This window comes from Coleofasciculus sp. D1-CHI-01, from assembly GCF_040218875.1.
Lineage (GTDB): Bacteria > Cyanobacteriota > Cyanobacteriia > Cyanobacteriales > Coleofasciculaceae > Coleofasciculus.
The window spans coordinates 1-57671 of sequence record NZ_JAVJQP010000080.1 but is presented as its reverse complement, the minus strand read 5'-3'; the positions used below and the strand labels follow the sequence as shown (position 1 = coordinate 57671).

Sequence of the window (57671 nt, the reverse complement as noted above, 5' to 3'; positions counted from 1 at the left end):
AATGTTTTTTATAGACGGATAAAACTTTCTCATAAACTTGCGCTGAGGATGTAGCAATGCCCTGGGATTCGGTTAAGTTGACAACGTTGGGAATGTAGGAGAAGAGAATACTCGTTCGGATACCCGCACACTTACAGTGAATTTCGATTAATCGAGAGAGTTTAGTCACGGTTTTCTCTCGCCCTTGGGGAGAAGTAGCTTCCATTAACTCAGTCGTTGTACATTTGTTAGTGGTTAATGAAAGGGTGGATAAGTCAGGGACATAACGGGCAGCCCAAATATTAAGCAGGCGTTTCACCGTGATATTTTTGTCTAATGGGGTTGTTACCAGCATGAAATACTCCTAGTTTGGGGTGAGGATAGTCAACAAATCGGATGATTGGCATCCGTTGAGCCTATTGTTGGCTGGTAGATCCCCTTTTGGACTAAATCCGGGTAATCAGTACCTGGACATCACTTTTGTTCGCTGTTACTCAAAACGATTAATCAGCGTCAAATCCTTATTCTTCCTTCCCGTTAAGAGTTCCCTGATCTCAACCGTCAACTTTAATTTTTTCCAACAACTTAGAGACAAGGCAAATGGCAGATGGCAAAAGGTTCCCAGGAACAAGCCATAGCACGTCTGGGTTGAGGGTTGCGTTCTGAACGGGTGGGAAAATTTTGCCCTGAAGGTCTATGCTTGCGTTAATGTAACAGTCTTAATGTTTAGTATAAACGCAAATATATGAATTTATGTAAACCTTTGTTAAAGAAATACTGGGAATTTTTCCTGGCTGCCCCTGCCTATCATGGTGTCATGGCACATTTGAAACATTGCTTTCAGCTTAAGTGGACACCAATGCCGGGAGTCTTCCCATTCTCGGAGTGGTTGTAGTACAATGTTTAGCTTCTGTATGACGTGTCTATACTGAAAAATTAAGAGAGGTGCATCTAAGTTTATCGTTTGCCGTCGTCCAGAGGGATTAAATTCTAATTAAAATGAATAGTTTTCAAACGCCCCGTGAATCCATGGATCAACCAGCCAACCGGGAATTCACTCAGAACTTATTTTTGAGACTATCGGATGATTTATTCGGAATATGGCATGAAGACGGATATTGGCAGCCGCTGAATCCGGCTTGGGAAAATGTTTTGGGATGGACAGAGGAGGAATTGCGATCGCATACTTCTCAGCAACTGATTCATCCCGATGATCGCGATCGCACCATCGCCCATTGTACCTCAACCGAGGCGGTTGAATGTGAGCATCGCATTCGTCACCAAGACGGGAGTTATCGCTGGCTGGCGTGGAAACTGATTCCGGGGGATGATGGTAGGTTGTATGGTATTGGTCAAGATATCACCGAAACCAAGCACACAGAAGCCAAGCTGCAAGAACGGATAGAGTTTGAGCAGTTAATCACTAGCCTATCCCATCAATTCATCCAGTTGTGCTCTGATGGCATTGATGAGGGGATTCAGCATACCTTGGAAAAAATCGGTGAATTTTGTGGATGCGATCGCACCTATATGGCATTATTTTCAGAAGACGCTACAACAGCCAGCATCATCCAGGAATGGACTGCACCCGACGTGAATTCCATCCAACCCCAATGGCAAGATTTTCCTACCGATACTTACCCCTGGGGAATGGCAAAACTGAGAAACTTAGAAGCGATTCAAATTTCCCGCCGCAGCGATTTGCCCCCCGAAGCTAATTCCCTGAGACAAGCGATGGAGTTAACCGGGGATAAATCTATCGCTATTGTTCCCATCGCCCAAGGCAATCATCTAATCGGATATTTAGGGTGTTCCACTGTTAACGCCGAAAAAATTTGGTCAGACGATATCCTCTCCCTCTTACAAATTATTGGCGGTATCTTTGCTAACGCTTTAAGTCGCCAGCAAGCCGAATTCCAACTGCGAGAAAGTGAACGGCGATTTCGAGCGGTTTTCAATCAAACCTTCCAATTGTCCAGCTTGTTAACTCTAGAGGGTAACGTCATCGCCGATAACCAGACGGCTACAGATTTTTGCCAACTGGATAGTTCTCAAGTAATCGGGTATCCCTTCTGGCAGTTAAAATGTTGGACAATTTCTGCCGAAACTCAACAGCAATTAAAAACGGCTATTGCTGAAGCGGCGACAGGGAAAACCATTCGCTACGAAGCCGATATTTTAGCCCCCGATCAATCCGTGATTACGATTGATTTTTCCCTCAAACCCCTGCGGGATGAAAACGGCGAGATCGAACTCTTAATTGCTGAAGGTCGGGATATTAGCGATCGCAAACAAGTAGAAGCCAAACTGCAAACGGCAATGGTAGAGTTAGAACAGCGGGTTGAAGAACGAACTCACGAACTCAAGCAGGCAAATGAACAACTGCAAGCAGAAATTCTTCAGCATCAGCAAACTGAAGCCGAGTTACGCAATAGCGAACAACAGTTTCGTCGGGTATTTGATGAAGCGCCGATTGGCATGACATTGGCAGACTTAACTGATCGCTACATTCGCGTGAATCGGGCATTCTATACGATGCTGGGTTACAGTCAATCCGAAGTCATGGCACTCACTTTTAAGGATATTACTTACCCTGACGAGTTGACGCTGGAAATTCCCTATATGCAGCAGCTAATTAACGGAGAGATTGACAGCTTTCAACTGGAAAAACGTTATATCAAAAAGAATAACGATTTAGTCTGGGTGAATTTAACCCTCATTGCCTTGCGGGATAAACAAGGTGACGTACTCTATACCTTAGCCATGATCGAGGATATCACCGAACGCAAGCAAGCCATGGAAGCACTGCGTCAAAGTGAGGCACGGTATCGAGCCATTGTTGAAGATCAAACTGAATTGATTTGTCGGTTTAAAGCCGATGGTACGTTTACCTTTGTCAATGATGCCTACTGTCGCTATTTCAACAAACAACGCTCCGAATTAATCGGATATCGCTTTCAACCCCAGATTCCCGACATCGACCAGGAATTTGTCAACCAGCAATTTAAAACCCTTTCCGTTGAACAGCCTATCGTCACCTACGAACACCGGGTCATTTTGCCAGACAATGAGATTCGCTGGCAACAATGGACTGAGCGAGTGATGTTTGATAATGAGGGCAATGTTGTAGAATTTCAGGGAGTTGGACGGGATATTACATCGTTGAAAAAGGCAGAAGCGGAAATCATTAAAGCCTTGGAAAAAGAACGAGAACTGAGTGAACTGCGCTCTAGTTTTGTTTCCTTAGTCTCTCACGAATTCCGCACCCCATTAACGGCAATTCTTTCATCGTCAGAACTTTTAGAGCGTTACAGTAAAAAGTTAACGGATGAAAAGAAAAAAGCTCATTATCAGCGCATTCAAATCGCGGTTAGCCGGATGACGCAGTTATTGGATGATGTGCTAACAATCGGTAAAGCTGAGGCGGGAAAACTAACGTTTAAGCCAGCCTCAATGGATTTAATCGGATTCTGTCAGGAAATTGTAGACACCCTGCAAATGAGTATCAGTCAACAGCATTCGATTAACTTTGTCAGTCATGGCGACTGTGGTGATGCTCAAATGGATGAGAAGCTTTTACAGCATATCTTGAACAACTTAATTTCTAATGCGATTAAGTATTCTCCCCAGGGGAGTGAGGTGAAGGTTGAGTTAACTTGCGAAGAAGAATCGGCGATTTTCCATATTCAAGATCAGGGAATTGGCATTCCCCCAGAGGATATCAAAAAACTATTCTCGTCGTTTCAACGCGCCAGTAATGTTGGCACAATTCAGGGAACAGGTTTGGGATTAGCCATTGTTAAAAAATGTGTGGATTTGCATGGTGGGTTGATTACAGTTGAAAGTGAAGATGGCAAAGGGACAACGTTTACAGTTATGTTACCTTTGCAATCGATGGCAGAGTAAATATCCTTTTCCACCCAGCAAATTGTCGTCCAATTGTCGTCCAATTGTAGGGTGCGTTTGGGGGAGCGATAGAACCCCATCCTCAACGTAACGAAGTGGAGTAGGGTGGGGATGCCTTCACTCCCCCAAGCAAAAAGCAGGTATTCAATATGCCTGCTTTTTGCACTATCTAATACTCTATACTAATATATTCGACATAGAATTGAGTTAACCATGCTAGTATTCGAGGCAAAATTACGAGGAACAGACGAGCAGTACGTCATCTTAGACGAGATGATCCGTACTGCTCGTTTTGTTCAAAATAGCTGCCTTCGGTACTGGATGGACAATAGAGGGGTCAACAAGTACGACCTCAACAAATATTGCAAAGTCCTTAGAGAACAATTTGAATGGTGTAAGAAGCTCTCGGCACAAGCCTGTCAAGCTAGTGCCGAGAGAGCATGGAGTGCCATCGCTAGGTTCTTTGATAACTGCAAGAAAAAAGTTCCAGGCAAGAAAGGCTTTCCCAAATTCAAAAAACATCAAACTCATTGCTCAGTCGAGTACAAAGTTGATGGATGGGTATTATCGGATGACCGATTAACCATTACATTCAGGGATGGTTTCAAAGCTGGAACGTTCAAGATGTGGGGAACTCGTGACGTGCACTTTTACCAAAAAGAGCAGATTAAGCGAGTCCGTGTTGTTCGTAGGGCGGATGGATACTACGTTCAGTTTTCCATCAACCAGGAGCGAAAAGAACGCCATGAACCCACTAATAGGATGGTAGGGATAGATGTCGGTTTAAACCACTTTTACACTGACTCTGATGGCAACAAGATTGAAAACCCTAGGTTTTTGAGGAAGGCGGAGAAAGCCTTGAAAAAGGCGCAAAAACGTGTTTCCCGTAGAGCTAAGGGTGCCAAAAATCGCATCAAAGCCATCCAGAAGTTGGGTAGAACGCATCTCAAGGTGTCAAGGCGGCGTAAAGACTTTGCGGTAAAGACTGCAAGGGCGCTTGTCCAGTCGGCAGACTTGGTAGCTATTGAAGACCTAAAAGTGCGAAACATGGTCAAAAACCATCATTTAGCCAAATCAATATCTGATGCTAGCTGGACATTGTTTAGGCAGTGGTTGGAGTATTTTGGGAAAGTGTTTGATGTGCCAGTAATTGCCGTTGCACCTGATTACACGTCCCAGGACTGTTCTAATTGCGGGCAAGAAGTGAAGAAAGCCTTATCCACTCGCACCCATAAATGTCCTCATTGTGGGTATGTTGACTGTCGAGACGTAAATGCTGCCATCAACATTTTGATGAAAGCATTGCAAGGGCTAGCCCAACTACCGAGGGGCACTCGGAAAGTTACGCCTGGGGATGAGATGACCCTCTGCTTGGATGGGGAAACCCAAAAAAGTAAGGTTGCTCGTAGAGCCAGGAAACCCCGTCAGTGATGATGGGAATCCCTACCTTCAACGAAGTAAGGTGGGGAGGATGTCAAACTGCTCAAGATTTAGCTAGGTAACACCCAGGAAAATCATGGATCAAATGTCTCTCACTGTCACTCAAGTCATTCAAGCCATCCTTGCGCCAGCCGTGATGATTTCTTCCAGTGGATTATTTTTTTTGGGATTAAATGCGAGACAGTCTTCCTTATTAAATCGCATCCGCTTATTGAACAATGAGAGAAGAATCCTTTCGCGAGAGTTAACGCATCAAGGACAGTTCGATGCAGGAGAAGATATTCGCTTTTTAAGTTTAGAGCATCAACTGAATAATCTGTTGCGCCGCGCCTGGTATGTGCGGAATGCAACCCTTTGCGACACATTAGCGGTGGTTTTTTTTGTGCTGACCTCATTTGCTATTGCTCTGCATTTTTTTATGGGGATAACGTTACTGGAACGAGTCCCAATTTTTTTGTTTATCACCGGAATGTTTTTGGTATTAGTGGGGGTAATATGTTTAGCGATTGACGAATTAATCGCCTATTCGGTAATTTTACTGGAGGTTCAAGATAAACAATCGATTATGGTTGACTTTTTTGCCCGGTCAAATGAACCGAAGCCAGGAGAGCAGAGTAAAATGTAAAAAGTATGCCATTAAACGCAGTGAAGTGTAAATAAGGTGTTTTTAATTCTGCCTTTTCGAGTGAAAGCCTTTGTGACAAAATAGGCTATTGTTGATAACAACTGGATATCCGTCGCATCAATTCCGAGGAGTTGCTTTGCTATCTAATTTACCGCTACAACCCAATCCCTTGTTCGTAGTAGGCACTTTAGTGCCAGAAGCGCTAAAGCGCTTACTACAAACTCTGTTAACCTGTATAGTATTCCCCTACCCTCGCATTCTTACCACCATGACTGGAGCTGAACCTTTCATCGCTCAAGCGATTAGCGGCATCGCCGTTCCCGTTTTCCAAACCCTCTGGGGACAAGGTGGTAAAGTTCTGGGATTATTTGGCAAAACTCTGGATAAAAAAGCCAAACAAGCGATTTTTAATGCCTCTCGGCAATATGCCCAGAATTATACAGAACGTCATGGCATTCTGAAAGTCTTAGGAATGCGAGAACCTGTCTCCTTGGAATCGGTTTATACAACGGTGCAATTCTTGGATGACGCCGCGATTCGGAGTTTTGAATCCGTTGAAACTCTGGAAACTGTCTATCGGGAAGCAAAACAGCGGAGTTTTCAGTCTAAAGATTGCCCCAAGCAAGCCGGAATTACTGTCGCCAATCAAAAGCAGTATTTGATGGTGTTAGGAAGTCCCGGTGCGGGAAAATCTACCTTCTTGCGCCGCATGGGATTAGAAGCGCTGAAGGGAAAGAAGGGACAGTTTAAACACGCTCGTATTCCGGTATTAATTGAACTCAATACATTTAACCAGGGTGATGTTGATATCGAACATAAAATTGCTGAAGAATTCCGCATCTGTGGCTTTCCCGCACACCAGGAATTTACCGCTAAAGCCTTGGAACAAGGGAAACTGCTGATTTTGCTGGATGGATTGGATGAAGTGCCAACAAAGCGAATGAATTCAGTGATTCAGCATATTCAGAACTTTGTCGATTTACATGATAATAATCGCTTTATTGCCTCCTGTCGGGTTGCGGCTTATCGCCACAATTTCCGGCGCTTTACCGATGTGGCAATGGCAGAGTTTGATGATGATCAGATTAAAAACTTTATTAGCAATTGGTTTGGGCGTGAGCCACAAACGGGTCAAGAATGTTGGCAAAAGCTTAATCATAAAGACAATAAAGCGGCGAAGGAACTCACCCAGACGCCGTTGTTGCTGACATTAGTCTGTTTACTCTATCAGCGCTCCCGGAAATTTCCCACCAACCGCGCTACGTTGTATGAACGGGCATTACGTGTCTTGCTGGAAGAATGGGCAGCGGAAAAGGGTGTTTTTAAGGATGACGTTTATAAAGGATTAGATACTAAACGAAAGGAAATGATGCTGTCAGAAATTGCCCATGATGCGTTTCAGGCAGATCATTTATTTTTACCTAGACGGGAAATTGCTGATCAGATTGAGGAACTCTTGGCAGAAATGCTCCCGGATGCAGTTCATACCATTTTACAGCAGCGGCTATTCGCATCTCTTGGACAAACTCATCAGGATTCTTCCTCAGTGCAGAGAATACAGTTTTGGGAAGTTCAATCGATACAGATGTCATAAAAAAATCTCAACTTGATGACTATAAACCCTAGCATTAAACTCAAACCTGACTTAGCTTAGGCTGTCAGACAACTTCAGAACTTACGCCTCGATACCACATAGACCTGTAAAATAATAAAATAAACAATCTGACCCCAAACCCTCATAAACACCTCTGCGCCCCTCTGCGTTGACCTCTGCGTCCCTCTGCGTTAAAAAACACAAGGATGTACCGCACACCGCCCAAACGATTTATGAACTAGGTTAGCGCGATCGCGTTGGGAACGGGGCTAAAGCCCCGACTACAAACAAAACCTATAATAGGAATTTGTACGCTATCTCAAAACCCTACTACTTAACATGACCACCTCTCCCCGTCGCTACCATATCACCACCTTCGGCTGCCAAATGAACAAAGCCGACTCGGAACGCATGGCTGGTATCTTAGAAGATATGGGATTTGAGTGGTCAGACGATCCCAATGACGCCAGCCTGATCCTTTACAACACCTGTACAATCCGCGATAACGCTGAACAAAAGGTCTATTCCTACCTGGGTAGACAGGCAAAGCGGAAACAAGAACAAGCCGACCTTACCTTAATTGTCGCTGGCTGTGTCGCTCAACAGGAAGGAGAAGCGCTGCTGCGGCGTGTCCCAGAATTGGATTTAGTCATGGGACCCCAACACGCCAATCGCCTGAAAGATTTACTCGAACAAGTCGGTGACGGAAACCAAATTGTCGCCACTGAACCCATCCATATCGTCGAAGACATTACCAAACCCCGCCGCGATAGCACCGTTACCGCTTGGGTGAATGTAATTTACGGCTGTAACGAACGCTGCACCTACTGCGTTGTCCCCAATGTACGCGGTGTGGAACAATCCCGCACCCCGGAAGCGATTCGGGCGGAAATGGCAGAATTAGGACAGCAAGGGTATAAGGAAATCACCCTGCTGGGACAAAATATTGATGCTTATGGGCGGGATTTACCCGGCGTGACTGAATCGGGACGGCATCAGCACACCTTGACAGATTTACTCTATTATGTTCACGATGTCCCCGGAGTTGAGCGGATTCGGTTTGCCACGAGTCACCCCCGCTATTTCACCGAACGACTAATTCGCGCCTGCAAGGAATTGCCCAAGGTTTGCGAACATTTCCATATTCCCTTCCAATCCGGGGATAATGACATCCTCAAAGCCATGGCGCGGGGATACACCCAGGAAAAATATCGCCGAATTATTGATACGATTCGCGATTATATGCCCGATGCGTCGATTAGTGCGGATGCGATTGTCGGCTTTCCCGGAGAAACCGAGGCACAGTTTGAGCATACATTGAAACTGGTCGAGGATATTGAATTTGACCAATTAAACACCGCCGCTTACTCGCCTCGCCCCGGTACACCCGCCGCCCTGTGGGAGAATCAACTGAGTGAGGAGGTAAAGAGCGATCGCCTGCAACGGATCAACCATTTAGTGAACACCAAAGCCGCCGCGCGATCGCAACGGTATTTCGGGCGGATTGAAGAAGTTCTCGTCGAAGACCAAAATCCCAAGGATTCTAGCCAAGTGATGGGGCGCACAAGGGGGAATCGGTTGACCTTCTTTAGCGGCGATATTAATCAATTGAAAGGACAGATAGTTAAGGTAAAAATTACCGAAGTTCGGGCGTTCAGTCTCACGGGTGAAGCGTTAACCTTAGCCCCTTGTTAATAATGTCATGTCGGGTAGGCAATGCCTATCCGACTCCTGAGTGAGGCAGATCTAGCAACTGACGATTGGGAGTGCGATATTTGTGGAAGTGACAATGTAATCATCCGTCAGATTACTAGGGCATACGGCAAGGGTGAAGACCTACTCGTGATCGAAAATATTCCAATCCTCAGTTGCCCTGATTTCAGTATTACATTTTCTCCCCCATCTTCCCCATCTTCCCCATCTCCCCCATCTCCCCATCTCCCCATCTCCCCATCTTCCCATCTCCCCATCTCCCCATCTCCCCATCTCCCCATCTCCCCATCTTCCCCATCTCCCCATCTCCCCATCTTCCCTCTGGAAAAAGTGCAGTTACTCTTGAGATGGGATATAGATATATAAGAGAAGAAGAGACATCTGATAGATGATCGACCCAAAGCAGTAGCGTAGTATGGGACTAACTGGGACTGTATTTCAGGCATAGCCTTGCTAGTGATGACTTTGGGGATGCACCAACCGCCTAACCTAGCCATTATGCACCGCATACGCCACCACCCATGAACCTCACTCCCACTCAAAACCAGGTTACCTCGAACGAAGTGAAGGGTCACTCAGGGCGGGTTTTGTACAAACCTTACCATCAATAGCGACAAGAAAGTCCCTAAACCCGCCCCTACACAATCACGCACCCGGTTCTCTTGAACGAAGGGAAAGGTTCAAACTCTCTGATTACGGATCAATGACTTGACACCTTGCATAAACGACTTAGATTAGACTGTTCAGCTAGGCTGCTATTTTGAGGACTCCCATGACCACCCTCGTCATCGTCGAATCTCCCACCAAAGCCCGCACCATTCGCAACTACTTGCCTTCGGGCTATCAAGTAGAAGCGTCAATGGGTCATATTCGTGACCTCCCTCAATCGGCTAGTGAGATCCCCGAAGCCGTCAAGGGAGAAAAATGGGCGCAGTTGGGGGTCAATGTAGAGGCGGATTTTGAACCCATCTACGTTGTCCCCAAGGATAAAAAGAAAGTTGTCAAACAACTCAAAGACGCCTTGAAAAACGCCGAAGAGTTGGTACTCGCCACAGACGAAGACCGGGAAGGGGAAAGCATTAGTTGGCATTTGCTGCAAGTCCTTAAACCCAAAGTACCCTGCAAACGCATGGTCTTTCATGAAATTACTCAAGAAGCCATTCGCGACGCCCTGCAAAACTGTCGGGAGATTGATGACCAACTGGTACACGCCCAAGAAACCCGCCGAATTTTAGACCGATTGGTGGGATATACCCTTTCGCCTCTACTGTGGAAAAAAATCGCCTGGGGATTATCAGCCGGTCGGGTTCAGTCCGTTTCCGTGCGGCTGCTGGTGCATCGAGAACGCCAACGCCGTGCGTTCCGTCAAGGGAGTTATTGGGATTTAAAAGCCCTCTTAGACCAAGACAACACCCCCTTTGAATCCAAACTCATCACCCTAGCGGGGACAAAAATAGCCACCGGAAGTGATTTTGACGCCAACACCGGGCAAATTATTGAAGGGCGGACGGTGCGCCTGCTGAATGAAGCCGAAGCGCGAGACTTGCAGGCGCGGCTAACGGACAAAACCTGGACGGTGACTGACCTAGAGGAACGCCCCGTCACCCGCAAACCCGCCCCCCCGTTTACCACCTCCACCCTGCAACAGGAAGCCAACCGCAAATTAAGCCTATCGGCGCGAGATACGATGCGGACGGCTCAAAATTTGTATGAACAGGGGTATATTACCTATATGCGGACGGATTCGGTGCATTTATCCAAGCAAGCGATCGCGGCAGCCCGGAGTTGCGTCGAACAAATGTATGGTCAGCAATACCTCAGCCCCAAACCGCGTCAGTACAGCACCAAAAGTAAAGCCGCCCAAGAAGCCCACGAAGCGATTCGCCCCGCCGGAAACACATTCCGTACCCCCAGAGACACCGGACTATCGGGTCGTGAATTACAACTGTATGAGTTAATTTGGAAGCGCACCGTCGCCAGCCAAATGGCAGATTCGCGCCAAACCCACATTACAGTAGATTTAGACGTTGAAGATGCCGGATTTCGGTCTACGGGCAAACGTATCGATTTTCCCGGTTATCTGCGGGCGTATGTGGAAGGTTCCGATGATCCTGACGCCGCCTTAGAAGACCAAGAAGTCGTCCTTCCCGCCTTAGCCGTTGGAGATCATCCCGAGTGCAAAAACCTGGAAGCCATCGGTCATGAAACTCAACCCCCAGGGCGCTACACTGAAGCCTCCCTGGTCAAAACTCTAGAAAGTGAAGGAATTGGGCGTCCCAGTACCTACGCCAGCATTATCGGTACAATTATCGATCGCGGCTATGCCCAAATGCAAAAAAAGACCCTCATCCCCACCTTCACCGCCTTTGCGGTCACCAGTTTACTGGAAAAACACTTCCCAGACTTGGTAGACACCAGCTTTACCGCCAAAATGGAACAAACCCTGGACGAAATCTCCACCGGAGAAGCCCAATGGCTACCCTATCTGGAGAAATTTTATCGGGGTGACAACGGCTTAGAAACCCAAGTTCGCGAACGGGAAGACCAAATTGATCCCAATGAAGCCCGGAGTATCGAACTAGAAAATCTGGATGTCAAAGTTCGCATTGGTAAATTTGGTCCTTACATCGAAGCTGAAAATGGCGAGGGTTCCGTTACCGCATCTATTCCCCAAGATTTGACCCCCTCGGAACTGGATGCAGAACAGGTAGAGGTGATCCTCAAGCAAAAAATCCAAGGACCGGAGAAACTGGGACTGCATCCCGAAACAGGCGAACCGATTTATCTGTTAATTGGGAGTTATGGTCCTTATGTCCAACTGGGTGAAGTCTCTGAGGAGAACAAGAAACCGAAGCGGATGTCTTTACCCAAAGGGGTAAACATGGAAGATGTCACCCTAGACATGGCGCTGGGTTTATTAGCACTCCCACGTACCTTAGGCGTTCATCCCGCTACTGGGGGCAAAGTTCAGGCGGGATTGGGGCGTTTTGGTCCTTATGTTGTCCACAACCAGGGTAAAGAGGGAAAGGATTATCGTTCCCTGAAAAAAGGTGACGATGTATTGACAATTTCTATGGATCGTGCATTGGAGATCTTGTCTGAGCCGAAAAAATCTAAAGGGGGTAGTCGCAGCAAATCCAAGACTCCCTTAAAGGAATTAGGGGAACATCCGGAGGACAAAGAACCCGTCAATATCTACGAGGGTCCCTATGGAACATACATCAAGCATGGTAAAACTAATGCGGGACTCCCTGATGATCAATCGGTTGAGGATATTACGTTAGAAAAAGCCTTGGAACTCTTAGCGGCGAAAAAATCTAGCAGCCGTTCCAAAAAATCAAAATCCTCAAAATCCTCAAAAAGCCGTAAAAATACCAAAAAATAGGTTGATGTAGAGACGTTCCATGGCGCGTCTCTACCTAGCGTTTACTAAAAATGATGTAAGCTGTCACGCATTTACATTGGGAATGGGTAGCGAGCAAGATGCAAAGCCTGCGGCATGGCTTCGCTTAACGCATTACAATGGTTTTGCCGTTTTTGATATTAAGGTTTAAATGCCGAACAGCTTAAAAATACAGTGGTGAGAAAAGGGGATTATAAGCGTGTTGCAAAAATTACGTCTCAAGCAAGTAGGACCTGCCCCTGAATTTGATGTCGAATTTGCTGAAAGACTGAATATTTTTACAGGGGATAACGGCTTAGGAAAAACCTTTCTACTTGACATTGCTTGGTGGACATTAACCGGAAACTGGATCGATCAACCGGCTTATCCCCAAAGACAAGGGCAACCTGAAATCACTTGCCACGTAGACAGTCCAACGGATTCAAATAATCAGGACTATCATAGCTCTTTCGATTTTGATCAGCAACAATGGCGTAAGCCGCTAATACCATATCCTTTTAAAGGAATTGTCATTTACGCTCGTGCTGATGGTGGTTTTTCTGTTGTCGATCCGGCTCGGAAACGGGATACGGCTTATAACTTTACTGCCAACACGCTATGGAACGGTTTAAGATCAGGGAAAAAAGTTATTTGTAAGGGTTTAATTGATGATTGGGTGAAGTGGCAAATTCAGCCTGATCAAACCCAATTTAATTTACTATCTCAGGTTATCCACAAACTTGCCCCCCATCCAGGAGAATGGATAGAACCTGGAGAACCCACCAGAATTTCTGTAGAAGATATCCGCGATTTTCCAACGGTTAACCTTCCCTATGGAAATGTGCCTATTGTTCATGTTTCAAACGGCATGAAGCGGATTCTTGGACTGGCTTACTTGCTGGTTTGGACATGGTATGAACATTGCCAAGCCTCAAAACTGCGTCAAAATAAAGCATCAAATCAAATCATTTTTCTCATGGATGAGGTAGAGTCTCATCTCCATCCGCGTTGGCAACGGACAATTTTACCCGCCATTCTAGAGGTAATTAAGGGATTTCAAGACAATTTAAACGTCCAAATCCTAATTACCACTCACTCTCCCCTTGTCTTAGCATCTATTGAACCCATTTTTAAAGACGAGCGCGATCGCTTATTTTTATTTGAGTTACAAGGTGAAAGTGTCACCCTAGACGCAATCCCTTGGACAAAGCAAGGTGATAGTGTCGGATGGCTAACCTCAGAAATTTTTGGACTGAAGCAAGCGCGTTCAAAGCAAGCTGAACAAGCCATAGAAGCGGCGGAAGCTTGGATGCGACACGATGATATGAGCAACTTTCCTGACGATTTAAGAACCAAAGATAAAATTCACCAACAACTACTGCATCTTCTTCCTGGACATGATCCTTTCTTTCCCCGTTGGATAGTCACAATGGAAAAACGGCAAGCATGATTCCCGTTTCTCCTCCTCCTGAACCACCTAATTTTGATGCTCAAGCCAGACAACCTGGTAATAGATGGTTAGCTAATCATCCAGAGGCAAAAAGACCAAGAGATTATTGGTCATCGTTTAAAGGTGACTTAGCCAATGGCTTTAACTATCTTTGTGGTTATTCAGCCATGTATGAACCGATTGGAACAGTCGATCACTATCTCAGTTTCGAGAATTATCCCCATCTCGCCTACGAGTGGAGCAATTATCGTTATGCTGCACAGTGGATTAATAGTAGTAAACGAACCGTAGATGAGCAAATTCTTGATCCGTTTCAAGTTGGGGACGATTGGTTTGAGATTCTTCTACCCTCCTTACAATTAGTTGTAACGGACAAAGTACCACCATCGGAACGAAAAAGGGCAGAATTCACACTACAACGCTTACACCTACAGGATGATGAAAGAGTGATTCGCCAACGCCAACAGTGGTATCAGTTGTATCTGGATGGGGATTTAACTTTAACAGGATTAGAGAAGAAAGCCCCGTTGATTGCCCGTGCGATACGAAAACAGCATCAGTCTAACAAGGCATAAAATCAATGAAAAAGGATAAATGACATGAATCTGCTACTTTCTTTCCTTATTTATTCACTCAATTGAATAAATTATAGAATGGCTATATGACTTCATCTACCTACTGACAATAGAATCAACTGATATATTGATACAGCAGTTTGCTCTGCTATGCGGTACATTGTCGATCCCCCTAAATCCCCCTTAAAAAGGGGGACTTTGATCGACTGTACTTTATTACAGCGCTTTTCGCTGTATCAGGAAACGCTAGGGGATAAACTATTCCTCCCGTTAGCGTCGATCGGGAAGCGTATTCTCCATCTTGGGGATCTCGAAATACAATCAGTTGTCTTCTTTTGAGATTAACAACCCAGTATTCAGGAATATCAACTTGGGCATAAATTTTACGTTTTATCTCTAAATCTTTCTCTAAACTGGACTCTGAATATTCAATGAGCCAGAAAATATTCTCTGGATAAGGGTGATGCTCTAGGTATTCGCGCCCCAATCGTTGCACAATGGCAATATCGGGTTCAGGTTCAGAGTTGTTCGGGAGTGTAATCGGTTTAGCTAACCGAACCATCGCCCGATCGCTTAACCGCCGCATCAGATATTCCCCAGCTTCACTACTGAAATAGGCGTGGGGTTCTCCTTCTGGTGACATCTCGACAATTTCTCCCTGAAGTAGTTCCACCCGCCGATCATCTAAAATCCCCGCCGCAATCATGCGGTGATACTCGTCTATTGTCCATTTGGCTGTGGTGATTGCCATTGCGATCGCGTTTATTTGGCTGGCTTTATTATAAATGGCGCTAACTATAGAGGCGCTGAAGCGCAACTACGAACGAATGGCGCGATCGCACCTCTATATTCAACACTTGAAGACAAAAGATGAAACACCAATTATTGTTAGGTTTCCTTCAATCTAAATCCCGATGGGTAAAGGATTTGGCATCCTTGCCACTATAACTCGCAACAATATGACCTTGACCTGTCATTTGATACTTATACGTCACCAATCCCTCCAATCCTACAGGACCACGGGGCGGTAATTTATTTGTACTAATTCCCACTTCCGCGCCAAACCCATAACGGAACCCATCTGCAAACCGAGTCGAACAGTTGTGGAAAACATTCGCGCCATCCACTTGATTGAGGAATATTTGGGCAATGTCTGTATCTTCGGTGACAATAACATCGGTATGCCCAGAACCATAATGATTAATATGGTTAATGGCGTCTTCTAAGGAATCAACAATTTTAATCGACAGTATTAAATCATTGTATTCTGTAGACCAATCCGCATCTGTGGCGGCTGAACAATCGATCATTTGGCAAGTCGCTTCATCGCCACGAAGTTCCACCAGCCGTTCTTTTAAGGCTTTTGCGGCTAGGGGAAGAAAGCTAGGCGCGATCGCACGATGCACCAGTAGCGTTTCTATCGCGTTACACACCGCCGGATACTGGGTTTTCGCATCAACGGTAATCTCCACCGCTTTTTGCAAGTCAGCCGCGCGATCGATATAACCATGACAGATTCCATCAGCATGACCCAATACCGGAATCCGGGTATTATCTTGTACGAAGCGGACAAAGGAATTCGAGCCTCTGGGAATAATTAAATCAATGTAGTCATCCAATTGCAATAGCGCCATTGTCTCCTCTCTGGTGGTTAAGAGTTGCACCACCGCCGGATCAACGGAACTCGTGGATAATCCTTTATGAATCGCATTGACAATCGCTTCACAGGATCGAACGGCTTCCTTCCCCCCTTTGAGAATCACCCCATTCCCCGATTTTACCGCCAGGGAACTAATTTGCATCACCGCATCGGGACGCGCTTCAAAGATAACGCCTAAGACTCCCAAAGGACAAGTGACACGCTTGAGAACTAATCCTGTATCAAGTTCCCGATGAATTTGGATTGCGCCAATCGGATCAGTCAACTTCCCCACATCCCGCACTCCCGCGATCGCGGCGTTTAGTTTCGTCTCATCCAGCTTCAGGCGATTGTACAGGGGTTTAGGGATACTCTCCGCTTCTGCGGCTTGACAATCCGCGACATTCGCCGCCAAAATATCCGGTGCTGCGGTTTCTAAGGCTTTGGCGATCGCTTCAATGGCTTGATTTTTGGTATCAGTGGACATAACCGCCAACTGTCGCGCCGCTTGGCGAGTAGATTGTGCGATCGCGCTGAGGGATTGGGATGGTACTGGAGTCGCTGTCATGGCTGGAGATCGGAATACCAACTAAGTCATCTGAAGTCTAGCAAAATCCTGGGATGGGCGGAAATTAGGATTGATGGCTTTTCCAGAAGCTAAACGCGCTATAGCTAGATAACGCTATAAGTTTTCAATTTGGGTTCGTAATTCCATCAAATCAGGATATTGAGTAATATCCAGTTGATCAATATTTTTCCACTCAATTGAATAAATGTTTGAACAGCCAAGCGCTCCAAAACATGATATGAAAAGCCACAATCGCCCAAAATGCGACTTGGTAAGAATTTTTGCTGCTTTTGTGGCGTAGGGTGCGTTGAGCAATGAATGCGCCTAACCATCCACCTGCTAGTTCGCACAAATGTAAGGTTTTCTCAGGTATCCTCGATTCTCCTGTTCTAGCACGGGACTTATCGTGAGCATAAAGGACAAAGGTTAACCCACTCATGATCAAATACAGCAGGAGAGGAATTAAATTTGATGTTATTGATGCCAAGTGAACCGATCCACCGATCGGAAATAGAGATAAAAACAAAACTTCCCAGACTAATGAAGACGATTTTGTTCTCTTTTTCGATCGCTTTCTTTTAACAGAGGTTTTGGATAAATGTTTAGGACTAGGCTGAGATGTCGTTCCTTCGATGACAGCATTGCTAGCACGACGTTTTCCTTTGTTGCCAACGGTTACTTGATAACGGATAATGTCACCGACTTGGGGACGGCGATTAGGATTCTTTAATCCAGTGATATGCAGAAAAACGTTTTGATCATCATGATCGGGTTTGATAAAGCCAAACCCTTCTTCGTCTTTCCAAACTGTTAATTGACCTTTATGCGTTTTGGGTTTCATTCATAAAACTCAATGCTAATTATAGAGGCGCTTCAGCGCCTACTACGAACGAACCGCGATCGCGTTTCTGTTGCTTATTCCATTTATTATAGAGGCGCTCAAGCGCCTACTACGAACGAATGGAGCGATCGCACCCCTATATTCAAAAATTGAATATAGAATGAAACTATGAATATAAAAGGGATAACCTGATGGGTACTCGCAACAAAGACGACACGCTGAATCTGACGCTGATCGAAGAATCGATCCTGAATGCGCTGATGTATCGAGAACGCTATGGATTGGAGATTATGAGTGCGATCGCGCAAGCTAGCAATGGTGAACGCACCATTGGCTTCAGTTCCCTTTACCCCACCTTGCGAAAACTGGAAAAACGAGGTTTCGTTACCTCTCGCTGGGGTGATGAGACACCGGAGGAAACCACAGGCGCACGCCGACGTTACTACAAAATCACAGGTTCTGGCTTGCAAGCCTTGGAGAAAAAGCAACAATTCCTCACCGCCTTACACCATTTGCAACCTGCACTGGGAGAACTCTAGTATGATGCACCGAAACCGTCACCGCCGCCGCACCGTTTCGCAGATAATACGTTTGATCCGGCGTGGTGGGCGAGCGATCGCTAAAGCGTTGATTTATCTGGCTGTTGAATTTACCGTTTACATTGCTATTGGTGGAGGAGCGATCGCGCTTTTCTGGCTAGGATTACCCAGCTATGTCGCATTAGGATTAAGTATCGGGTTAGTGATCCTCAGCTTCACCGTGAGTTTTCTGGCTTACCGACAACATCGCCGGATCACTAGGCGATCGGTCAAAACCGATGCTTCTCCTATGATTAAAGGGGATGTACAATTGGCTGACTGGATTGCTCAAACCCTTGCCAAAAAAGCACCTCAAGAGTGGGAGGAATACCAAGATTGGCTACATGATATTTTACTGGATCGTCGCCAATGTCTAGATCAGGGTGATCCTTATTGGCGGGTAACGGCTTTAACCTACTGGCGATTAACTGGACTCTGCATTACCGTCAGTTTGATCAAGCTGAGACGACTTGCGATCGCGGCGAGACGAATGCGTTAAGAATTTTCCATGATTGCGATCGTTATGGATGAATGATCCAAAACACCTGTTCCGTTTAGGGGCGACCCGCTTGGACTAATTCAAAACTCCATTCCACTCAATTGGATCGGGTCGCCCTCTACTCAATGAATGTCGAGATCGGTTCGTCCTGATTCGTCAAGGACAAAGGACAAAGGACAAAAAAAAAGAGAGTCACCTAAGCAACTCTCTAGATTATCAGGGTGCATCTACTAAGCATAATTATAGCCATTGGGGGTGAGGGGTGTCACCCCCTATTTGCAAAAAAGATGTTGAGTTTTGTAAAGAAGTGGCAGCATAACCCGTGATCCGTGACCCCTGACCGATGAAAATAAAAGCTGTAGTGTAGGGTAGGTAGCGCAAGAGGAGACAGCCATGGAACTGAAGTCAGTTCCCGTAGAGCTTCCGGAAGGGTGTAATATTATTATCGGTCATAGCCACTTCATTAAGACAGTGGAGGACTTACCGATTCAGAGGAACTCAAAATTGCCTCATCCGTTAAGAGAAATTTTGCCACTAAGCTTAACTCACCCAAGACATAGGATTATCCTCTCCCGTTGAGGACGGGGTAAACAGCATCAACTGGGACAGTGCTGGCTGGGATAAATCTGTGAGTTGTCGTCCAAAAATAAACTCGCTGTAATCAGCTAGATTATCAAGTCCTAGAAGATTGAGCAATATCTCTGCTGCTAACCATACCGTTGTTTTTGCCAGCAATGCTTTCCAGTTTACCGTCATGGATGTGTCCCCCTTGGAATAAAAAAGTGGCAGGTGGTGAACGCCAACGATTTATTGCATCACTAGGATAGGCGGAGACTTGGAGGAACAAACACCGTGATTTTATCCAACTTAAGGGGTTAGTTGAATCAGTATCCGTAGATCTACTTATAAAACAGGTTTCACTATTTATCTCTATTTGTTAGCAAGAGTTTGTATGTACGGCAGGTACAATCACCGACTCATCTCTGTTATACTTGCTCGGCTACCCCAGACTCTCTAGACTTGATTCAACGCCTTACTCATGATCAGTCATACTCATGTCCACATCTAGCCATAAGAATCAGTCTGCCCCGAATTACACCCAACAGTTACAATACCTTATGCAGCAGGTGGATGTGTCCAGTTTTCGCCAACTGAGTCGTGTCAGTGGTGTGTCTGAACGACAACTGAAACGTCTGCGACAAGGACAGGTATTGCAAATGCGGGTAGAGACGCTGCTGAAATTATCGCAGGTATTGCAAATATCGGTCGATCAATTGCTAACCTTATTTTCACCCGAATCAATCTCCCCGATGACGCCGCCGCGCGATCGCACTTCACCAAGTTCTGAGATTCCCACACCAGAAAGCCTCGACAACCTCAAGCAGGAATACCACCGACTACAACAGCAATTCGCCGCACAACGCGAAACCCTGCTACAGGAATTTCAGCAATCGAGTGTGCAGGTATTAGAATCATGGTTATTACAGTGGCCCACAGCTGCTTATGCCGTAACTCAGAATGACCAGTTACCCGCTATCCGATTATTGCCCCTAATCAAGCCAGTGGAACAGCTTCTGCAACAATGGGGCATAGACGCGATCGCCTCAGTTGGTGATGAATTGGCTTATGATCCCCAATGGCACCAATTAATGTCGGGAACCGTTCAACCCGGAGAGCTGGTGCGAGTTCGTTACGTTGGCTATCGGCAAGGTGATAAATTATTGTATCGGGCTAAAGTGAGTCCGGTGAATAATGAGGGATAAAATATTTTTTTTCGCCATTTAAATGCCGAAAAGTTTATGGATAATGATTATATGATTCGAGTTATTGAGTCTTATTTCATTGACTCTACCTTAAATTTAATGGCACTGGAAAGCGTGCAGTTTTGGCTCGCCGAAACTCTTGATATAGTGTAGGGTGGGCATTGCCCACCAACTCGACGGGAACTGCCTCGACATTCAGAACGGGTCAGAAAATTGTGCGGGGAAGGTCGAGGCTCTTTATTACTACTTGTCGTTGTTTGATTCAAGGTTAAATCTCCTGCACGTTTAAAAATTATCGATTTTTGATTTGGTAAAAGCACCCGTTTACAATTAGCACAAACAATTGCTTGGTTAGTTGATAAATTATTAAATGCAAGTATAGAATGACTAGCTGCGGCAAAGGTTAAAGTTCCTAAAATGCTAGTGCTAGCTAGACGAAGTAAGCATTTAGTCATTTATCGACCTATGGTTAGGTTGCTGATTTTTATTGTCGCATTCTTATTTAAACTAAAATTCGGTTTTATTGAGGAGTTTAAAAGGCACAATTCTTGCCAACTTCCGGTAGATCTCCGACTTCTTCGTTGAAACCCTGATTCTCACCAATGAACTAGATTTAGAAGTCGGGGATCTGGTTTCTGCCCATTGCCCATTGCCCAGCTCGTAGCGCTATACTCCCCGCACCCCTGCACCGCCACTTTTTTACATGACGCTGCAAGCATTGGTCAACAAGCCCTATAATTAGTGTTCCTTTCCTAAGCTATTCAGTTTGACTACTAGATGTAGTGTAGTTTTGCCTATGAACCCCTTAATCTCTAATCCCGTGAATTATCTGCAAGAATGGAACAATAGCTGTATCGATGACCAACTCACGCGCCTAAACGTTATCCCTTTAACTGGCACTTGCCCATCGAACTATTTATTCTACGCGGATACATTACCACGACGGAATGATGGTCGGGTCAGTCACCGCATCCTCAAGCGCTACGAACATACGGAACAAGGAGGATGGTGGTGTTCCGGAATTGACGTACTCACGGGTAATGATGACCTTTGGGGTTGTTTCAAGCCTAGTTCTCCTCGGCGCAGTACTCAGACGGGAAAACCGATTAAATACGAACATCCGCCCCTAGCCCCCACAGGTGTTTTTGCTCTGCGTGTCCCCCTACATCTGTGGCAGGATATTGCTAATCGCTATAACATTACGCTTCCATTTGATTTGTCTGGGGGTGGGTTTAATCACGTCATCGACAATCGTGAAAACCTCGCCGACACATCGGTCAGGGCGGGTTTTGGAGAAACGTTATCATCAATCACCCCAGGCGAGTCCCTAAACCCGCCCCTACAAACCATGCCCTCGCTAGTCGCCAAGGGTGAACATTCGGTCAGGGCGGGTTTTGGAGAAACGTTATCATCAATCGCCCAAGGTGAGTCCCTAAACCCGCCCCTACAAACCATGCCCTCGCTAGTCGCCAAGGGTGAACATTCGGTCAGGGCGGGTTTTGTACAAACGTTACCATCAATCGCCCCAGGTGAGTCCCTAAACCCGCCCCTACAAACCATGCCCTCGCTAGTCGCCAAGGGTGAACATTCGGTCAGGGCGGGTTTTGGAGAAACGTTATCATCAATCGCCCCAGGCGAGTCCCTAAACCCGCCCCTACAAACTCAAAATGTCTCCGGCGAATTTTGGCAGTGGTTGATTGCCCATCCCGAAATTCCGTTGTGTATTACTGAGGGCGCAAAGAAAGCGGGGGCTTTACTCACCGCCTGCTATGCGGCAATTGCCCTCCCTGGTGTATTCGGAGGCTATCGTGTCCCTAGAGATGAACAAGGAAATCGGATCGGCAAGTCTCGCCTCATCCCCCAGTTACTCAAATTAGCAACGCCGGGGAGAACGATTTATATTGCTTTCGACCAAGACACTAAACCCAGTACCATCAAAGCTGTTAATGCCGCTATTCGTCAGTTGGGATATTTATTAACCCAAAAGGGATGTTCTGTCAAGATAATCAGTTGGCATCCAAACCAAGGGAAAGGGGTTGATGATTTAATTGCCAACCATACTCAGACAGCATTTGACGAAGCCTATCAAACGGCTGTCCCCTTAGATACCTGGAAAGCCCAATCCTTAACCGGGCTGACGTATCCGCCCACGATACAGATAAATCGTCGCTATTTAGGGGAATTATCGATTCCTGAGGATGCCAAATTGATTGGAATTAAATCCCCCAAAGGGACAGGGAAAACTCAGTGGTTAGAAACAATTGTCAAAGAGGCGATTAAGCGCCAGAAATGGGTTTTGGTGATTGGTCATCGGGTGCGACTCGTGGAGGCGTTATGTCAGCGCTTTGGCTTGAACTATGTCACTCAGATACAGGATACAGAAACGGGTGCTAGGTTAGGCTATGGTCTCTGCGTTGACTCTCTCCATCCTACGTCTCAGGCTGGCTTTGAGGCGGTGAACTGGTCAGATGGGGTGGTAATTATTGATGAAGTGGAACAGGTTCTTTGGCATGGGTTGGATTCGGAGACTTGCAGTAGTAACCGAGTGGCGATTCTGAAATCTCTGAAGACATTGATGCAAAATGTTTTGGGAGATGAGGGACAAGTTTATGTGGCGGATGCGGATTTGAGTGATGTTTCTATCGATTACTTGATTTCTTTATCGGGGGTTCCCCAACATCCTTATATTATTCACAACGCTTGGAAACCCAGCGAGGCTGAATCCTGGCGGGTAAACTATTATCCAGAACGTAAGCCAGAACGCTTGATTCAGGATTTGGAACGACACATTGCAGCCGGTGGGAAACCCTTTGTCTGCCTTTCCGCCCAGAAACGGGGGAGTCAGTGGGGAACCTGTACGTTGGAAGCCTATCTGCGTTCTCGATTTCCTGAGGCGAAGATTCTCCGCATTGATTCGGAATCTCTGACTGAACCGACTCATCCGGCGTATGGCTCTATGCGTGATTTGGATGGGGTGTTGAGTCAGTATGATATTGTTCTGGCAAGTCCGGTGATTGAAACGGGCGTCAGTATTGAGTTGCAGGGACATTTTACCTCGGTTTGGGGGATTGCGATTGGGGTGCAAAGTGAGAACTCGGTGCGTCAAGCGTTGGGGCGAGTGCGGGAAAATCTGCCTCGGTTCCTGTGGGTGGCGTCTTGTGGGTTTAATCGGGTGGGCAATGGTTCTACGTCGATTCCAGCTTTGCTGACATCGGGACGACGTTTGACTCAGCTTAATATTCGATTATTACAACAATCCGATTTTGATGCCCTGGATGATATTGAGACGGGTTTTCAAGCCGAATCGCTATTGTGTTGGGCAAGAATGGCGGTGAGACATAATGCGTCGATGTTTCAGTATCGGGAATCGGTACTGGCGGCGCTGCGCGGGGAAGGGCATCAGGTGGTTGAGGCTTCGGAAGAGGAGATGGGAGGAGGGGATAGTGTGTCCTCTATTTCCCAGACACCGGGAAAGATTGAACCCGATTCGCTGACGGCTGCGATCGCGGCAGTAAAAGACCAAAACTATCAAGCCGAATGTTTAGCGATCGCGCGGGCTAAAAATCTCAGTGATCATCAATATAATACTGGGCAAAAACGATTAGTGAAAACCCTTGCCCAACGACGGGCGATTCGTAAGTATGAGTTAAAGCAGCGTTATCGAATTCCAGTTACCGCCCAACTGGTAGCTAAGGATGATCAGGGTTGGTATCAAAAACTATTACTCCATTACTTTCTCACCCTAGGGCGAGATCATTTAGCGCAACGGGATGCAGTGATGGCACGTAAATTGATTGAGTTAGGCGGTGGAAGTATTTTCTTACCTGATTTTAATCGTTCCCAATTGGGGGCGGCGGTAGGGACAATGGAACTTTTGGGGGTTCCAGTTTTGCTGAGTGATCGGGGGCGTGAGTTAAGAGGAACGGATGAGGATTTGCAGGCGATGGCGCGATTGGCATTATCGAATCGGGCGTCGATTAAAACTACTTTGGGAATTGGATTGGCGCGAAATGCCACACCGATTCGGATTGTCCGGCGTTTGTTGGATAAAATTGGCTATGGACTTCAATGTATTGGTCGTGAAAGTAAACGTTTAAATCGCGTGCGTGTCTATCAGGTGGTTCATCCCTCGGATGGGCGGTTTGAGGTATTTCAGCAGTGGTTGGCGCATAGTTGTGAGGTGTTAGAGAAGTCTCATCAACGACTTGATGCTTGTTCAAAAGAGGCAAAAAATAAAGCTGATGTTGATGCCGGGGTTGACTATGTGCAGCTTTGTCTTAATTTGTCGGATTGTTGATTTTTATTTGTTTATGTCATTTGTTTATGTCATTTGTTTATGTCATTTGTTTATGTCATTCTGAATGAAGCGACAGCGGAATGAAGAATCTCATGAGTGCAGCAAGGGAGAAAGAATTGACCAGCTAAAATCTTCCTTGCTTGCAGGTAGTCAGGGCGGGTTTAGTCACATCCGGGTGAGTCAGAAATGATAGTAGTGAAACCCGCCCCTACACATTCAAAATAGAGACGTATTAAGCTATGTCTCTACACGGTTTCACGCTTGAGCCGGCTGATATAATAAAGGGTCTAACTTTCCCTGACTATCTAAACTGTAGAGATCATCACAGCCACCAATATGCTGGTTGTTAATAAAAATCTGGGGAACGGTTCGCCGTCCATTTGCCCGTTCTGCCATTTTCATTCTGGCACTTCCATCGCCGTCGATTTTATATTCGGTGAAGTTAACGCCTTTCCACCACAGTAATATCTTTGCACGAATACAAAAGGGGCAAGTTTGCCAGGTGTAAATTTCCACGTTAGCGTTGATGCGTTCGGGATGACGTCCGAGGAGGGAGTTGATCAAGTTGAACATTTTATCACTATTTTCAAGGGTTATATTTTCTATTCTAAGATATTAAGCTGTGTTAAGCCAATCCTTGTCCTCTATCATTTTTTACCGCTAGTGCTAGCGTAATTTAAACTTATCAACGAATAATATTACATTAATTTATAGAACAAATCAAGATTATTTTTACTGGGTTACGCACTAGGGAATACAGCAGTTCGTTTCATCGATTAAATGACCGCCTAACCCACCCTACAGAGAATTAATGGCTTTGCACTCAATGGTCTCTCAGTCTATATTAAGTTATCTAGTTTACCGGAATTTTTACCAAAGAGCTTGATAGTAAGGGTAGCATGTACCCTCCAATTGCTAGGTTGGGGCTAGCTATTGGAGATGGAGGAATTCAGAAGGGAGATATCTGATGGGTTCAAAGCTGAAAACCTGGATTAAGCAGTGGCAAGGAGTCTTATTAATCGCGCCGAGTGTGACGCTGATTATTCTTGCCCTGAATGCAGCGGGTTTATTTCAGCTATTGGAATGGGCAACGCTGGATCAATATTTTCGGCTGCGCCCTCAAGAATCTCCAGATTCTCGTATTCTCCTTGTTTCAATTGATGAAACTGATATTAATCAGGTGGGACAGTGGCCCATTCCGGATGGGGTTTTGGCTGACTTAATTACTACGATGAAAGCGGCTGAACCACGAGTGATTGGTTTAAATCTGTATCGAGATTTACCTGTAGAACCGGGACATCAGCAATGGGTGGAGGTGATGCAGTCTACGCCGAATTTAATTGGGGTAGAAAAACGAGTGGGCGATCGCGTGGCTTCTCCACCCACTCTGGACGCTTTAAACCGAGTTGCTTTGGCGGATCTGATGGTGGATGCGGATGGCAAGATTCGCCGAGGGTTATTGTCGATTAAACAGGAAAATGATGAGTTGCAATTAAGTTTAGCCGCCCGTTTAGCGTTACAGTATTTAAAGTCTGAGGGGATTACCTTAGAGGAGATTAATGCTAATCAGCAGCGTTATCGGTTGGGGAAAACTATCTTTACGCCTTTCCAGACGGATGATGGGGGGTACGTGGATGTAGATGCGGGAGGGTATCAGATTCTCTTAAATTTTCGCGGTGTTTCAGACAGCTTTGATACCGTTTCTTTAAGGGATGTATTAGCCGATCGCGTTTCCTCAGAAAAAATTCGCGATCGCATCATCTTAATTGGATCTAAAGCCCAAAGTACCAACGATTTATTTTTTACGCCTTATGATAGCACAATATTTGCCCCTCCCCGTCGCGCCGCTGCTGTTGTTATTCACGCGAATTTAACCAGTCAAATTATCAGTAGTGCCATTGATGGACGCCCCTTGATTAAAGTCTTACCCAATCCAGTCGAAGGGGTACTGGTTTTGTGTTGGTCGTTTCTGGGTGCAGCCGGAAGTTTAGTTTGGCTAAAGAATAAATGGTTGAATCCCAAAACCTTACTTCAATTACTTGCCCTAGGCATTTATATTGTATTAGCAAGTGGTTGTAGTTTAATTGGCACGTATCTCTTATTTTTGGCAGGGTGGTGGTTACCTGTGATTCCCTCATTACTCGCCTTGACGGGTTCAGCCGTTATCACTGCCGATTATCAGAGTCGGCGGTTACAGCAGGAAGCGCAACAGAAATATCGCCGTATCTTTGAAAATGCATTAGAAGGTATTTTTCAGACCACTCTTGATGGACGCTATCGCAGTGCAAATCCGGCGTTGGCAAAGATTTATGGGTATAAGTCTCCAGAGGAGTTAATTACCAGTATTACTAATATAAAAACTCAGCTTTATGTTGACCCGAAGCGGCGAGATTACTTTATTCAACTGATGGAACAACAAGGAGAAGTTGTCAGCTTTGAGTCGCGAGTTTATCGACGGGATGGCAGCATTATTTGGATTTGTGAACATGCGCGATCGGTTTGTGATGATCAAGGAAATGTTCTTTACTATCAGGGATTTATTGAAGATATTAGCGAACGGAAACAGGCGCAAGTCGAGCGAGAAGCGTTTACCAGAGAACTTTTCCAGTTGAATCAATCCTTCTCCCAGTTTGTCCCGCGACAATTCTTACAGTTACTAAAAAAGGACAGTATTTGTGATGTTAAGTTAGGCGATCAATCTCAGCAAAATATGTCAGTCCTATTTGCAGATATTCGTAACTTTACGAGTCTATCGGAAGCGATGAAACCGCAAGAAACCTTTAACTTTATAAATCGTTATCTTTCCTATATGGAACCTGCCATTATCCAGAATCAAGGCTTCATCGATAAATACATTGGTGATGCGATTATGGCGTTATTTAGTGGCAGTGCCGATGATGCTGTAAACGCGGCAATTGCTATGTTGCAACAATTAAAATGCTATAATCAAGAGCGGCAAAAAGCTGGAGAATCTCCGATCGAAATCGGAATTGGTATTAATACTGGTTTGATGATGTTAGGAACAGTGGGCGGTAAAACCCATATTAATAGTACGGTGCTTAGTGATGCTGTGAATTTAGCCTCTCGCTTGGAACATTTGACCAAAGAGTATGGGGTATCGCTGCTGATTTCACATTACACCTTTGACCATTTGCGTGACCCTTCTAACTATTCGTTTCGTCTCATTGGTCGGGTCAAGGTTAAAGGTAAATCCCAAACCGTGTCGGTGTTTGATGTGTTTGATGCTGATCCGCCTCCCGTTCGTCAGCGGAAGCTAAAAACAAAGACAATGTTTGAACAAGCGTTATGCCTTTATTCGCAACGAGAGTTTAGTAAAGCGGCTAAATTATTTCAACAGTGTCTAGAGTTTGTGCCTGAGGATAAAACCGCTAAAATTTATCGGCAACGCTGTCAGAAGTAGAGATGTAATATGGTACATTGACACACAGTTAACATGCCGTTTTTAATTACATAAAAATTTTAATCTTCCCTCAAAAGAGTACGGGTATGGTTACGACGGGACTGTATAGAGAAAAAGAACCGAATCATTGGGTTTAACCTCTTGCCAATGAATTTTACCAATTTTGTTGTCTCAAACCCAGTTCCACTGATGAATCCAGCCAATCTTATAGCAATCGCCATAGCGGTTAGGACGCATCATTTTGTAGAGACGTTGCATGCAACGTCTCTACAACTCAAACGCCTAAACAGTCGGAAAGCATTAAAATGGTTCTGCTGTTTTGGACTTGTATCCAGTCAGATTTTTTATGCGGCAAAGATTAATGCCCAACTGATTCCTGATGATACGTTAGGTGCAGAAAATTCAATCGTTGTTCCCCAAGAGGCGCGGGATTTGATTCAAGGCGGGGCAAGACGGGGGAGTAATCTGTTCCACAGTTTCCAGGAGTTCAATGTTGATTCCGGACAGCAGGTTTACTTTGCCAATCCTGCGGAGGTTGACCATATTCTCACTCGTGTCACGGGAACGAATCTATCCAATATTTTTGGCACTCTCGGTGTAGAAGGGGCGGCAAACTTATACTTAATTAATCCTAATGGAATTATTTTTGGTAAAGACGCTAGGTTAGATGTAACAGGTTCATTTGTGGCGAGTACGGCGGATGGCATTCGCCTGGGTAAACAGGGATTATTTCTGGCGACAGAACCGGAAGAAAGTACCCTCCTATCGATTCAGCCAGGAGTATTCTTTTTTAATTATCTGACAGATGAATCGGCAACGATTACCAATGCGGGAAATTTATCGGTGGGAGGGAATCTTACTCTAGCGGCTAATACTCTTAATTTACAAGGTCAGCTTATTGCTGGAGATAATCTTACTCTGCACGCTAATCATACTGTAAACATCCGAGACAGTCGGGTAAATCCGTTCATCGCTAAGGCTGGCGGAACTATGCAGGTACAAGGCGATCGCACAATTGATATTTTTGCCCTGAATCATCCGGATAGTGGCGTTTTTGCCAATGGGGATATTTTATTCCATTCGGCTAATCCTGTGCAAGGGGATGCCCATTTCTGGAGTGGTGGCGAGTTTCGCATCGAACAGCTTGATGGGAATTTAGGAACTCTCAGCAGTCCCAATGATCCGGTGATTCGCAGTCGTGGGGATGTTTTGATCGGGGCTTATCAAGGCGCTTCGCTGCATATTTTTGCGGGCGGAAGTGTGACGATTCCCGGTGGTGTTTTGATCAATAATGTCGATGCTGAAAATGGCATTGTTGAAACTGTTACTCTATCTGATGGCACCTCCATATTAATTGATGGGAAAACTCAACCCACCCTGGATATCCGGGCTGGAACAACTGCTTTTGGGATTCCAGTTATCAAGGGGATTCCATCGGATGGAATTATTGTTCCGCCGTTTCCCAATCCTCTAGAAAGTTCCACCAGTGCTAATATTAGCATAGGCGATATTCTTAACTCAGAAGGAACTATATTTTTAACCAATCAGTACCAGCCCAATCCATCCTTAGCTGGGGGAATAACGGTTGGTTCAATCAATACTCAAGGAATGATGGTAGGGGGTACGATTATTATCGACTCTAAAGGATTGATCGATACCACCGCTGGTACAATTGATACCAGTTCTTTGGGGAAAGCAGGTGATATCTTACTCCAAGCCGTTGGTGATATTGGAGTGAGTGATATTAATGCCAATGGACAAATCGGTGGTCATATTGCCCTGAACAGTGGTGCAACCCTAACTATCGATAATTCAATTATTACTAGCGTCACCAGTTTAGGCAAAGGCGGTGATATTGAACTCTCAGCCCCGTCTCTGGTGTTGAGGGATGGGTCGAAAATTTTCAGCGTTACGGTTGGTTCTGGACAAGGGGGTAATATTCAGGTTAGCGCTGATTCAATTCGTGCTGATGATAACTCTGACATTAATACGATTTCAGCTAGTATAAATGATAGCAATAATATCAGTAACATTATCGAAATTATTGGCTCATCGACGGGTGATATTGCGGATCTAATTTCATTTTTACCCGCTAATAATACATTGGGTAGCATTTCAGGGTCAGGAGGTAATATTCAGGTTAGCGCAGAATCTATTACCTTGGATGGTGAATCGAATATTGCAACCGCTACCTTTGCGAATGGTGGACAGGCGGGAAATGTGAGAATTAATGCGACATCAGTTAACCTGTTGAATGATGGTACCGTAGGTTCCCTAACCTATGGGTCTGGTGATGCTGGAAATTTAACCCTCAATAGCCGTCAATTACTGATCCGAAATACGAAAACCCAGTCAGAGGTAGGAACGGGCATTTCTACAGCCGCTCGCACCAATAGCAGTGGTGATGCTGGGGATTTAACCATTAACGCCGAATCCATAGAAATTATTGGCAATCAACCCGGTGTAGCTGACCCTCCAAGAGACTTTAATACTCTCTTAGATTTAGCGGAATTACGAACAGGTTTGACCTCTGGAACTCAAGGGAGTGGAGATGCCGGAAATGTCACGATTAATAGCGATCGCCTGGTAATGCGAGATGGTGCTGGAATTGCGACGTCAGCTGACTTTACGAGTACAGGAACCGCCGGAAACTTGAGAGTAAATGCGACTCAGATAGAATTGCAAGGGAAGGGGGGTATAACAACATTGACCCTAGGATCGGGTGATACCCAAGGCGGCAATTTGTCCATCAACGCTGAGCGCGTGACGCTTTTGGACGGAGCCGGAATTGGTACGGGAACGCTATCCGGAAATGGTGGTAATATTATCCTCACCGCAACGGATTTATTACTGATGCAAAATAACAGTTTAATCACGACCACGGCAGGACAAGCTGGAGCGGGTGGAGATGGTGGCGATATCCATATTGATGCTGAGTTTATCGTGGCTATTCTGGATAAAAATAGTGATATTACTGCCAATGCGTTTGAGGGAAATGGGGGGAATATTGACATAACCACTCAAGGTATTTTTGGCTTGCAGGTGAGTGATACGCTTACCCAAAACAGTGATATTACGGCGAGTTCTCAATTAGGAATTGATGGTACGATTACGATTAATACTCCCAATGTTGATCCGTCTCGCGGCTTAACTGAATTACCCTTTAATTTTACTGATCCGTCCAATCAAATTATTGCGGGTTGTCCGGCGGATACCGGGAATCGGTTTACCGCTATCGGGCGCGGTGGTATTCCCGATAATCCCCGTGACTATTTGCCGGGAAATGCGGTTTGGCAGGATCGGCGAAATGTTGCAGTGTTTCCTGATAATCAACCTGCTGTAAACCTGCCATCTGAGACATCTGAAAAGCAGATAATTGAAGCCCAAGGTTGGATTGTGGATGAAGAGGGTACGGTGATTCTGACGGCTGAATCGAGTGGAGGAAACAGGGGGGATTTTGGGAGAGTATCGTCTTCGTGTGGAGGGAGAAATGACTTAGATTAAATTTAATGGGTGAAATTGCAATTAGATTTTTTTGACGCAGAGGAACGCAGAGGTTTCCACAGAGGGCGCAGAGGTGATTGAAGGATGGGGGCAATAATTTTATAGAATGGGGGAAATAACTGGAGATGATCGGACAAAGGACGAATGACAAATGACAATAGGAACTCGTACTGATTTACCCCCAGCATTCCCTGATCATACTCAACTTCCTGAATCAGATGGTACGTTTGTGAAAAATTTCCAGGAGCATCCTCAAAGCATTATTTTAACCGATTCTATTGGCTCAGTTTTACGGCAACTTCATCCTGATGGTCAATATGCTATTGGACAAGATTGTGGTATCTACTGGCGTGAAACTGACCCCCCAGAAAAAGGTGCTGAAGCACCGGATTGGTTCTATGTTGGCAATGTGCCGCCACTTCTGAACGGAGAAATTCGCCGTTCTTATGTCCTCTGGCGAGAATTCATGGCACCAACGATTGCGATTGAGTTGGCTAGTGGAGATGGAGAAGAGGAACGAGATGCTACACCTTTATCAGTTTCGGCTGAGGGGAAAACGACGAAACCGGGTAAATTTTGGGTTTATGGACATATTATTCGCATTCCTTACTATGCCATTTACGAAATTAAAAATGGCAAATTAGAAGTGTATCATCTGCAAGATTTTTCCTATCAACGGATAGAACCCAATGAACGGGGTTACTATCCTATTCCACCGCTAGGCGTCGAACTGGGACTTTGGCAGGGAACGTATCAAAATCAAACCCAACTCTGGCTACGCTGGTGGGATAGTGAAGGCAATCTTTTACTAATTGGCGAAGAACGGGCGGAGTTAGAACAGCAACGAGCTGAAAATGAACGACAACGAGCGGAAACCGAACGGCAACGAGCGGAACAAGCCGAACAAAAAGCGGCAAGATTAGCTGCACGATTACGGGAAATGGGCATCGATCCTGATGCCGACGACTTAGCGTAAATGAGGGGTTATGAAACGGTTAAAAAGAAGTAGTAAAAGGCAACTATTTTTCTGGGGATTAGTCCTAGTCACTTGCTTCGTGGTGGTGACGGTTCGTCCTGTCGCGGCACAGTCTTCTTCTAACCGTTTTTTGACCTCTCTCCCTACCCCTCTCCTTGTAGGAGAGGGGAGACAGATAGATAATTCTAACCTTGTCAGTCAGGGTAAACTCAATGAGGAAACTGGACATTTAGCTGATACAATAAAGACTTGGCAAGAGGCGGTCAAGAATTATGAAAAAACGGGCGATCGCGTCAATCAGGCGTTAGCTTTACATTACTTATCCTTAGCCTATCAAGACGTGGGACAATGGCAACAAGCAGAAGCGGCAATTACTCAAAGTCTTGACTTACTCCAACCCCAAGCCAATCCCGCGATTCTAGCCCCCATTTTAACTACTAAAGGGAGTTTACAACTGGCGATGGGACAACCGCAGGCGGCGCTAGACACTTGGAAACAGGCGGAAACGGTTTACGCCCAAGCCGATGATCAGATGGGGGTATTGGGGAGCAAAATTAATCAGGCTCAAGCATGGCAAAGTTTGGGAATGGTTCAGCGATCGCGGCAACTTCTGGAATCGGTACAGCCACAGCTAACCACCCAACCGGATTCTATCATGAAAGCGACTGGATTACGCAGTTTGGGTAGGGTCTGGGAAGCTATCGGTGATTTGCCAGCCGCCCAGAGTATCTTACAGGAAAGTTTAGCTGTAGCACAACGCCTTAATTCTGTCCCCGATATTAGTGGGGCTTTGTTGAGTTTAGGTAATATTAGCCGCAATTTGGCAGAAATGCCAACGGCATTAGCCTACTATCAACAAGCCGCCGAAATCGCCACGACTCCTCTGTCTCAAGTCCAAGCAAAACTCAACCAACTTAAGCTACTGATTCATTTAGAACAGTTTGCCGACGCCCAAGAATTAGTTCCCCAAATTCAACGCAATTTGTCCCAGTTATCTCAGAGTCGAGAGGCGATTTATGCCCAGGTTAACTACGCTGAACGTTTAATCGAACTCGTGGAAACCTCTGGCTTACGTTCTCAAAACATTGCCAATTATCAAACCATTGCCCAACAGTTAGCCGATACCCGGAAAGCGGCAAAAAGTTTAAACGATAAACGGGCAGAATCGCTGAGTTTAGGCATCCTCGGAAAAGTATACAACAAAACCCAACAATGGTCTCAAGCTCAAGATTTAACCGAAAAAGCCCTAGTTTTATCTGAGAGTATCAACGCGGCTGACTTATCCTATCAATGGGACTGGCAACTCGCCCAAATCCTCACTAAGATGGGCGATAAATCCAGTGCGATCGCGGCAAATAAACAGGCGTTTGATACGGTACAATCCTTACGCGGGGATCTGGTGGCAATGAATGCTGATGTGCGGTTCTCGTTTCAAGAGAAAATTGAACCCATTTATCGTCACTTCGTCAGTCTTTTATTAGACTCTCCTTCGCCAGAACATCTACAACAAGCCCGAAATGTAATTGAATCCCTGCAATTAGCCGAACTAGAAAACTTTTTCCGCACCGCCTGTTTAGAGACGCAACCGGAACAACTTGATACCGTCATCGAAAAAGGTGAAGCGGGGGCGGCGGTAATTTACCCGATTATCTTACCCAACCGTTTAGCCGTGATTCTTTCCTTACCCGGACAACCGCTGAGTCATTATGATATCAAATTATCCTCCACAGAAATTGAATCCACAATCAGCCGTTTACGCCAAACCATGAATCCGGCGTTATCGAATAAAGAACGGCTCAAGCTTTCTCAAACCGTTTATGATTGGTTGATTCGCCCGATTGACAATCAATTAACCAGTAATCAGATTAAAACCTTAGTCTTTGTTCTGGATGGAGTTTTGCGTAATATACCCATGACAGCCCTCTATGATGGCAACCAGTATTTGATTGAAAAATACAGTGTCGCGTTAACACCAGGATTGCAGTTACTTGAACCGCGATCGCTCAAACAAGTTCCCCTATTTTCGTTAACAGCAGGATTAACGGAAGCCCGTCAAGGGTTTCTTCCCTTACCGGCTGTTAAACAAGAAGTTAAAGAAATTAGTAATCATTTACCTTCAGAAATTCTATTGAATGAAACCTTTACTCATGCCAAAATAGAAAAGGAACTCAAAAACCACTCCATTAACATTCTCCATCTTGCCACTCATGGTCAGTTTAGTTCGCAACCCAAAGACACCTTTATTCTTACCTGGGATAAACGCCTCAATGCCAATACTTTATCTCAATTGCTTAAAACGAGAGAAGAAAGCAATTCTGAACCGATTGAACTATTAGTTCTCAGTGCTTGTCAAACGGCGACTGGAGACAAACGAGCCGCGTTAGGATTAGCCGGATTAGCCGTGCGTTCTGGCGCTCGCAGTACAATTGCTACACTTTGGTCGGTGAATGACCAATCCACTGCCAATACCATGATTGAATTTTATCGGAATTTGCGCCAAGGTGATGGCAACCGCGCGGAAGCCCTGCGTCAAGCTCAGTTATCATTATTAAAGCAAGAAGCCTATCAGCATCCCTATTACTGGGCACCTTTTGTTTTAGTGGGGAATTGGCTGTAATTATTGATCAGAAAAAGCAGGGTTCAAAGCTCTATATATTTTGGGGTCAGAGGTTGCTCAATTCGACAAAACATAAATCCGAGGAGGATTGAAATCATGAACGTAGTTAAATCTTTATCCCTATTCGGCATAGCGTTATCCTTGGACGTGTTAGTCGGTTCGGATTTAATGGCACAATCTAACTCAATTAATACCCAGTTGTGGGTAACATTTGATCCGCCCAAAGAAGGAACTCCATACGATACAACAGGTGGCGCATCTCGGGGAACCTGTCCGGGGGATGAACTGATGAACAATGAAAGCTTATCCTCGTTAATGCCCACCCATAGCGAAACGGATGTCGAACGTCCCAGTTTTGCTGTTTATCTTCCCAAAACAGGAGCTAAACAAGTATTTTTCAGCTTAAAAGATGCTGATGAAGACTATTTTTATCAGACACAACTGCCACTACCGACAACTCCGGGTACGTATCGTTTAAAATTACCAGCCGACGCTCCGGCAATAGATTCTAATATAGAATATCAGTGGTCTATAGGGTTGATATGTGGGCAAGCCGTCGATCCTAATGATTCTAGAGTCGGTGGGATGATTCTGTATAGGAGTCCCTAGTGCAAGAAGGCAGAAATAACGCCAACAGCTAACATCTCCCCCCGCGATTGCCTTACCAATAAGGCGGAGGATTGGTTGTAGGTTGAGTTGACGCCTGTTCCCCAACCAAACTCATTATCCCAGATCCCCGACTTCTTCAAGAAGTCGGGGATCTGGCTTGGACTTGGTAGTAGTATGAGTAAGGTGATTAGATCACGGTAAAATAAGCCTGGGTTAAACTATCAGCATTCACCTGATTGAGAATAGCTAACACCGTATCATCTGCCGATTTAATTAAGGTATTCCTAGGTCGATGCTATCAGGAATAATCACACCGTTCTCGTCAAAGTCAACCACCAAGCGACCCACGTATTTATAGTTCCCATTGGTGTTAACCACAGCAACGGGATTACCGTCAGATTCGGATTCACTACCCGGTGATTGAGGCGACGTAGGGGCGCATAGACGTGCGCCCTTTTCCCGGCGTGCGCTATGAATTCCCCTCATAAATATAGGAAATTTCTCCATTCTTTATAAAGAGTTTAGCATTATATTTTTGTTTAAACTTTTTCTTTAGATTCTGTATTTCCGTTGAGTTAATGGGACATCTTGTGCTTGAAATAAAGCAGAGTTTAATGAGAGATTTACAATTACAGGACAACAACTCAATCCCTCGTTCAATTTGCTCCACTGCATGCTGAACATTAGAACCTTTTAACTCAATATAAACCTCTTGTTCATTGGGCAATATGAGCAAATAGTCGCATCTAATACCTTCTTTAATCACACAATCATCTACCTGAACAACTTTTATCGTAGCCCGATTGGGATTATGCAGTCGAAATTTACTTCGTTTATTTCGACTCCCAGGATCAGTCACAACAATATTGGTATCACTCTTGATTGTTTCACATCCGGCAAAATTTCTCATGGATTGATATCGAGAAGTTGATCAAACTGAATGGCTAGTTCATTCGATACGTCATCAATAATATTCGTATCTATTAATCCTGTTTCAAGATCGAGAATGGAATGGCAATCACCATCGGCTAAAGAATATACAGCCAGATCATTAGGTTCAAGGAATCTTGATGTCGGAACATAACGAGCTATTTCTTTTTTCTTTTCTTCAGTAGCATTAGCCGCCAAGAATCCGGCTTGAAGCAGATTATTGAAAGCCGTTAATATATAAGGACTATGAGTTGTAATGAAAAACTGCAAGTTATCTTTGCTAGAGTTATAGACTGTAGAAATTAGCTCCACCATATCTCTCTGAGCGGCTGGAAAAATATGTGCCTCTGGCTCCTCAATATAGATTGATTGACCCCCTATTTTGGTGGGTTTAGACAATGCAATTGATCTAAGAATAAGAGCCAATGGTAATACTTCTTGCTGTCCCGAAGAAGAATTTAAAACACTAATCTTTCTACCTGCATCCATCTCCAGATAATCTTCCCCGTCTTCTTGAAAATACTTGCCGCAAAGAATTTTTGTGCTAAGTTTATCTATCTCCTCGTTTAATTGTTTGTTATTGACTCTTCCTCTCAACCTTTCAAGTCTAATCGGATTTTTCACGCTTTCATAGTAATTCCCGAACTCAACCAGAAACGGATCGACAGCTTTGTTCTCAGATAAAAAAGTGAATATACTACTTTTGAGATTGGCAAAAAAGGATCGTCCTGCTGGAATATATAATTGTGAAAACGTGACAACTTGAGGAACTTTTTTAGCTACATCCCGTAAAAAAGATCGCTCTATATCATAGATAATATTGAAACGAGAGAGAACACTAACTGGCATGTCTTGTTCAGCGGCTTTCTCATTTTGCTTCTGGATAATAGTTTTCAAAGAAACAAATTCATCTTTGAAAAATGCTGAATAGTTAAGCACCACTTCCGGTGAGCTTTTCTTGGCTTTTCGCTTTCGGGAAATCTCAATAAAATCTTCACCGACATAATAACAAATTCTAAAATTTGTGTTTCCCCAGGATGATGACGGGAAATATTCATAAAATCGGCTTTTGAAATCTTGATCAAGCTCTTCATTGGTTTTTGATCGTTCTGCTGCATTAATGATTTCAGATATAAAGCTCTTGAAGTAGAATAGTAACTTGGCGACGACACTCTTCCCGCTGGCTTGGGGACCGATCAAAATATTAATGGGTTTGACATCTAGAGTAATATCTTTAATTCCCACAAAATCTTTAATTTCAATTCTTTCCATAATTCAATATCAGTAATATACTCTCAGCTGCCGACGTTCGTAGTAAGGGCTTTAGCCTTCACTTTATCCCAGCGTCAACCCAACCGACAATCTCGCTTGAAGTAAGGCTTGAGCCGTATGAGTGCGAAAGTCTCATGTAAGGTTCTCAGTTCTCAGGGGAGAGGGGCGACCCTCAAACCTTACCCGACCATTACGCCCAGAAAACATAAGAAATTAGGGCTAAGGCTCCCTACTACGAACCCAAGCTAATCTACCAAATTAGGTGTGCCGAGCCACTACAAAAGTGACATGCGTATCAGGTCATACAGAAAAGGGGAGAAATTTCTCCCCTGCTCCTCGGCTCTCCTGCAAGCTTCACCGAAAACGTTTTAGTTTACTGGCTGTTGCATCTGGGTTGGAGGAGATGCTTCTGGAGCCACAGATTCGATCACATCGACTTCACCTACCCGATTGAGGGGCCAAAAGCGGACGATCGCTCGTCCAATAATCTTGTCACGCGGGACAAAACCCCAATAGTGAGAATCGTAGCTATTATTGCGATTATCTCCCAAAACCAAATAATTGTCCTCAGGCACAGTCACCGGTCCGTAGCTGTATTCAGGTGCTTCTTCGATATATTGTTCCCGCAAGGCTTGATCATTGACATAGACTCGTCCTCCCTTCACCTCGACGGTTTCGCCAGGAAGACCAATCACTCGCTTGATAAAGGCGTCTTTGAAATTTTGCTGCTTGAGCGCATCTGTGGGAGAAAAGACCACAATATCTCCGCGCTGGGGTTGACGGAAGTTATAGCTGATCTTATCAATAATCAGGCGATCGTTAATCTGAAGGGTGGGTTCCATAGAACCCGAAGGGATATACCGCGCTTCTGCGACAAAGCTGCGAATCCCGATCGCGAGAAAAACACTCAAGCCAATGGTCTTGAATCCCTCTACCCAGGGATTTTCTGGCTTTTGTACCGATTGTTTTTCAGGGTCTCGATTTTGGGCACGAGTCATAGCCGTTGAATCACCTTAAGCAATCACGAGTTGGACGATGGAGAAAAATCAGGGGAGGAAAATCAGGGGAGGAAAATCAGCCGATTAGTCGGCTCATCTCTTCCAATGTAACCGAAGCGGTTGTAACCGACGGGGTTCCTCTAGTAACTGGACAAAATTCGCTCTAAAGTAGGAATACTGAAGCTATTGGGAATTTTAGCATTTTCTTATGTCCTCTGACTCAAGCTTACTCATCCGCCATGCTCGTATTCTCATGCCCACAGGGGACATTTTGCTGGGAGATGTCCTCACTCGTGGTCAAGAAATTGTCCAGATTGCCCCAGACATATCAGCTTCGGCAGATAGGGAAATCGACGCGACAGGGTTAACATTGTTGCCGGGAGTCATCGATCCACAAGTTCATTTTCGCGAACCGGGCTTAGAACATAAGGAAGACTTATTTACCGCCAGTTGTGCTTGTGCCAAGGGAGGCGTTACCTCATTTCTGGAAATGCCCAACACTCGACCCCTAACCACGACTCAAGCCGCCTTAGACGATAAGCTGAAACGGGCATCCGAGAAGTGCTTAGTTAACTACGGCTTTTTTATTGGCGCAACACCCGCAAATTTGCCCGATCTGCGTGAGGCACAGCCGACTTGTGGGATTAAGATATTTATGGGTTCGATGCGTGGGGACTTATTGGTGGATAGCGAGGAGGTCATTGAACCTATTTTCGCTGAGGGAAGCCGACTAATTGCGGTTCATGCTGAAGATCAAGAGCGAATCCGGGAACGGCGGGAAAAATTTGCTGGAATCAATGATCCGGCGATTCACTCCCAGATTCAGGATAATCAAGCCGCCCTAAATGCGACTCAACTGGCGCTGAAACTCTCGAAAAAATATCAGCGACGGCTACATATTCTGCATCTGTCTACCGGGGAGGAAGCCGAGTTACTCCGTCGGGATAAACCCAGTTGGGTAACGGCTGAAGTCACCCCCCAACACTTGCTCCTCAATACCAGCGCCTACGAGAAAATCGGCACATTGGCGCAAATGAACCCCCCCTTGCGATCGCCCCAGGATAATGCCACCCTTTGGCAAGCGCTATTAGATGGCGTCATTGACTTTATTGCCACGGATCACGCCCCTCATACCCTAGAGGAAAAAGCCCAAACCTATCCCAATAGTCCATCAGGAATGCCGGGAGTGGAGACATCCTTAGCCTTAATGCTCACCCAAGCCATACAAGGACGCTGTACCCTTGCCCAAGTCTCCAACTGGATGTCTACGGCTGCTGCTAAAGCCTATCGCATTCCCAACAAAGGCGCGATCGCTCCCGGTTATGATGCGGATTTGGTCTTAGTAGACTTAGAAAATTACCGTCCGGTGCGGCGAGAGGAACTGTTAACTAAATGTGGTTGGAGTCCCTTTGAAGGCTGGAACTTAACCGGATGGTCGGTGATGACTATTGTGGGGGGTAAAGTGGCTTATGAACGGGGCAAACTGCACACAGATGTACGCGGTCAAGCCTTGAGGTTTGATGGGTAAAGTCACCCTTCCCTCTGCCTTTTGCAATATCTTAACCCCACCCTATAACAAATGACAAATGACAAATGACGAATGACAAAGGACAAATACTATGACATTAGAAGCGCCAAAGCGATCACCACTTAAAGCTATTTTGATCGTCTTGATTGCTTTAATTTTAATTGTTTCTGCCTCTATAGGCGTAACCTTAACTGTTTCAGGAGGAGCGATGTTTGCTGGAAAACGACCCACGAATCTTGGTATTGAGTCAGGGAAATTAACTGCCTGTCCCGAAACCCCAAACTGTGTCAACACTCAAGCTCAAGATGCTCAACATAAAATTGAGCCATTAACCTACAAATCAACACCAGCTAAGGCAATAGCTGACCTGAAAACCGTGATTGAGAACATGGAAAGAACCCAAATTATCACGGAATCAGAGAATTATCTCTACGCCGAATTCACGACTAAGCTGATGGGCTTCGTCGATGACGTAGAATTTTTCCTAGATGCAGGTGCAAATGTTATCCATGTTCGTTCAGCATCGCGTTTAGGACAATCCGATTTAGGCGTCAACCGCAAACGGGTAGAAACTATTCGCGCCAAATTCAACGAACTGCAAACCTAAGTGTAAATTCTCTGATGGGGTGACAAGCCGAGCAAAAGCGGTTAAGTGGCTTGTCGCCCTGTCAGGGGGTGAAATCATCTTAGAATAATTAAAGTTAGTAAGGAGCGGCAGGGTTTGCAATTGCCGAATCGAGAAAATGCTTTTATTCAACCGACAAAACTAACGGGTTACTTGCTGTCATAAACTCACTCTGTTGGTAAGTCAACAGTTAACATTCTGACTGTATGGATTATCGATATAGGTAAAGAAAATCCTCGATTTGTTACCGCTAGACCCTTTATAGAAAGTAATGGATAAAGAGGATATGCTTAAAGAGTTAGATGTAGTAACATTAACGCACGATATTCGAGAACATGGATTGAACAGGGGGAGTAGGGGCGCGATTGTTCATTGCTATAAAGATGGACAGGCGTTTGAGGTAGAATTTGTCAGTGAAATGGGGGATACACTGGCTTTACTAACGTTGGAGAAAGCCGATATTCAACTTGAACGAGAAGCAATTCGAGGACAAGTTGGGAAAATTCTTGATACTTTACCCGCTGATTTATTGGTCGAGGTGCGAGATTTTGCTGAATTTTTACAACAGAAGCATCAGTGAGGTACTTCAGATCCCCGACTTCTGCAAGAAGTCGGGGATCTTGCTTGGATATACTATATAGCACTACGCACTAAGGTTAGGACAAATGAAGAAAAATCAAAATCGCTCAATTCCTTGTAAGGTAAACTTTTGTCTTCACTATTGCCTATTGCCTATTCCCTATTCCCTGGCGCGTAGCGCTATACTTCATCAACCATCAAATATGCTGTAAGCGATGGGGACTTACGACTTTTTCATGTCACGAGCCATTTTGCGGAACATGTCCATGCCAGAATCGCTAGAGTCAGCGCGGCGGCGCTCAAAACTGTTTGGCTGTGACTCACTCACTTGCTGGTTTTGAGGAGTTGGCAACGGTTCAGGAGTGGCGCTGATTTGTTTATTGGAACGGATGACTTGTCCAAAAGCCGAGGTTTCGACCTCCTGCTGTAAGCCCTCCCCTAGGTTGTCTTTTTTCTTAGCAAACCGCTTCTTTACAGATGTGGGCGATCGCATATAGTTAATGTCACCGAACGTCTTGGCGTCATCCGGCTCTAAAAAGTAGGCTTGTCGCTTTTGGGCTTCTGTCGGCTGTTCTGCTTCGTCTGTCTCCTCATCGACGTACTTGCTCTTTAACCCAAATAAATCACTCAAAAATCCCATAGCGAACTAATCCTGCCCTTCATTGATTACCTTTGTTACTTTATGTTAACAATAATTAATGATTATGCAAATGTTGTTCTAAAACTAGCTGAGTGAGGTAATAAACTGTGTAGTTTTTCTACACTATATGGGTCAACCTGTAGAGACGTTGCATGCAACGTCTCTAGAGGATCGATGTAGGGTTCAAGCCGCAGAAAATTTAGCTCGATGGCACTAGTCGCTTGCGGAGGGATTCGGCTCTCCGCTTCGCTGTATCATTCTTCGGTTCATGCTTGAGGGCTGCTTCATACGCCTCTAACGCTTGAGCGGTTAGCTGCTTACGCTCGTAAACGTGACCCAAGTTATTGAGAGCCGTCACATAATCTGGCTCTCGTTTTAAGGCTTCCTTATACTGGCGAATGGCAATATCGTACTGATCTTGGGCAAAGTAGGCGAAACCGAGAGCATTATGAACCGGAGCTAGATTGGTTTCTGAAGCATCCGGAGCTTTAAGTCCCTTTTGGAATAGAATAACGGCTTGAGCAAAGAGTTTCTTGTCCAGATAGATACTACCCAACTCGTAGTAGTCTTGGACTGATCCTCGCTCTTTTTGCAGCTTTTGCTCCAGCTTGGAGAGGGTGCTTTCGATTTTACGGGTTTTGAACACTTGGCGGATTACTGCCAAAGCTGCAACGCCAAGCAGAACTAACAATATGATTAGATAGGTTTGTGGCAGGGTTTCATCCATAATCCTGTGCAACTTATACGGGACGGGTTTCAATCTTTTATAATGGTAAACCCCAAGCGGCAGCACGTTCAGCTAACCAACCTTCGGCGTGCCAACGTTCGATCGCCTGATTGACTTGTTGTCGCAGTTCAGTATATTGCAATCCTTTAGGCATTACTATCGCCAAAGCTGCACCAGATAAGCGATAGGGGAGGAATCGATACTCTGGGTATTGCTGTACCCATCCAGTCAAAACACTCTGATCTGCGGCAAAGGCGTTAGCGTCTCCCGCCTCAATAAGCGATCGCGCTTCTTGGTAGGAGTCAACACCGATCAATTGGGCATTGGGTAACGCATACTTGATCACTGGGATTGTACTCGAACCCTTGAGAACTGCGATGGTTTGGTTGTCTAAATCGCTCAACAGATTAATTGAAGCATCTTTGGTGATCATCCCTGCACCATCTAAATAGTAAGGGATACTGAAATCAACCAAGCGGGCGCGAGACTCCGTTACCGTTACTCTAGCGATCGCAATATCAACCCGATCCTCAACGACCACACTCAAGCGATCGCGATTTGTCACTGGCTGCAACACCACAGCCTCTGGACTCCCTAGCAATTCTTTAGCCAGTCGTCGGGCGATATCAATTTCTAGTCCTTGTAGGCTTCCCCTCGCATCACGAAAGCCCAAGGGACGCAAATTATCTTTTACCGCAACAATTAATTGACCCCGTTGCTCAATTTCTGCCAATTCAGCCGGATAAGCGGATGGAGGTTGTACGAGAGTCATCCCCATTAATCCAAGTGCTACACCGACGTTAACAAACCTTTGGGCGATCATCTATCTGGGATTGGGGATTGGGGATTGGGGATTGGGGATTGGGGATTGGGGATTGGGGATTGGGGATTGGGGAAGATGGAAATTATACCCCCTAACCAGGGCGGGTTTAGCCACGTTATTAGTTTGCTGGGTAACGTTATCGGTCAAACCCGCCCCTACAAATTGGTTCCCCTGCACCCCTGCACCCCTGCTATCTCAACCGAAAACCTTTGACTCTACTGGATTTACTTTGCGCCTTGGCTAGCAAGTTCTACCACCTTTTGAAAGCTGGCGGGATCTAACACAGCTAATTGTGCCAACATCTTGCGATTGATTTGAATATTCGCCTTTTTCATCTGACCGATAAGCTGACTGTAGCTTATGCCATTCTGACGAGCGGCGGCATTAATGCGAGTAATCCAGAGGCGGCGAAAATCCCGCTTGCGCTTGCGGCGATCGCGATAAGCGTTCCGCAGTGCTTTCATCACCTGTTGATTAGCTGTACGGAAGAGTTTGGAGTGAGAACCCCGATATCCTTTCGCCAGCTTGAGAACTTTCTTGCGTCGTTTACGGGCGACGTTACCGCGTTTTACTCTTGTCATTGACTCTTCCTACCTAATTGATACGAGCTAGATGGTTATTCGTGTGACATCTTCCTACACCGAATCAGAGATTACGGTGTAGGCTTCCTTGAGCGGCTCCTTACGGCTACGCTTCCGGCGTTTTATAGTGGGGAACATGCCCAGCCCCACTTTCTTGATATTAATCGCAGCGTTCCAATGAACCGAACAGTTCGACAGAAATAAATTTCTAATACTGGCGATTCATCCCACGCAAGGGTCAAAGATTAGAGCGTGGGGCTTCTCGCCCGGTCAAGCTAAAGCAGTCTAAAAATAGGGAAGCATCAGGCGCACATTATCGGCATCCCGTTCATTGACCAAGTTCAATTTCGACAGACGCCGCTTCCGTCCTGAGTTTTTGCGCTCCAGCAAGTGGCTCTTAAACGCCTTGCGTCGTCTAATTTTACCGTTTCCGGTGGGTCGAAAACGTTTCGCGGCTGCTCTACGGCTTTTTAGTTTCGGCATAAACAATTTGAAATAAGGACACAATCTATAATTTTACTACTGTTTCGGTCTGTATCGTAAAGATTTAATCTACACCTACCGTAGGGGCGACCCCCTGCACTCAATTCACACCACCCAACCATTAATTCTATCGGGTCGCTCTAGAGGCAAGTGCAAGATGCTTGTCATCTGTCAGCCAATCTAGACAGTTGAGACTGCGCCGCTTCATAACAATCCAGTTTACCTAGATCACGGCAAAGTTGAGCCGCTTGCTGTAAATCGTTGATCGCGGCTAATCGATTTCCCAATTGGGCTTGGGCTAACCCTCGCTCATAGTAAGCTAAAGCATAATCAGGATTTCGTTCAATCGCTTGGGTGTAATCCGCGATCGCACCTAGAGTATCTTCTAGTTCCTGACGGGCTAATCCTCGTTTATAGTAAGCTTCTGCTAGCTCTGGATTCAATTGAATCGCTACTGTATAATCCTTTATCGCCCCGCGACTATCTCCTCGACGCTGACGGGCTAAACCACGGTTTTGGTAAGCTAGGGCTTGATTGGGTTGTAAATTAATCGCGGCGGTACAGTCGTCAATCGCATCCTTGTGATTGCCTACATTAGAACGGGAACGACAGCGTTTCAGGTAAGCCGTGACTAGATTGGGATCACGTTGAATGGCTTGGGTATAATCATCAATGGCAACTTTTTCCTTACCTAAGTCAGCTTCAATTTGACCTCGATTCACCCAGGCTGGGGTAAAATTAGGGTCACGTTGCAGGACTTGGGTATAATCAGCCTTAGCCCCTTGGCGATCGCCTAACTCAAGGCGCAGATTTCCTCGTTGATAATAGGCGTCCGCATTTTGGGGATTGAGTTGAATCGCCTGAGTCAAATCAGCCAAGGCGGACTGAGTTTTTCCCTGATTCGCGTAAATCTTTCCCCGATAATAGTAAGCTGTCGCATTTTGCGGCTGATAGGTAATGGCTTGAGTATAGTAGTCAATCGCCGCCTCAGATTGTTGGGCTTGTGCTTGGATTTTTCCTTGGTGGAGAACGTATTGCGCCATTAGGCGTTGCGGGAGGCGCAGGGTATAAGCCAGAACTAACGCCGTAATTCCCACCAATCCTATAGCCGTCAGGATAACCCAGGGTTTAAACTGACGACTGGGATAGGTAATTGTCGCGATCGCAGGATTAATAGTCGGTAACGAGGGTAGAGAAAATTGAGAAACAGTGTTCCTCTCCGGGATACGACTGAGATCCGCCAGCACTGTTTTAGCGTGGTGATAACGGTTCTGGTGATCATCATGCACCATTTTCTCCAGAATAGTGGCTAACTCTGGGCTAACTTGGGTGTAAGCTTGCCAAGCGCCGGTTTCAGGTTGACCCTGGTTTGCTTGTTTGAGTTCTGCTAACTCGCTGGCGGATAATCCGGTCATAGCTTGAATGGCGATGATCCCCAAGGCGGACAAGTCACGATTAACGTGGAGGGGTTCTGGGAAGGGTTTGGGGGAGTGATCAACAAAAGTCGGATTGGGGGGATTGGGGGCTAATTTGTGGAATGACTGGGCGATTTGGGGACTCAATTGGTGGATAATTCCCCAGGTTGTTAGCACTAATTTGTTATCTCCTTGGCGGCGGATAATTGTGGAAGGTTTGAGGTTTCCCAAAACTGTGCCCTGTTTATGGACAAACACTAAGAGGTTGAGGAGTTCGTTTAACAGGCTAATCACCTGATTTTCGGTCAGCGGATCACCGGGTATGAGTTCGTCAGTTAAAGGTTGACCGCGAATAAACTCTTGAACGAGATAAAACTGATTAGTTTGGGCAAACGTGGTGATCAATCGGGGAATTTGGTCATGTTGACCCAGCTTTTTCAGCCATTCTGAGGTTTTTTCCAGACGGCTGAGAATAGATGATCGAGTTGGAGAGGAGTTCGGCGGGAGTCGAATTTGCTTGACCACGCATTTAGGATGCTGGGGAGAGTGAATATCTACCACTAAATAAGTGCGACCCAATTCATCGGTATCCAGGACTTTGATGAATTGGTAACGTCTTGCTAAGAGTTTGCCCATATTGATGCACGCTGACGCTCTGTGCAAAAATTATGACACGAAAGGCAAAATCCCCATTTTTGAAAAAAATCTGTTATAATAGCACGACAGAAAAAGCTCCAGAGGCTATCTGGAGCTGTTTTGAACCCGTGAATGTAGATGAACCCGTGAATTAAGATTCAGTCGAAAGAGAAATTGTAATACATGTTGGACAAGATTGGCTACACATAAGCAGCCAATCTTTTACTTTTTGAGAAGTATTTTGGATCGAAGGGGCGGAGGGGAGCTGGGGAAGCTGGGGAAGCTGGGGGAGCTGGGGGAGATGAGGAAGCTGGGGAAGCGGGGGAAGCTGGGGCGTCAATTTGTAGGGGCGGGTTTGACTGATAACGTTACCCAACAAACCAATAACTTGACTAAACCCGCCCTTGTTGGGGAGCAAGAGGAGATGAGGAAGAATTTTTCCTACTCACCAATTACCTATCACCAATCACCAATTTTAGCGATCGCGAAATGGCAACAGGGTATGATACTAAATCCAGGTTAGCTACCCCCGTTATAACCTAGTCCGCGCAGGCGGACGCAAGGCAAGTGTAGCAGCGATTTCAATCGCCTCCTCTTCCATGGGGTAATAAAGGCGGATTTGGGATGAGGAGGGCAAAGGTTTTTGTTAATTTTTCGTAACGTATTAGTGAGCCCAAATATTTTCTAAAGCTAAACTTAAATTATACGGTTAAGAAAAAAAGTTATGTTAGCCTCAACCCCTCAGACATCTACCCCAGTCCCTAAAGATCAATCGTTAATCCTCTGGTTTGATCAAATCCGACTGGATGACCTACCCTTTGTCGGGGGCAAAAATTCCTCTCTGGGTGAAATGATTGGACAACTCACTCCCCAGGGAATCAATGTACCTACCGGGTTTGCGATTACGGCGTATGCGTATCGTTACTTTATCGAAACCGCCGATTTAGAAGCCAAACTGCGCCATCTGTTTGCAGATTTGAATGTCGATGATGTGAGTAATCTGCAACAGCATGGGAAAAAAGCGCGACAGTTAATCCTGAGTATGGAGTTTCCCCTAGAACTGACCCAAGCCATTCGGACAGCCTATCAGGAATTGTGCGATCGCTACGGGGAGGGAACCGATGTCGCGGTTCGTTCCTCAGCGACGGCGGAAGATTTGCCAGATGCGAGTTTTGCGGGTCAACAGGAAACCTATTTAAATGTAAATAGTTTCAAAGGCGTTCTGGAATTTACCCATAAATGCTTCGCCTCCCTGTTTACCAACCGCGCCATTGCTTATCGGGAACATAATGGATTTGACCACTTTGATGTGGCGCTTTCGGTGGGAATTCAGAAAATGGTGCGGTCTGATTTAGCCTGTTCCGGAGTGATGTTTTCCATTGACCCCGAAACGGGATTCAAAAATACCACATTAATTACCGCCGCTTATGGCTTGGGCGAAACGGTGGTTCAAGGTGCGGTTAATCCCGATGAATACTTAGTCTTTAAACCGACATTAAAACAGGGATGTCGCCCGATTCTGGAGAAACGCCTGGGAAGCAAAGAAATTGAAATGATCTACGACGAAGGGGGTTCCAGACTGACACGCAACGTGCGAGTCGCCCCCTGTGATCAAAAGAAATTCTGTCTCAAAGATGAAGAAGTCTTACAATTAGCGCGTTGGGCGGTACAAATAGAAGACCATTATTCCCAACTGCGGGAACTCTATACTCCCATGGATATTGAATGGGCAAAAGATGGCATAACTGGGGAGTTATTTATTGTTCAGGCGCGTCCGGAAACCGTACAATCCCAGAAATCGGCACAAGTTCTCAAAACCTATCAGTTGAACGAACGCAGCGAAGTATTAGTAACGGGACGTAGTGTGGGCGCAGCCATTGGTCAAGGAATGACCCATATTATTATGGATGCCTCTCACATTCATCTGTTTGAGCCGGGAGAAGTTTTAGTTACTAACCGCACTGATCCCGACTGGGAACCGATTATGAAAAAAGCCAGCGCCATTGTCACCAACCAAGGGGGACGTACTTGCCATGCGGCAATTATTGCGCGAGAAATGGGAATTCCGGCAATTGTTGGCTGTGGAAATGCAACCGAGGTATTAACCACGGGTCAAGGGGTGACAATTTCCTGTGCAGAGGGGGATGAAGGACGAGTTTATCAGGGATTATTACCCTTTGAAGTGCAAGAAACGCTATTGGATAATTTACCTCGCACCCGAACCCAAATTTTAATGAATGTCGGCAATCCAGATCAAGCTTTTGGTTTAGCCGCAATTCCCTGTGATGGCGTAGGTTTGGCACGGTTGGAGTTTATTATTGCCAATCATATTGAAGTTCATCCCTTAGCGTTGATTCATTATCATCAATTGCGGGATGAATCGGTGAAAGCGAAAATTACCCAAAAGACGAAAAATTATGCCGATAAACCCCAGTTTTTTGTCGATAAATTGGCGCGTGGCGTAGGGATAATTGCAGCGGCGTTTTATCCCAAACCTGTGATTGTGCGGATGTCGGATTTTAAGAGTAATGAATATGCGAATCTTTTAGGCGGTCAGAGTTTTGAACCCAAGGAAGATAATCCCATGCTGGGGTGGCGAGGGGCGTCACGGTATTGTGATCCGAACTACCGGGAAGCGTTTGCTTTGGAATGTCAGGCGATACAGCGGGTAAGGGATGAGATGGGATTAACTAATGTAATTCCGATGATTCCCTTCTGTCGCACTCCCGATGAGGGGCGTCAGGTGGTAGCAGAGATGGCAAAAAATGGTTTACCCCGTGGGGTGAATGGCTTGCAGGTGTATGTGATGTGTGAGTTACCCAGTAATGTAATGGAGGCGGATGAGTTTGCTGAAGTGTTTGATGGGTTTTCCATTGGGTCCAATGATTTGACGCAATTAACGTTAGGATTAGACCGAGATTCAGCGTTAGTGGCGCATATTTTTGACGAACGCAATCGCGGTGTAAAACGGATGGTGAAGTTGGCGATACAAACAGCGAAGGAGTGTGGGCGTAAGATTGGCATTTGCGGTCAAGCGCCTAGCGATTATCCAGAGTTTGCCAAGTTTTTAGTGGAGGAAGGGATTGATTCGATCAGTTTGAATCCCGATTCAGTGTTAAAAACGCTGTTGATGGTGGCTGAAGTAGAACATCATTTGTAGGGTAATTTTGTAGGGTGCGTTAGCGCAGCGTAACGCACCCTACAATTGCCTGAGGTGTTTGTAGTAAGCGCTTTAGCGCTTGTTACCAAACATAAATCTAAAAGGTTTAATGATATGAACCGCCTAGTATCCTTATCTGTAAATAAAATATCAAAGGTCTGTGTTCCTCGGAGGTTTAGTTGGTTGGCAAAATTGGTAAATTTACGCCTTTCTCGAATCATGCGATCGCTCAGGCTTGTAGTCAGCGCTTCAGCGCTTGTGGCACTAAAGTGCCTACTACGAACTATGACACTAAAGTGCCTACTACAAACGGCGCGATCGCTCCTCTTGGCTCTGTTAGGATTAAGCTTAAGTTTGGGTATCCATACCCTACCCCAGGTAAGGGCTGAACTTCCCACCGCCACTGAAATTCCTGCTTTAGTAGAAGTTGGCAAAAATCACTACAATAGGGGACAATTTAACAAAGCCGTACAATTTTTACAACAAGCAGCACAGGGGTATGCCGAGGCGGGGAATACCCTTCAGCAAGCTCAAGTATTAAGCCTGTTGTCATTAACCTATCAGAAACTGGGACAGTGGCAAGCGGCTGAACAAGCAATTCAAACTAGTTTGTCTTTACTCGACACTGTACCTGAAGCTAACCCAAGGGTTCGCGCTCAAGTATTCAATGCTCAAGGGCGGCTCCAATTAGCCACAGGCAACGCTGAAGCCGCATTAGCTACCTGGGAACAAGCAGAAACTCTCTATCAGCAAGCCGGTGATCTAGTCGGAGAAATTGGCAGTCAAATTAATCAAACAGAGGCAATGCAATCCTTGGGATTATATCGACGCACTAAGCAACTGTATCAACGGCTAGAACAAACCCTTTTTGAGTTAGAGGATTCACCCGTTAAGGTGGCTGGGTTACAAAATTTCGGGGCGATTTTGCGGCAAGGTGGGGATTTAGAAAAATCTCAAGATATTCTCAGCCAAGGTTTAGCGTTAACTCAAGCCTTAGGCTTACCGCAACAAGAAAGCAAAATATTGCTGAGTTTAGCAAATACAGAGCAAACCTTAGCCCAACGTGCTAAAGTGTTTGAAAACTCCTCAGGCGAAGACTATATCCAAGCTGCCCTAACTCACTATCAACAGGCGGCGATGAAAGCCACGATCCCGTTAACTCGAATTCAAGCTCAACTGAATCAATTGAGTTTATTGATTGAAACTGCCTCTCTCTCACCGGAGCCAGAATTATTGTCCTCAATTTCAGCCGGATTATCCATTTTACCTGCAAGTCGAGCTTCTGTCTATGCTCAGGTTAACTTTGCTGAAAGTTTGCTGAAGATGTCAGAAATCATGGCACAGCAGCAACGCACTAATGATAATGTGGCAATCTTAAAGACAGCAATTCAACAAGCTCAAGAGTTAGAAGATAAACGGGCGATATCTTATAGTTTAGGGACATTAGGCAAGCTCTATGAAACAAATCAAGACTGGACAAATGCTAAAACTGTAACGGAAAAGGCACTCCTAATTGCACAACAGATAAACGCTCCGGATATCGCCTATCAATGGCAATGGCAAATGGGGCGATTACTGCAAGCCCAAACCCAAGAAAGTTCTCAAAATCTGCCTGTTAATCCAGACGCGATCGCCTACTATGATAAAGCTGTTAAAACACTCAACAATTTACGCGGAGATTTAGTTGCCCTCAATCCTGAGATTCAGTTTTCCTTCCGAGAAACTGTCGAACCTGTTTATCGCCAATTTGTCGATTTACTCCTGCGTTCCCCCACTCCTAGCAAAGAACATCTGATCCAAGCCCGTAATATCATGGAAGCCTTGCAACTGGCTGAATTGGATAACTTCTTTCGCGATGCTTGTGCCACACCAGCAGCCGTGAATATTGATAACGTCGATCCTCAAGCCGCGATCGTTTATCCGATTATATTATCCAATCGTTTGGACATCATTCTTAAATTACCTGGACAAGATAATCTGCGCCACTATGCTCATCAAGGTGTTTCTGAAACACAAGTGGATCAAGCTGTGGAAAAGTTGCGCCAGGATTTAACCAAACGCAGTACAAGTATCAGTCAGATTAAACAGGATGCAGCCCAACTTTACGATTGGTTAATTCGCCCCTTTGAAGCCGATTTATCTAAAACTAACTCAGACAACTCCACGGTTAAAACCTTAGTATTTGTCCTGGATGGTTCTTTACGTAATATTCCCCCCTCTACTCTTTATGACGGAGAAAACTATTTAATTGAGCGGTATGCGGTGGCGTTAACACCCGGTTTACAACTCCTCGAACCCAAACCCCTGAAACGCGAGAATTTCCAGGGGTTGATTGCGGGAACAACCAATGCACCAAGCTTTGAATCAGAAGGATTTTCTCCCCTAGATAATGTCGCTGAGGAGTTAGCCGGAATCCAAGAACAAATCAGCCTGAATCAACTTTTAGAAAATCAGGAATTTGAGCAAGAAAATATCCGCAATCAGATTAATCAGGAACCCTTTAATTTGGTACATATTGCCACCCACGGCAAATTTAGTTCTAATCCGCAAAAAACCTTTATTTTAGACTGGAGTGGGCGGATTAATGTTCAGGATTTAGATAATTTATTACGCACCAATGAACCCAATCGTAGCACGGCGATTGAATTACTGGTTTTGAGTGCTTGCGAAACTGCAACGGGGGATAAACGTGCCGCATTGGGATTAGCTGGAATTGCCGTGCGAGCGGGCGCCCGCAGTACATTGGCGACATTATGGCAAGTAAACGACGCATCCACCGCCGAATTTATGCAACGGTTTTACGAACAGTTAAAAGCACCTCAACGGAGTAAAGCTGAAGCGCTGCGGCAAACTCAAATTGCTTTTTTAAGGGAGTACCCGGATGATCCAGATAAAGATTATCTGCGCCCTTATCACTGGGCACCCTTTATTCTGATTGGGAATTGGTTATAGCCTCGTCCACTATAACACTGCCAATAATGGGTTCTTGCTTAATTTCTGTTAACCCAATTCGTTCATCCCCCAAAAGGTCTAGCCAGATACTTTCTAATGTGGCATTTTCCGGGTATTTCAAACGCAATTGAGCCAATTCTGTGAGCAGATCGTACCACATATCATGACGGGCATAAGCGGCAACTCGTTCTAGGGGATTTGTTGCCTGATTTAATTCCGCCTCAAGTTCAGGAGGTTGGGAAACTCGTCGCACAAATCCTGTTAGTGATGCTGGCGTCAGTCGAGTTGTTGATTGCTGAGATTGTCTGGCACTAGGACAATTTATTTCAAAATACCAGCGATAGGTTTTATCTATTTCTAATGGCGTTTCTGTTTTGGGAACCGTGACACTGACAATTCCGGGTGTGGCTGGCAGTTTAAAGGTGGTGCGATAAATATCATTTTCCCCTTGTTGGATGGAAAATTCTCCAGAGGATACTTTGTCTGAAGTGTAGGGAACATAAACCAAAATAGTGGGATGTTCACTCACCGTTAATTGAAAGTTTTTGCTACCTGCCATGCGCGTCAGCAGGAGATCTCCTTCCTGGTATTCACAGTCACCACGAGTACCTGTTCCATTGTCGGTTTGAGGAGTACCACCACCAGTATCATCAGGTAAATTAGGCAGGAGAGAAGGAATTGATATTGGATCAGAGATAGTATTTGATGGTTTAACCTGTGCCGTCACTGGGGCAAGAGTAGTCATTAAACTAACAATAATGCCAAGGGCTAGTACAGATTTACGATGGAAGATAAGCATCACGTTTAAAATGTTCATGAATCACATATGCATAAAGAACCCGAGGGCGAAATCTAATCATTCTGGCAAGAGTTCAACGGTGAGACTTTCATCGCTCAATCGCATTTTGTACCATGGCTTTGTTGAGGATAGCGGATGGAGTTTGAAGGGTGTCAGGGTTTGTCGCCAAAAGTTTCTCTACTGTCGCACTCAATAACCCGGAGCCGATTTGACGCCAAGCCTCACGCTGTGCTGTATGTGCTTCCTGCTGGCACCATTGCGCGATCGCGTCTGATAAGTCTTCTATTTTATCGGGTAAGGGTTGAATCAAAAAAGCCAACTCAGCCAAGTCTTGTGGGGAGAAAAGCTGGCGTTGATGATTTAACAGCTCAACAAAAGCGATAACATTTTGTTGCTCGAATAACCGAGAAGCCTGTTGGACAAATTCCAGTGGCAAATCTTGCAACTGAGCGATTTGCTCCAAGCTTAAGCCAAACTGGATCATGCGTGGTATAGCGGTTAACTTGGCTTTGAGTTCACCTCTTTGTTCGCCTCTTTGTTCACCTCTTTGTTCACCTTCAGAAAACCCTTCTTGCTTGGCTTCCTGATACACTTTGGTTTGTTTGAGTTCACTTAACCCTAACATGGCTTCTATCTCCTGACGGCTTTTTTGCGGTAATTTATAAACGATGATTGTTTCAATTAAATCAATTAAGTCTCGTTTTGTGGTTGGATCAGCGATCTGGACTTGGGCTTGGTCGATTAACTGCCTTGCCACTGTCGGTGCTGTCTGTTGATTCTCTATTACTAGCTTAACAATGTTTACCCCCAGGGAATCCGATGCCGTTTCCTCTAACTCGTCCAAGTAAATCCGTTGCACTCGACTGAAGAGTTCCTTAAATTGTAACGGTTGTTCCCTTTCAATTCGGCGACTGGGGTAAATCACTACAACCCGCCAGGGATGAGGGGGTTTGTATTGATTCAGAAAGATAAACAGTTCCGTAAATAAACGATAGTATAAATTCTCATCGGGTTGAAACTGAACTTCGACGACGTAGAAGGGTTGGTTTAAGGTTTCGTTCTTGGGTAAAAATAAACCATCGAGTCGAAATGAGAGTTGTTTGATTTCACGGGAGGTGAATTCATACATCGCCGCTTGTGCTGTTGATTGGTTAATCAGTTCAAAGAAGATACTGGGGAACTCTTTAAACAGGCTATAGAAGATGGTGTCAGTTTTCACGCGCTCCTAGGGTAAACGTCACCGAGTTGACAAGGGGTAGTATGGCAACCTCTGTGACCCAAAATTTCTATAGCGGCGATATTGACAAAATCAACAAGATATGTTGTATAGGTACAATGAGAGGGAGAGTGGGTGGGAGGTGCTGGTGTAGTGCTGGTGTAGTGGACTGACACAGCTAAAATTGTGGAATAGATTTGACGTTTAAACCGGGCGCAAGCCTTGCGCCCCTACAATTCTAATCTACCAAATAAGGTGTGCCACGCCAGTAGGGTGTGTTAGCGAAGCGTAACGCACCTTTCCCACCATATAGCACTACGGGGTACGGAAAGGACATCAGTTAGTCCAAGAGGGAACTCACGGGCAGTAAAGAATGTCCTAATCTATCTTAACTACTGCTATACGTGGTGTAGCTGCGTAAGTCCTGTCTTATTCAGAGCAGTTTGTTGAACTCAACCCAGTGCTGTATGGCGTTACCCTTGTCGGTTCAGCCGTCAGAATCACAGTACCATTGGCATCTCGATACCAACCTTGAGCCTCGATAATTTGCTTGGGTTGGTTGTCTGGGGTTTGTTGATAGACTCTCCCTTCCCCAGACGCGCCATGGCGCGTCTCTACATCCTGAGTAGGATTAGCAATGGATTCACTCGTCAAATCAATCCGCCAATCTTCCCAAGTCGCCTCAGGGTTGAGGGGTTCCTGGGGAGGTGTGGGTAAGCCACCGCGCCCAGTGACAATAAAGCTGCTCCCTTGAGCCGCTTGACAAAGATTCTGTTCCACTAATCGGGTGACATCCACCAACTCCCCTGGTAATTCTACCAACCCTCTGGCGGGGTCAAGGGGGACATTCAGTTGGATTTCACCGGAAGCGCCAAACTGGGAACTGGCGTCAATGTCATTGGTGCGATTTCCGGGAATGGCTCGACGTTCTTCAATGCCAAAGATACCTTCACCGTTGATAATAATCCGTCCCCCATCACCTCGTTCGGCATTGGCAATAATATCACTACCGTTGACACCTTCTGGCGGCAGGGCAATCAGGAAGATACTGTTAATGTTAATGTTACCGCCATTAGCATCCTCGAAAGCTGTGGCTGAAATCAGACTTTCATCAGTCATCAGTAGGGTGTTGAGGTTTTGCAGACGGATATTGGCACCGCCTTCAATCCCACTGGTGCCCGTTTCTGCGGTGACTTGACCTTGGTTTAATTCTAGGGAATTTGTCTGGATAGTTAAGTTCCCTGCTTGTCCAGAGGGACTACTAACGGTGATTTGCGCCCCATCTTCTACCGATAGTCTCTGGGTGATAATATCTAAGTTTCCCGCTGGACCCCCTGTGGTTGCACTGGCGCGGATACCACTATCCCCGCTCAGTTGGATAAAGTCTTTGGCATCAATGCTGACATCTCCAGCCATGGTAGTACTTTGGGTTTCGGCAGAAATTAGAGCCTCGTTGGTTACTATTAAAGAGCCACTTTCAATGTCCACGCCCCCAGAATTACCCTTAGCTCCCGGTTGCACTGTACTAAAAACACCACTGGGGAATCCTTGACTATTTTCCCCATCCAATAAGACGTTATCGGTTGCCCGAATTACTATCTTACCTGCATCTCCTTCTCCAAAGGTAGTGGCATCAATTCGAGCGCCGTTGGTTACAGTTAAAGAGCCACTATCAATTTCAACGCCCCCAGAATTCCCCTTAGCTCCCGGTTGCACTGTAGTAAAAACACCACTAGAGAATCCTTGACTATCTTCCCGATCCAATAAGATGCTATCGGTTGCCCAAATCACTATCTTACCTGCATCTCCTTCTCCAAAAGTAGTGGCATCAATTTGAGCGCCATTGGTTACAGTTAAAGAGCCACTATCAATTTCAACGCCCCCAGAATTCCCCTTAGCTTCCTGATCCACTGTACTAAAAACACCACTGCCGAATCCTTGACTATTTTCCCCATCCAATAAAATGCGATCGGTTGCCCAAATCACTATCTTACCTGCATCTCCTTCTGCCAAAGTAGCGGCATCAATTCTAGCGCCATTGGTTACAGTTAAAGAGCCACTATCAATGTCCACTCCTCCAGAATTTCCCTTGGCTCCCGGTTGCACTGTACTAAAAACACCACTGGGGAATCCTTGACTATCTTCCCCATCCAATAAAATGCGATCGGTTGCCCGAATTACTATCTTCCCGGCATCTCCTTCTCCAAAAGTAGTGGCATCAATTTGAGCGCCATTGGTTACAGTTAAAGAGCCACTATCAATTTCAACGCCCCCAGAATTCCCCTTAGCTTCCTGATCCACTGTACTAAAAACACCACTGCCGAATCCTTG

The 57671-nt window shown here is 45.5% G+C and carries 42 protein-coding genes and 4 pseudogenes (1 of these 46 running past the window's edge); 27 read left to right on the top strand and 19 right to left on the bottom strand.

The genetic code is table 11. The annotated features are described in order from the left end of the window. Positions 1-334, bottom strand: the beginning of a protein-coding gene (locus RIB93_RS14870) for a hypothetical protein (RefSeq protein WP_446373522.1). Its footprint begins 743 nt before the window's first position; 334 of the gene's 1077 nt are visible here — the first part of the coding sequence; it begins with the start codon at positions 332-334; its stop codon lies off the left edge, out of view. A 644-nt stretch (positions 335-978) separates the two neighbouring features. Between RIB93_RS14870 and RIB93_RS14865 the strand changes: the two genes are divergently transcribed. From RIB93_RS14865 to RIB93_RS14850, 4 genes and pseudogenes are all read left to right on the top strand, one after another. Continuing rightward, complete coding sequence (locus tag RIB93_RS14865) at positions 979-3885, top strand: PAS domain S-box protein (RefSeq protein ID WP_446373521.1); 2907 nt, start codon at positions 979-981, stop codon at positions 3883-3885. A gap of 213 nt (positions 3886-4098) precedes the next feature. After that, on the top strand, positions 4099-5316 hold the full coding sequence (locus RIB93_RS14860) for an RNA-guided endonuclease InsQ/TnpB family protein (RefSeq protein ID WP_446373520.1): 1218 nt from the start codon (positions 4099-4101) through the stop codon (positions 5314-5316). An 85-nt stretch (positions 5317-5401) separates the two neighbouring features. Further along, positions 5402-5950 (top strand): DUF2721 domain-containing protein, encoded by a 549-nt coding sequence (locus RIB93_RS14855; protein WP_446373519.1) that lies wholly within the window; start codon positions 5402-5404, stop codon positions 5948-5950. A 268-nt stretch (positions 5951-6218) separates the two neighbouring features. Next, a pseudogene (locus RIB93_RS14850) lies at positions 6219-7052 on the top strand (NACHT domain-containing protein); the annotation flags it as partial. Between the two features lie 376 nt (positions 7053-7428). Here the strand turns inward: RIB93_RS14850 and RIB93_RS14845 are convergent. Then, positions 7429-7542 (bottom strand): annotated as a pseudogene (locus RIB93_RS14845) (UPF0175 family protein); the annotation flags it as partial. A gap of 341 nt (positions 7543-7883) precedes the next feature. On the opposite strand from RIB93_RS14845, the gene miaB reads away from it, so the two are divergent. The 6 genes from miaB (at position 7884) to RIB93_RS14815 (ending at position 14664) form a co-directional block, all read left to right on the top strand. Continuing rightward, a complete protein-coding gene (gene miaB, locus RIB93_RS14840; protein ID WP_446373518.1) occupies positions 7884-9239 on the top strand; it encodes a tRNA (N6-isopentenyl adenosine(37)-C2)-methylthiotransferase MiaB in 1356 nt (451 codons plus the stop codon). A gap of 21 nt (positions 9240-9260) precedes the next feature. Further along, positions 9261-9623 carry a YgiT-type zinc finger protein gene (locus RIB93_RS14835; RefSeq protein ID WP_446373517.1) on the top strand — a complete coding sequence of 121 codons (363 nt, stop codon included), beginning with the start codon at positions 9261-9263 and terminating at the stop codon, positions 9621-9623. Between the two features lie 406 nt (positions 9624-10029). Further along, complete coding sequence (topA, locus tag RIB93_RS14830; RefSeq protein WP_446373516.1) at positions 10030-12642, top strand: type I DNA topoisomerase; 2613 nt, start codon at positions 10030-10032, stop codon at positions 12640-12642. A gap of 19 nt (positions 12643-12661) precedes the next feature. Continuing rightward, positions 12662-12811: a hypothetical protein gene (locus RIB93_RS14825; protein ID WP_446373515.1), complete on the top strand. Its 150-nt coding sequence runs from the start codon at positions 12662-12664 to the stop codon at positions 12809-12811. Positions 12812-12859: 48 nt separating this feature from the next. Continuing rightward, positions 12860-14089 (top strand): AAA family ATPase, encoded by a 1230-nt coding sequence (locus RIB93_RS14820; RefSeq protein WP_446373514.1) that lies wholly within the window; start codon positions 12860-12862, stop codon positions 14087-14089. After that, positions 14086-14664 (top strand): hypothetical protein, encoded by a 579-nt coding sequence (locus RIB93_RS14815; protein ID WP_446373513.1) that lies wholly within the window; start codon positions 14086-14088, stop codon positions 14662-14664. Before RIB93_RS14820 ends, RIB93_RS14815 begins: the two co-directional genes overlap by 4 nt. 172 nt (positions 14665-14836) lie before the next feature. Here the strand turns inward: RIB93_RS14815 and RIB93_RS14810 are convergent, their stop codons facing one another. Next, on the bottom strand, positions 14837-15415 hold the full coding sequence (locus RIB93_RS14810; protein WP_446373512.1) for a Uma2 family endonuclease: 579 nt from the start codon (positions 15413-15415) through the stop codon (positions 14837-14839). A 34-nt stretch (positions 15416-15449) separates the two neighbouring features. Between RIB93_RS14810 and RIB93_RS14805 the strand changes: the two genes are divergently transcribed. Continuing rightward, positions 15450-15572 (top strand): hypothetical protein, encoded by a 123-nt coding sequence (locus RIB93_RS14805; protein ID WP_446373511.1) that lies wholly within the window; start codon positions 15450-15452, stop codon positions 15570-15572. Here RIB93_RS14805 and RIB93_RS14800 read toward each other — a convergent pair. Both RIB93_RS14800 and RIB93_RS14795 read right to left on the bottom strand, forming a co-directional pair. Continuing rightward, entirely contained in the window at positions 15564-16871 is a 1308-nt protein-coding gene (locus RIB93_RS14800; RefSeq protein ID WP_446373510.1) for a glutamate-5-semialdehyde dehydrogenase, read from the bottom strand. The two genes, RIB93_RS14805 and RIB93_RS14800, sit on opposite strands and share 9 nt — an antisense overlap. 193 nt (positions 16872-17064) lie before the next feature. Continuing rightward, positions 17065-17712, bottom strand: a complete 648-nt coding sequence (locus RIB93_RS14795) for a DUF1294 domain-containing protein (protein WP_446373509.1) — start codon at positions 17710-17712, stop codon at positions 17065-17067. A gap of 191 nt (positions 17713-17903) precedes the next feature. Here RIB93_RS14795 and RIB93_RS14790 point away from each other — a divergent pair, with 191 nt between their 5' ends. The 3 genes and pseudogenes from RIB93_RS14790 to RIB93_RS14780 form a co-directional block, all read left to right on the top strand. Then, on the top strand, positions 17904-18251 hold the full coding sequence (locus RIB93_RS14790) for a PadR family transcriptional regulator (RefSeq protein WP_446373508.1): 348 nt from the start codon (positions 17904-17906) through the stop codon (positions 18249-18251). A gap of 1 nt (position 18252) precedes the next feature. Continuing rightward, a complete protein-coding gene (locus RIB93_RS14785; protein ID WP_446373507.1) occupies positions 18253-18789 on the top strand; it encodes a hypothetical protein in 537 nt (178 codons plus the stop codon). A 393-nt stretch (positions 18790-19182) separates the two neighbouring features. Further along, positions 19183-19272, top strand: a pseudogene (locus RIB93_RS14780) (adenosine-specific kinase); the annotation flags it as partial. 57 nt (positions 19273-19329) lie between these two features. Here the strand turns inward: RIB93_RS14780 and RIB93_RS14775 are convergent. Beyond that, positions 19330-19545 (bottom strand): hypothetical protein, encoded by a 216-nt coding sequence (locus tag RIB93_RS14775; RefSeq protein WP_446373506.1) that lies wholly within the window; start codon positions 19543-19545, stop codon positions 19330-19332. A 299-nt stretch (positions 19546-19844) separates the two neighbouring features. On the opposite strand from RIB93_RS14775, the gene RIB93_RS14770 reads away from it, so the two are divergent. Beyond that, positions 19845-20552: a helix-turn-helix domain-containing protein gene (locus RIB93_RS14770; protein ID WP_446373505.1), complete on the top strand. Its 708-nt coding sequence runs from the start codon at positions 19845-19847 to the stop codon at positions 20550-20552. 820 nt (positions 20553-21372) lie between these two features. Beyond that, positions 21373-24849: a plasmid replication protein, CyRepA1 family gene (locus RIB93_RS14765; RefSeq protein WP_446373535.1), complete on the top strand. Its 3477-nt coding sequence runs from the start codon at positions 21373-21375 to the stop codon at positions 24847-24849. A 255-nt stretch (positions 24850-25104) separates the two neighbouring features. Here the strand turns inward: RIB93_RS14765 and grxC are convergent, their stop codons facing one another. Next, positions 25105-25422 (bottom strand): glutaredoxin 3, encoded by a 318-nt coding sequence (gene grxC / locus RIB93_RS14760; RefSeq protein WP_446351834.1) that lies wholly within the window; start codon positions 25420-25422, stop codon positions 25105-25107. 394 nt (positions 25423-25816) lie between these two features. On the opposite strand from grxC, the gene RIB93_RS14755 reads away from it, so the two are divergent. From RIB93_RS14755 to RIB93_RS14735, 5 genes are all read left to right on the top strand, one after another. Continuing rightward, positions 25817-28270 (top strand): CHASE2 domain-containing protein, encoded by a 2454-nt coding sequence (locus RIB93_RS14755; RefSeq protein ID WP_446373504.1) that lies wholly within the window; start codon positions 25817-25819, stop codon positions 28268-28270. Positions 28271-28417: 147 nt separating this feature from the next. After that, the gene (locus RIB93_RS14750; protein WP_446373503.1) at positions 28418-31774 is read left to right on the top strand and encodes a two-partner secretion domain-containing protein; all 3357 of its coding nucleotides are present in this window, start codon (positions 28418-28420) and stop codon (positions 31772-31774) included. A 151-nt stretch (positions 31775-31925) separates the two neighbouring features. Beyond that, positions 31926-32750, top strand: coding sequence for a Uma2 family endonuclease (locus tag RIB93_RS14745; protein WP_446373502.1), 825 nt, complete (start codon positions 31926-31928; stop codon positions 32748-32750). A 10-nt stretch (positions 32751-32760) separates the two neighbouring features. Next, positions 32761-35367, top strand: coding sequence for a CHAT domain-containing protein (locus RIB93_RS14740; protein WP_446373501.1), 2607 nt, complete (start codon positions 32761-32763; stop codon positions 35365-35367). Between the two features lie 96 nt (positions 35368-35463). Continuing rightward, positions 35464-35976 (top strand): DUF928 domain-containing protein, encoded by a 513-nt coding sequence (locus RIB93_RS14735; protein ID WP_446373500.1) that lies wholly within the window; start codon positions 35464-35466, stop codon positions 35974-35976. Between the two features lie 273 nt (positions 35977-36249). Here RIB93_RS14735 and RIB93_RS14730 read toward each other — a convergent pair whose 3' ends face one another. The 3 genes from RIB93_RS14730 to lepB all read right to left on the bottom strand — a co-directional run bounded on the left by RIB93_RS14730 (position 36250) and on the right by lepB (position 39176). Further along, the gene (locus RIB93_RS14730; RefSeq protein ID WP_446373499.1) at positions 36250-36462 is read right to left on the bottom strand and encodes a hypothetical protein; all 213 of its coding nucleotides are present in this window, start codon (positions 36460-36462) and stop codon (positions 36250-36252) included. Between the two features lie 420 nt (positions 36463-36882). Next, complete coding sequence (locus RIB93_RS14725; protein WP_446373498.1) at positions 36883-38178, bottom strand: AAA family ATPase; 1296 nt, start codon at positions 38176-38178, stop codon at positions 36883-36885. A gap of 368 nt (positions 38179-38546) precedes the next feature. Continuing rightward, positions 38547-39176 carry a signal peptidase I gene (lepB, locus tag RIB93_RS14720; RefSeq protein ID WP_446373497.1) on the bottom strand — a complete coding sequence of 210 codons (630 nt, stop codon included), beginning with the start codon at positions 39174-39176 and terminating at the stop codon, positions 38547-38549. Between the two features lie 208 nt (positions 39177-39384). On the opposite strand from lepB, the gene RIB93_RS14715 reads away from it, so the two are divergent. The 3 genes from RIB93_RS14715 (at position 39385) to RIB93_RS14705 (ending at position 41909) form a co-directional block, all read left to right on the top strand. Further along, positions 39385-40704 carry a dihydroorotase gene (locus RIB93_RS14715; protein WP_446373496.1) on the top strand — a complete coding sequence of 440 codons (1320 nt, stop codon included), beginning with the start codon at positions 39385-39387 and terminating at the stop codon, positions 40702-40704. 91 nt (positions 40705-40795) lie between these two features. Then, a complete protein-coding gene (locus tag RIB93_RS14710; RefSeq protein ID WP_446373495.1) occupies positions 40796-41311 on the top strand; it encodes a DUF1499 domain-containing protein in 516 nt (171 codons plus the stop codon). Positions 41312-41615: 304 nt separating this feature from the next. Further along, the gene (locus RIB93_RS14705; protein WP_446373494.1) at positions 41616-41909 is read left to right on the top strand and encodes a DUF4926 domain-containing protein; all 294 of its coding nucleotides are present in this window, start codon (positions 41616-41618) and stop codon (positions 41907-41909) included. 222 nt (positions 41910-42131) lie between these two features. Here RIB93_RS14705 and RIB93_RS14700 read toward each other — a convergent pair whose 3' ends face one another. From RIB93_RS14700 to RIB93_RS14675, 6 genes are all read right to left on the bottom strand, one after another. After that, positions 42132-42548, bottom strand: coding sequence for a hypothetical protein (locus RIB93_RS14700; RefSeq protein ID WP_446373493.1), 417 nt, complete (start codon positions 42546-42548; stop codon positions 42132-42134). 199 nt (positions 42549-42747) lie between these two features. Beyond that, positions 42748-43275 (bottom strand): tetratricopeptide repeat protein, encoded by a 528-nt coding sequence (locus tag RIB93_RS14695; protein ID WP_446344653.1) that lies wholly within the window; start codon positions 43273-43275, stop codon positions 42748-42750. Between the two features lie 37 nt (positions 43276-43312). After that, positions 43313-44047 carry a transporter substrate-binding domain-containing protein gene (locus tag RIB93_RS14690; RefSeq protein ID WP_446373492.1) on the bottom strand — a complete coding sequence of 245 codons (735 nt, stop codon included), beginning with the start codon at positions 44045-44047 and terminating at the stop codon, positions 43313-43315. 275 nt (positions 44048-44322) lie between these two features. Further along, complete coding sequence (rplT, locus tag RIB93_RS14685) at positions 44323-44679, bottom strand: 50S ribosomal protein L20 (RefSeq protein WP_446373491.1); 357 nt, start codon at positions 44677-44679, stop codon at positions 44323-44325. Positions 44680-44964: 285 nt separating this feature from the next. Further along, positions 44965-45162, bottom strand: a complete 198-nt coding sequence (rpmI, locus tag RIB93_RS14680) for a 50S ribosomal protein L35 (protein WP_446344649.1) — start codon at positions 45160-45162, stop codon at positions 44965-44967. 164 nt (positions 45163-45326) lie between these two features. Beyond that, a complete protein-coding gene (locus tag RIB93_RS14675; protein WP_446373490.1) occupies positions 45327-47213 on the bottom strand; it encodes a tetratricopeptide repeat protein in 1887 nt (628 codons plus the stop codon). Between the two features lie 301 nt (positions 47214-47514). Here RIB93_RS14675 and RIB93_RS14670 point away from each other — a divergent pair, with 301 nt between their 5' ends. From RIB93_RS14670 to RIB93_RS14660, 3 genes are all read left to right on the top strand, one after another. Continuing rightward, complete coding sequence (locus tag RIB93_RS14670) at positions 47515-47736, top strand: hypothetical protein (RefSeq protein WP_446373489.1); 222 nt, start codon at positions 47515-47517, stop codon at positions 47734-47736. Between the two features lie 201 nt (positions 47737-47937). Beyond that, on the top strand, positions 47938-50373 hold the full coding sequence (gene ppsA / locus RIB93_RS14665) for a phosphoenolpyruvate synthase (RefSeq protein WP_446373488.1): 2436 nt from the start codon (positions 47938-47940) through the stop codon (positions 50371-50373). Between the two features lie 285 nt (positions 50374-50658). Further along, positions 50659-53325 (top strand): CHAT domain-containing protein, encoded by a 2667-nt coding sequence (locus RIB93_RS14660; protein ID WP_446373487.1) that lies wholly within the window; start codon positions 50659-50661, stop codon positions 53323-53325. Here RIB93_RS14660 and RIB93_RS14655 read toward each other — a convergent pair. The 3 genes and pseudogenes from RIB93_RS14655 to RIB93_RS14645 form a co-directional block, all read right to left on the bottom strand. After that, positions 53300-54142 (bottom strand): DUF928 domain-containing protein, encoded by an 843-nt coding sequence (locus RIB93_RS14655; protein ID WP_446373486.1) that lies wholly within the window; start codon positions 54140-54142, stop codon positions 53300-53302. The genes RIB93_RS14660 and RIB93_RS14655 overlap by 26 nt on opposite strands. Before the next feature lie 70 nt (positions 54143-54212). Continuing rightward, positions 54213-55343 (bottom strand): Rpn family recombination-promoting nuclease/putative transposase, encoded by a 1131-nt coding sequence (locus tag RIB93_RS14650; RefSeq protein ID WP_446373485.1) that lies wholly within the window; start codon positions 55341-55343, stop codon positions 54213-54215. A 426-nt stretch (positions 55344-55769) separates the two neighbouring features. Then, positions 55770-57671: pseudogene (locus RIB93_RS14645) on the bottom strand (filamentous hemagglutinin N-terminal domain-containing protein); the annotation flags it as partial.

What these genes read in the sequence shown, in the direction of transcription:
- RIB93_RS14865 (WP_446373521.1), top strand. Translation starts at nt 979, where the DNA reads ATGAATAGTTTTCAAACGCCCCGTGAATCCATGGATCAACCAGCCAAC.
- RIB93_RS14860 (WP_446373520.1), top strand. Translation starts at nt 4,099, where the DNA reads ATGCTAGTATTCGAGGCAAAATTACGAGGAACAGACGAGCAGTACGTC.
- RIB93_RS14855 (WP_446373519.1), top strand. Translation starts at nt 5,402, where the DNA reads ATGGATCAAATGTCTCTCACTGTCACTCAAGTCATTCAAGCCATCCTT.
- miaB (WP_446373518.1), top strand. Translation starts at nt 7,884, where the DNA reads ATGACCACCTCTCCCCGTCGCTACCATATCACCACCTTCGGCTGCCAA.
- RIB93_RS14835 (WP_446373517.1), top strand. Translation starts at nt 9,261, where the DNA reads ATGCCTATCCGACTCCTGAGTGAGGCAGATCTAGCAACTGACGATTGG.
- topA (WP_446373516.1), top strand. Translation starts at nt 10,030, where the DNA reads ATGACCACCCTCGTCATCGTCGAATCTCCCACCAAAGCCCGCACCATT.
- RIB93_RS14825 (WP_446373515.1), top strand. Translation starts at nt 12,662, where the DNA reads ATGGCGCGTCTCTACCTAGCGTTTACTAAAAATGATGTAAGCTGTCAC.
- RIB93_RS14815 (WP_446373513.1), top strand. Translation starts at nt 14,086, where the DNA reads ATGATTCCCGTTTCTCCTCCTCCTGAACCACCTAATTTTGATGCTCAA.
- RIB93_RS14810 (WP_446373512.1), bottom strand. Translation starts at nt 15,415, where the DNA reads ATGGCAATCACCACAGCCAAATGGACAATAGACGAGTATCACCGCATG.
- RIB93_RS14805 (WP_446373511.1), top strand. Translation starts at nt 15,450, where the DNA reads ATGGCGCTAACTATAGAGGCGCTGAAGCGCAACTACGAACGAATGGCG.
- RIB93_RS14800 (WP_446373510.1), bottom strand. Translation starts at nt 16,871, where the DNA reads ATGACAGCGACTCCAGTACCATCCCAATCCCTCAGCGCGATCGCACAA.
- RIB93_RS14795 (WP_446373509.1), bottom strand. Translation starts at nt 17,712, where the DNA reads ATGAAACCCAAAACGCATAAAGGTCAATTAACAGTTTGGAAAGACGAA.
- RIB93_RS14790 (WP_446373508.1), top strand. Translation starts at nt 17,904, where the DNA reads ATGGGTACTCGCAACAAAGACGACACGCTGAATCTGACGCTGATCGAA.
- RIB93_RS14785 (WP_446373507.1), top strand. Translation starts at nt 18,253, where the DNA reads ATGATGCACCGAAACCGTCACCGCCGCCGCACCGTTTCGCAGATAATA.
- RIB93_RS14775 (WP_446373506.1), bottom strand. Translation starts at nt 19,545, where the DNA reads ATGACGGTAAACTGGAAAGCATTGCTGGCAAAAACAACGGTATGGTTA.
- RIB93_RS14770 (WP_446373505.1), top strand. Translation starts at nt 19,845, where the DNA reads ATGTCCACATCTAGCCATAAGAATCAGTCTGCCCCGAATTACACCCAA.
- grxC (WP_446351834.1), bottom strand. Translation starts at nt 25,422, where the DNA reads ATGTTCAACTTGATCAACTCCCTCCTCGGACGTCATCCCGAACGCATC.
- RIB93_RS14755 (WP_446373504.1), top strand. Translation starts at nt 25,817, where the DNA reads ATGGGTTCAAAGCTGAAAACCTGGATTAAGCAGTGGCAAGGAGTCTTA.
- RIB93_RS14750 (WP_446373503.1), top strand. Translation starts at nt 28,418, where the DNA reads ATGAATTTTACCAATTTTGTTGTCTCAAACCCAGTTCCACTGATGAAT.
- RIB93_RS14745 (WP_446373502.1), top strand. Translation starts at nt 31,926, where the DNA reads ATGACAATAGGAACTCGTACTGATTTACCCCCAGCATTCCCTGATCAT.
- RIB93_RS14740 (WP_446373501.1), top strand. Translation starts at nt 32,761, where the DNA reads ATGAAACGGTTAAAAAGAAGTAGTAAAAGGCAACTATTTTTCTGGGGA.
- RIB93_RS14735 (WP_446373500.1), top strand. Translation starts at nt 35,464, where the DNA reads ATGAACGTAGTTAAATCTTTATCCCTATTCGGCATAGCGTTATCCTTG.
- RIB93_RS14730 (WP_446373499.1), bottom strand. Translation starts at nt 36,462, where the DNA reads ATGAGGGGAATTCATAGCGCACGCCGGGAAAAGGGCGCACGTCTATGC.
- RIB93_RS14725 (WP_446373498.1), bottom strand. Translation starts at nt 38,178, where the DNA reads ATGGAAAGAATTGAAATTAAAGATTTTGTGGGAATTAAAGATATTACT.
- lepB (WP_446373497.1), bottom strand. Translation starts at nt 39,176, where the DNA reads ATGACTCGTGCCCAAAATCGAGACCCTGAAAAACAATCGGTACAAAAG.
- RIB93_RS14715 (WP_446373496.1), top strand. Translation starts at nt 39,385, where the DNA reads ATGTCCTCTGACTCAAGCTTACTCATCCGCCATGCTCGTATTCTCATG.
- RIB93_RS14710 (WP_446373495.1), top strand. Translation starts at nt 40,796, where the DNA reads ATGACATTAGAAGCGCCAAAGCGATCACCACTTAAAGCTATTTTGATC.
- RIB93_RS14705 (WP_446373494.1), top strand. Translation starts at nt 41,616, where the DNA reads ATGCTTAAAGAGTTAGATGTAGTAACATTAACGCACGATATTCGAGAA.
- RIB93_RS14700 (WP_446373493.1), bottom strand. Translation starts at nt 42,548, where the DNA reads ATGGGATTTTTGAGTGATTTATTTGGGTTAAAGAGCAAGTACGTCGAT.
- RIB93_RS14695 (WP_446344653.1), bottom strand. Translation starts at nt 43,275, where the DNA reads ATGGATGAAACCCTGCCACAAACCTATCTAATCATATTGTTAGTTCTG.
- RIB93_RS14690 (WP_446373492.1), bottom strand. Translation starts at nt 44,047, where the DNA reads ATGACTCTCGTACAACCTCCATCCGCTTATCCGGCTGAATTGGCAGAA.
- rplT (WP_446373491.1), bottom strand. Translation starts at nt 44,679, where the DNA reads ATGACAAGAGTAAAACGCGGTAACGTCGCCCGTAAACGACGCAAGAAA.
- rpmI (WP_446344649.1), bottom strand. Translation starts at nt 45,162, where the DNA reads ATGCCGAAACTAAAAAGCCGTAGAGCAGCCGCGAAACGTTTTCGACCC.
- RIB93_RS14675 (WP_446373490.1), bottom strand. Translation starts at nt 47,213, where the DNA reads ATGGGCAAACTCTTAGCAAGACGTTACCAATTCATCAAAGTCCTGGAT.
- RIB93_RS14670 (WP_446373489.1), top strand. Translation starts at nt 47,515, where the DNA reads ATGAGGAAGCTGGGGAAGCGGGGGAAGCTGGGGCGTCAATTTGTAGGG.
- ppsA (WP_446373488.1), top strand. Translation starts at nt 47,938, where the DNA reads ATGTTAGCCTCAACCCCTCAGACATCTACCCCAGTCCCTAAAGATCAA.
- RIB93_RS14660 (WP_446373487.1), top strand. Translation starts at nt 50,659, where the DNA reads ATGACACTAAAGTGCCTACTACAAACGGCGCGATCGCTCCTCTTGGCT.
- RIB93_RS14655 (WP_446373486.1), bottom strand. Translation starts at nt 54,142, where the DNA reads ATGAACATTTTAAACGTGATGCTTATCTTCCATCGTAAATCTGTACTA.